Here is a 57,671-nt window from a genome sequence, read left to right on the forward strand (position 1 = left end):
GCTTTGAACCGTGGGGCGGGCAGTTCCTGTTGGGCACCGATAACCTGGGGCGCGACATGTTCAGCCGCCTGGTCTATGGCGCGCGCAACACCCTGGGCATTGCGTTCCTGACCACGGTGCTGGCGTTTCTGCTCGGTGGCTTGAGCGGCCTGATTGCGGCGATCAAGGGCGGCTGGGTCGACCAGGGATTGTCGCGGGTGGTGGACATCCTGATGGCCATCCCGCAACTGATCTTTGCCTTGCTGATCCTCAGCGTGGTCGGCACCAACGCCACGTCGCTGGTGTTGGTGATTGCGCTGCTGGATGCGACGCGGGTGTTCCGACTGTCTCGCGCGGTGGCGATGAACGTAGTGGTGCAGGACTTCGTCGAAGCCGCACGCCTGCGCGGTGAAGGCCTGTGGTGGCTGGTGACCCGCGAAGTGCTGCCAAACGCAGCGGCACCGCTGATTGCCGAGTTCGGCCTGCGCTTCTGCTTTGTGTTCCTGTTCATCAGTGCGCTGTCGTTCCTTGGCCTGGGCATCCAGCCGCCCACCGCCGACTGGGGCAGCATGGTGCGCGACAACGCGGTGCTGATCACCTTCGGCGACATCAGCCCGTTGCTGCCCGCCCTGGCCGTGGCCGTGATCACGGTCAGCGTCAATTTCGTCGTCGACTGGATGCTGCACAAATCCAGCGGCCTCAAGGAATGCTGAACATGACGACTTCGAAACCTTTGCTGGAAATCCGCAACCTGCACATCGAAGGCCATTACGAGGACGCCTGGCATCCGCTGATCAAGGGCATCGACCTGACCCTGCAGCGGGGTGAGGTACTCGGGCTGATCGGCGAGTCCGGCGCGGGCAAGTCGACCCTCGGCTTGTCGGCCATGGGTTATACCCGCGACGGCTGCCGGATCACCGGCGGCTCGGTGCATTTCGACGGCATCGACTTGCTCAAGGCCAAGCCCGAAGCCCTGCGCAAGCTGCGCGGCCTGCGCATCGCCTATGTGGCACAGAGCGCGGCGGCCTCGTTCAACCCGGCCCACCGACTGATCGACCAGCACGTCGAAACCGCCGTGAAGAACGGCGGTATGAGCCGCGAACAGGCGATGCGCGAAGCGGTGGAGTTGTATCGGGTGCTGCGTTTACCCAATCCCGAAACCATCGGCCAGCGTTATCCGCACCAGGTCTCCGGCGGCCAGTTGCAGCGGGTCATGACCGCCATGGCCATGGCTTGTCATCCGGACCTGATCATCTTCGATGAACCGACCACGGCCCTGGACGTCACCACCCAGATCGAAGTGCTGGCGGCCATTCGCGATGCGGTAGCCACCTACGGCAGCGCCGCCATCTACATCAGCCACGACCTGGCGGTGGTGGCGCAGATGGCCGACCGCATCATGGTGTTGCGCCACGGCAAACTGGTGGAAGAGGCCGAGACGCGCAAAATGCTCGGCGACCCGCAGGAGGACTACACCAAGTCGCTGTGGGCGGTGCGCAGTTTCCGCACCGAACCCAAGGCCTGTCCGCAGCAGGAACAACCCTTGCTGGAACTGCGCAACAGTTGCGCCAGCTACGGCCAGCAACCGGTGCTGCACGACGTGTCGTTGAAGCTGTATCGCGGCCAGACCCTGGCGGTGATCGGCGAATCCGGCAGCGGCAAAAGCTCGACGGCGCGGCTGATCACCGGTTTGCTGCCACCGACCTACGGCCAGGTGCTGTACGACGGCGAGCCATTGCCGGCGGACTTCCGCCAGCGCAGCAAGGAGCAACTGCGGCGCATCCAGATGATCTACCAGATACCCGACACGGCACTCAATCCGCGTCAGCGCATCGTCGACATCATCGGCCGGCCGCTGACGTTCTACCTCGGCCTCAAGGGCAAGGCCATGCGTGCCCGGGTTGCCGAGCTGCTGGAGATGATCGAACTCGACCCGGCGACCTTCATGGAGCGTCAGCCCCGTGAACTGTCCGGCGGGCAGAAACAACGCATCTGCATCGCCCGGGCGTTGGCGGCCGATCCGCAACTGATCATTTGCGACGAAGTGACCTCGGCGCTGGACCAACTGGTGGCCGAAGGCGTGCTGAAATTGCTCAACCGCATCCAGCAACAACTGGGTGTCGCCTACCTGTTCATCACCCACGATGTTGCTACAGTGCGAGCCATTGCCGATGAGGTATTGGTCATGCAACGGGGCAGGGTGGTGGACCACGGCTCGCGCAGCCAGATCTTCACCCCGCCGCATCAGGACTACACCGGGCTGCTGTTTTCTTCCGAACCGCAAATGGACCCCGACTGGCTCGACCGGTTGCTGGCCACGCGCGCTTCCACTTCTTCAACCGATACGCTGGAACAAGTCTAAGGAACCACCATGAAAGTACTGATCGTCCACGCTCACCCGGAGCCGCAATCCTTCACCGCCGCCCTGCGGGACCAGGCTGTTACCACCCTCGAAGCCCAGGGCCACGAAGTGCAGGTCAGCGACCTGTACAAAATGAACTGGAACCCGGTGGCCAGCGACGCGGACTTCTCGAATCGGGAAAACCCCGAATACCTGGTCTATGCCCTGGAACAACGCCTGGGCGCGAAGAGCCAATCACTGGCGGCGGACATCCAGTCTGAACTGGACAAGCTGCTGTGGGCCGACCTGTTGATCCTCAACTTCCCGATTTTCTGGTTCTCTGCCCCGGCCATGCTCAAGGGCTGGATCGACCGCGTGCTGGTGTCGGGGATTTGCTATGGCGGCAAGCGCTTCTACGATCAGGGTGGCCTGGCTGGCAAAAAGGCGCTGGTGACCGTGACCCTGGGTGGTCGTGAACACATGTTTGGCGAAGGCGCGATCCACGGCCCGCTGGAAGACATGCTGCGGCCGATCCTGCGTGGCACGTTGGCTTACGTCGGGTTCGATGTGCTGGAACCGTTCGTGGCCTGGCATGTGCCGTACATCAGTGAAGAGGCGCGCCAGCAATTTCTGGTCGACTACGACCAGCGGTTGCAGCACCTGAGCGACGACCAGCCGCTGGTATTCCCGAAGCTGGCGCAGTTCGATGACAAGCTCTATCCGCTGACCACAAAAGCCTGATCAGCGCCACAAAACCTGTAGGAGCTGGCTTGCCAGCGATGGTCGTTAACGATAACGCGTGTGAACCGGATAAACGCGGCGCACATGAGGCCATCGCCAGCAAGCCGGCTCCTACAGTTTGGTGTTCACATCATTTCGACCCGGACGCGGTCCCTTGTAGGGGCTGGCTTGCCAGCGATGGTCGTTAACGATAACGCGTACAAACTGGATAAACGCGGCGCACTGGAGTCCATCGCCAGCAAGCCGGCTCCTACAGTTTGGTGTTCACATTATTTCGACTCGGACGCGGTCCCGTGTAGGGGCTGGCTTGCCAGCGATGGTGGTTAACGATGACGCGTATGACCTGGATAATCGCGGCGCACTGGAGTTCATCGCCAGCAAGCCGGCTCCTACAGTTTGGCGCTCACATCATTTCGACCAGGACGCGGTCCCTTGTAGGAGCTGGCTTGCCAGCGATGGTGGTTAACGATAACGCGCATCAACCGGATAAACGCGGCGCACTGGAGGCCATCGCCAGCAAGCCGGCTCCTACAGTTTGGTGTTCACATCATTTCGACCCGGACGCGGTCCCTTGTAGGGGCTGGCTTGCCAGCGATGGTCGTTAACGATAACGCGCCTCAACCGGATAAACGCGGCGCACTGGAGTCCATCGCCAGCAAGCCGGCTCCTACAGTTTGGCGTTCACATCATTTCGACCCGGACGCGGTCCCTTGTAGGGGCTGGCTTGCCAGCGATGGTGGTTAACGATGACGCGTAGGACCTGGATAATCGCGGCGCACTGGAGTTCATCGCCAGCAAGCCGGCTCCTACAGTTTGGTGTTCACATCATTTCGACCCGGACGCGGTCCCTTGTAGGAGCTGGCTTGCCAGCGATGGTCGTTAACGATAACGCGCATCAACCGGATAAACGCGGCGCACATGAGTCCATCGCCAGCAAGCCGGCTCCTACAGTTTGGCGTTCACATCATTTCGACCAGGACACGGTCCCTTGTAGGGGCTGGCTTGCCAGCGATGGTCGTTAACGATAACGCGTGTGAACCGGATAAACGCGGCGCACATGAGGCCATCGCCAGCAAGCCGGCTCCTACAGTTTGGCGCTCACATCATTTCGACCAGGACGCGGTCCCTTGTGGAGCTGGCTTGCCAGCGATGGTCGTTAACGATAACGCGCCTCAACCGGATAAACGCGGCGCACATGAGGCCATCGCCAGCAAGCCGGCTCCTACAGTTTGGCGCTCACATCATTTCGACCAGGACGCGTCCCTTGTAGGAGCCGGCTTGCTGGCGATGGCGGTGTGTCAGACGAAACAGGCGTCGACTGACAAGACGCCATCGCTGCGATGCGGCGAACCGACAAACCAGCTCTCCTACAGGTGGAAATCGAACCCACCGTTGGTCAGTAACCGGGTGGCTGAGCGGGGCTGATCTAAACTCCTTTTGGGGGTGAACCGCGGTCTTCCGGAGGTCATCATGAAAAGGTTTTCACCGCTCAGCTTGTGCATCGCCCTGTCGGTTTTCAGTGCCCCGGGATGGGCGCAAACGGTAGTGCCGATGAAAGGGCAAAGTTCGCAACAAACCCAGGCCGACATCAACGAATGCAACAGCATCGCCGCCAGCCAAAGCGCTTCGACGTCCTCTACCCCTTCGGGCGGGCGGGTCAAGGGTGCCGCTGTCGGGGCCGCCGCTGGCGCAACGGCTGCCCAGGTGCGCGGCAATCAGCATGACGAAGCCTATGATCGTGTCGACGATGACAGGAAGCAGGACTATCGCCAGAACCAGGCCAAATCGACGGCAGCGGCCGGGATGGTGGTCGGTGGTTCGCGTCAGCGCCAGGAACGCCGGGCGGACGAGAAAACCACCCAGGCGAACACCGCGTCGGCTTACAGCAGCTGTTTGCAGGGCAAGGGTTATCAGGTCAATCCTTGAATCGGGTACGGAACATATTGTGGGAGCGAGCCTGCTCGCGATGGCGGCGGCACATTCAACATCAAGGTGTCTGATACACCGTCTTCGTGAGCAGGCTCGCTCCCACAGGGATCTTCAGTGTTTCGAGAATCCGCTCAGAGCATATTTTCAGGGGCTTGAGCTCGATGTTTCAAGGAAACAGACGGGCAAGGAAACTGCGTGTAGCTCAAATCTGACAACCGTTCATCGGTGAACTACGCTGCGGTACGTACCCTCGATTTGAATTATGTGAAGTAAGGATCCGACACATGCGGAGCAGGCTGCTCGCTGTAATGTTTACTGTTTTCGGGATGTTTTGGTCGGTGCAACTGTGGGCCGAGGACGCGCCGAAAGTGGTTGATGCTCCCGCTGAATTGAAAGTCGCCAACCGCAGCGTCATGGTGTTTCGTGCGACCCTCCTCGGCGAAGGCCCGGCCTCGCGGGTCAAACGGGCGAAAACCGTGATCGGTGAGGTGCTGGATGACGCTGACGACCTCAATGTCACCCTCGACCCGATCATGAAAAGCTACATGGTGCTGCTGGGCAGCCGGCGCGCCTTTATCGTTTCGCCCAAGGACTTCGACGAGACTGAATATGACTCGGTGCAGCAGGCCGCCGAAGCCGCGGCCGACAGACTGCGCCAGGTCGTGGCCGAAACCCGCGAAGCCCGCAGCCTGCAGTTGATCCTGCGCTCGGTAGTCGCCGCGTTGATCGCCACCGGCATTTACATCGCGCTGCTGTTTGGCATGTCGTACCTGCGGCGCAGAGTGCTGAAGAAGCTGCCCGAATTGATGCATCGGCACACCAAGGCCCTGAAGGTCGGGCGGGTTCCGCTGGTCGACGCCAATTATCTGTACCCGCTGGCCAGCCGCCTGCTGGAGCTGGTGCGCTGGATCGTCGTGTTGCTGCTGACGTACGAATGGCTGGGCTTTGTCCTGTCACGTTTTCCCTATACTCGGCCCTGGGGCGAAAGCCTCAACAACTATCTGCTGGAGCTTGGCGACTATCTGCTGCAAGGGATCGTCGGTGCCATACCCGGGCTGGGCGTGGCGCTGGCGATATTCTTCATCGCGCGCGGCGCCACCGCATTCATGCGGCGGATACTGCGGCGCATGGCGGCACCGGGCACCTTCAGCTGGCTGAACCATGAAACCCTGCAACCGACCCAACGCCTGACCTCCCTGGCGATCTGGCTGTTTGCCCTGGCCATGGCTTATCCGTACCTGCCGGGTGCCGGCACCGATGCATTCAAAGGCTTGTCGGTGTTGATCGGCCTGATGATTTCCCTGGGCGCCACCAGCGTGGTCGGCCAGGCAGCGGCAGGCTTGATCCTGACCTACACCCGAACCCTGCGCCCCGGTGAGTTCGTGCGTATTGGCGACTACGAAGGCACGGTGACCGAACTTGGCATGTTCACCACCAGCATTCGCACCGGCCTGGGCGAGGTGCTGACCCTGCCCAATTCGATGATCACCGGCACCGTCACCAAGAACTACTCGCGGGTGGTGCAAGGCCCCGGCTACGTGGTCGACACGGTCGTGACCATCGGCTACGACACGCCGTGGCGCCAGGTGGAGGCGATGCTGCTGGAGGCCGCGGCACGCACGCCGGGGATTCTCGAAGTGCCGCCGGCCCAGGTGTTCCAGACCGCATTGTCGGACTTCTACCCAGAATATCGGCTGGTGGCCCAGGCCATTCCTAGTCAGCCCCGGCCTCGAGCGGTGCTGCTGAGCATGCTGCACGCCAACATCCAGGATGTGTTCAACGAGTACGGCGTGCAGATCATGTCGCCGCACTATCTGGGCGATCCGCAACACGAGAAATGGGTGCCCCGGGACAAGTGGTACACGGCACCCGCGCAAGAACCGAAGGAATCCTGATTACGCCTGAAAGGGAGTTCGCACCATGATCGAGTTTGTGCTCCATGCCTTGCGGACCGACCAGGAAATCGCGGTGTTCCTGGCCATTGCCCTGGGCGTCTTCATCGGCCGCATCCACATTGGCAGTTTTCACCTCGGCTCGGTAGCCGGTTAGCGGGGTACTCAAAAGCGCCGGCAAGGGCTCCGGGTTTTGGCGTTAATGGCTTTTTTGGCGCTATGCGGGGGGATAGAGTGCGTTGAGCGACCGGCAAGGCCGCTCAGTTGTAGCGGTATTAGAAAAGCATGTAGGCCGATGCGGTCGTCTGGTTCAGGTCGATCTCTCCGACCTCCAGGACTTCGTATTCCGCGCGCAGGCCGATGTTGCGAAAGACATCGAACTCCACGCCGACGCCGTAGGTCAGGTCAACCCCGGTATCGTCGTCAGTGGCATTGCCATCGGCATCCCAGGCGTGAGCGCCGACGCTGCCGAATAACCGCAATCGGTCACCCAGCGGAAAGCCGACATGGGCGGCAGCCTGGGCCGACTTGCCATCGAAATCGACGTTCTTGTCCTTGAATTGACCGAGATCGACATAGGCCCCCTCGAAGGCCAGGTAGCTATTGACGCGATAACCTGCATAAACCTTGTAGCTGGTGTCCTCGTCGTCGAGCCGGGATTCATCGGTCTGAATGCTGGTTACGCCAGCGCCAAGATATAAACCTTTGTCATCAGCGAGCGCCTGGACAGACAGCAACGATAGCAGTGAAGCGAAGCCAAGGTTTCGAAGTAGCATGGGTTGTGGAGTCCTTGTACAGGTTTGTCAGGTGTTAGGGTTCGGCGAGCATTTGATGGGCCATGAGGGGTTAATAGAAGTCATTGATTGGTATTTTTGAGGCGTAGGGCGGGATGTTTGCCGGACATTGAAAGTAGCGTCTTGCCAACGCTTGGATGGGCAGCGCTTTGCAGAACAACCAGCCTTGCGCCAATAGGACTCCCTCCGACACCAGGTGCGGCAGTTGCTCCGCAGTCTCGACACCTTCGGCCACGACCTTGAGTCTTAGCGACCTGGCCAACTGGGCAATGTGTCGCCACAGGGCATCCTTGGCCGCGATCCTGTCGCCTGCGATGAACGAGCGATCTATTTTGAGAATGTCGAAAGGCACTGAATCGAGGAGCGCGAGGTTGGAGTAACCGATACCGAAGTCGTCCACGGCAATGCGATGACCGCACGCCCGAAGCCGTTGCAGTTGCATGGCGGCAGGCTTCTGGTCGAGCAGGGTTCTTTCGGTAATTTCAAAGGCCATGGCTGACGCAGGCATGTTGTAGGTCGCCAGCACGCTGGCCACATAGTCTGGAAAGCTCGGGTCCTGAATATCCTGGGCGCAAAGATTGACCGTAATGTAGAAATCCTTGCACGCCCAAAGGTAAGTGCTGTAGTCCTCCGCTACTTGTCGAATCACCGAACGCGTCAGTTTGCGGATCAAGTCAGACTTCTCCGCCACCGCAATGAAAACGTCCGCAGGCACAGGAGTGCCGTTGTCGCTCCAGTGAGAAAGAGATTCGGCGCCCACCAGATAACCCGTCGTCAAATTGACGATGGGCTGATAGTGAACACCCAGTGCGTTGGCTTTCAGGGCATGGCGAAGCCGGACGGCGGTCGAGGTGTAATGACGATGGATACACCTTGCGAGCAAGAGCAGCACTGCGAACGCGCAGGCAAGGCCAATGAATAATTTGAATTTGAGGTCTGTCAGGGCACTCAACGGCAGAGAAATGACGGAAATCAGTTCATTTCGGTTGCCGGCAAAGGCGATGAGGACCTTGTCTGTCGAGGTCACCAGTTCTTCAAGGTGGAACGGCTTCTGCATCGTCAGGGGGGTGGCGGCCGTAGAGGCAATGGGGACTGCGCCGCCGGGACCGATCAGGTCCAGTTGCAGGTCCTTGGGGAACTTCAAATTGTCGAGCAGGATCTTCTTGTTTGCCCAGACATAGGTTGATCGTTCCGACACGATGATGAAGTCGCTGTCCGCGGAAACTGCCTGGCCAGAATCCACCCAATAGGTTCGCTTTCCAACGGAAAACTTGCGCTTTTCGTTACCGGCCAGTATCGACGGGAGTTCTTGTCCGTAGGAGGAACAGATCTTGCCATTGGGCAACTGGATTGCCGCCTGATCAACAAAACGCAGGTTTTTAACCAGATCGGACAGTTGTGAATATTGCTCGACAGAGCATGCCTGGCCCGAACGATCAAAATCGCCGAGCGTTTCCAGTACCTTGTCGATCTGCGCATTGGGCTCCACTTGAGCCGCGCGCAGATCGGCATAAACGTTGTTCAACTTCCGTGCAATGAATAGCTCCGCCATTCCTCCAGCACAGAACCATGCGGCCCAACCCGCTGCAGCAATCAGGCATACAGCGACTGCGTGCCTTCCAAGTAACGCTTTATATGCGGCAACCATCGAAAAACCCCGAGGTGTCAATATTTCACTGTGCACTGCTGTAGTCGTGGATAAAACGCCTTCAGTACCAGTCAATGACCCAGGCCAATAAGATGCCGCTTGCGTAGACGGCAATGCATAGAGCGATCTTCTGCTTGAGTGGCAGTGTATTTATTCGATGATGCATGCTTATCTCCTTGAGTGGGAAAATAAGCAATTGTGGGTACCTGTGGTTGATCAAGGAAAATTATTAATCATCATTTTCAGGGCTTTGATGAAAGTCCGTTAACGAGATAACTTCTCTGGTCAGCCATCTGGTTGTAAATGGATGAGGTGGTGTTCCTGGGTTTGGCTGAGTTGCGCCTGGCCGTTTCTGACGGTGACTCTCCGTAAGCAATCTGATAGGCCTTGGAAAACCGACCCAGATGGTGAAAGTTCCAGAACATCGCGGTTTCTGTGACGGTGGGCCAGGTTTTATTAATCAGGTCGCGACGGGCACTTGCCAGTCTCAAATTTCTGATATAGGCCATTGGTGACATCCCGAAGGTTTCAATAAAACCAAAGTGCAGGGTGCGTGTGGTGGTTTCAAGTTGCCTTACGAGTGATTTTATATTGAGTGTTTTTTTTGTATTTTCATGAATGTACTCGATGGCTTGTATCGCCACCTTTCGCCTGGTTGGCACCTTGCGGTTGATGCCGCCAGCGGGTGTCAACGCCTGCAATAGCGAAGCAAGTACCGTACTTTCTATCGCTGAACGCTGCGCTTCGCCCAATTGTGGTGAGGCACAGTCGTTGATGTCGACGCACGCAGCGCTGATGGCTTGAATGGCCGACTGGATGAATTGAAAGTTTTCAGCCTGAAAACTGTGGTTTGTCCTGTTGGCAAGGATGTCTATGACACGGTGTTGTTGGCGGCATCGGTCATAGTGCTCCAGCGTTGTGGTGATGGTGAAAAGTGTTTCGTTCGGTTCGCAGGTGTAATCCACCGATTCATCGCTGTGCAGTACGATGACTTCATTCGGCCGTAGTTTGTGATTGTTTACGACGGGGCACCCAATCGGCGACTGGGAAATGGCGAACGTCACGAATCCGGCTGGGACAGAACTGACCAGGGTGACGGATGAGTCGAACTCAAGGCGACTGCACTGGAGTACGGGGCTGTGAAAGAGTTTGTGTTGCCGAATGCGCGCCTCATGCTCAGTCGGGATCAGGCTCATTTCCCAATTGCCAATTGTTCTGTTCAGTTGGCTCGGCGAGGCAGAAGACAAATGAAAGATTTCATCGGGCGGTGCAATACTCATGAAATTGAAAGCTCATCTATTAAATGATCAGGATCAGGCCTGACGGGCAGTCATGGGGAAGATACGCATCGGCGTGTCAGAGTCCCCGGATCAGTTCCAATTCCGCCGAAAACGCGTACTTGCTGGCCAACGCCGAGTCATCCATGTGCTGAACGTTGCGCGGGTCGATTTTCGAACTGAAGATCTGCGATTGGGGTTTCATCGGGTCAATGGCTGCTGCTGTAAAGGAGTAAAAATCGTCAATACGATAACCGGTTTTTACCTGATAGCCAGTTTTCACGGTGCTTGGGGCCTTTTTGTTGGTTTCGACACTCGTCAATTTTGTACTGTAGATGCCCTTGTCGTCGGCCATGGCCTTGAGGGAAAGCAATAAACCAAACGACACGGTGACGAATTTTTTCAGTAGCATCGAGGCGATTCCTTGTTAACAGTTTATTCAGGCAGAGCAGAATGTCAGTTGCGGCTCTGCCACGACTTGGGCTGCAAATACTCTCACTTCGATAGTGCCTGCCAAAGTCAATAACTCATATTTACGAGGTCGCCAGGATGGGTCGCATGCGCGTCAGAGTATTATCAGCGAACTGGCGTAACTCGTGCCGGCATCACCTTGTGGCGGGGTTGAGAGAGGGAAATCATCGTCCTGCTCGTCCGCGTGATACACATTTTCACTATGAATTTTCAGATGCGATAGTTTCTGAACGTCGTCCGGGCTTGTTTCAATTTCATAATACTCAATGGTCGTGCTTTCGACAGAGTGCTCGTCGTGCGCTAACGAATAAGCTGGCATGGCGGACAAAAATGCAACCGCCAGGAATCCGAATGTCGTCGATTTATGAATTCGCAGGAAATGCATGGCTTTCACTTGATTCTCCTGTGTAGGGCATTGTCCCGGACGAGAATCAAGCTGGCTCGATTCTAAAGGTTATCGGCGAGGGATTTTTGGCAGGAGAGGTGATTGATTCAAATCAATAAGGGTTATTTTTGTTTGAGAAGTTGTTTGGATGTCGAGTCGGTTCGCAAGGCCGGTCAATGGTTCATGCAGCGCAGGCGGCCAAGTTCATGTACATAAAAGCACACGGCGCTTTTGTCAGGTGTTGGAATCAATTCGTAATTTAGAATGGCACCTTCCTGCAAGACGTATTGACGTCTGAAGAACAGGTCGGGAGTCTTTTCAATGGCAAAAAGTTCATTGTCCTGGCTGAGCTTGATGTTGCTGACCTTGATCTCGACGTGTGTACTGCTTTCTCCGATGATATTCGCTGAAATGGTCGCATTGCGGATTTTCCCATTCAGGCTTTCCAGGGTTGTCCCAGTGAGTCGGCCATGCCCGATAGTCAGGTACTCTTCGGTGTTGAGTTGATTGAGATCTTCCAGCCATTGCCTTGTTTTTGTTTGATAACTGGTGTTTTCCATGTAGCGCGAGGGAGAGTAGAAAAGGGAAAAAAGACAGAGTGCATTGATCAAGGCAATGATCGGCCAGTGAACGGCTTGCGGAATTTTAAACTTCATAAGTTGACTTCCAGACATTGACGAATCATCAAGGCGAGGTCTCTTTCGCTGCTGTTCAATTGTAGATTTGCAGTGCTTTGGTCCGGGCGGATACACGAAACGGAGTAATTGGCTTTATACAGGTTGATCCAGACCTGGCCCTTCAGGCTTGGCGATAGCTGTTCAGTTTGTTTGACCGACAGGTCCATCAGCGCTTTAGCCTCGGCAAGATCGCTGCCCACGGCGTGTATGACCAGTCCATTGTTGTCGATACTGGAAATTTCAATTTTTGGCGCGTCGAAGTCAAACTGAAAAATAGTAAAGGCACCGACTGCCAGCGTAACGATGTAAGCGATCAGTTGAGCCTTTGTGATGCGGGTGGATTGTTCAGTTTTGGCTGATGGTGCCGGCGGCTCATCAATACCAGGTGACGCTGGTTGTCCAGGGCCGGGAGCGACTGGTTGCACAACTTCCTCTGTGGGTGCTGTTATATCTGCCGCAGCATCGACCATACAGTGTCGGTTGAAGCAGTATCCTCGTCGAGGAACAGTCATCAGAATCTCGTGATCTCGACCGTCATTAAGAATATTGCGTAGTGAGAAAACGGTTTGATTCAAACTACCGGAGGCAACCACGCGGTCGTTCCAGGTGTAGTCGATGATTTCGTCGCGGCTTTTAGTGACACCCGGCTCCATGAGCAGCAGGTCCAACAGGCGCGACTCAGCTCTACCTAGCGTGGAGTTTTGTACATCTCCATGGGGTGTTGTAATGCAAAGCACGGCGCTGTCTGGGTCGAATACGGCCACGGCGCCATTTTTCAACTTGAAGGTGTGGCTCATAGAAATCTTCCGTTCAGGCGATTCGGGCCTGAGTATAGGGGCCGGATTTGGCACGGTACATTCTGGTCGGAGAGTGTGCGCAGATGAGAGGCCAGGCGGAAGGTGCACCGGGTGTCACCGGACAATGCGGGATTGGCTCGTTTCAGCGGCGTGCAGTGCGGAAAACAAACCTGCCCGTCATTGGTAGCAGTTGAATCGAACAAAGGAAAAGCATGGCTGGATTACCCATGGGTTTTGAATTTGACTCGATAATGATGCTTGGAACGGACTAACTGCGCTATCCGAAAACTGCAAGCTCGGGCAGTTGGCATTGCGCTGGGCCAAGGTTTGAGCGAGTCGAACTAACTGTTTCGTCAAGGTATTAATTGTTACCTGAGTTGTTCGAGGTCCTCGGGATACAGATCAATGATGGTTTTTAGCGCGCCCGATTCATGGATGATTATTATTGATGCCAATTAGCTTTGAATCTGGATCGTTGCAGTTTTAAATGGATCTTGAGGAGCGTTGGCACAAATCACGTTCATGGTTTGTTTGTCGGTATTAAACGATCCTCGCCTCTTGTTTCAACGACCTTTACCCCGCGTCCTTCCATGGCGGACGCGGGGTTTTTTTTGGTTCTTTCACGGGATTAGCGGCCCCCTCATTGTCGACCCAGACGCGGTCCCTCGTACGAACCGGATAAACGCGGCGCACTTGCGTCCATCGCCAGCAAGCCGGCTCCTACAGTTTGGCGTCCAAATCATTTCAACCAGGACGCGGTCCCGTGTAGGAGCTGGCTTGCCAGCGATGGTCGTTAACGATGACGCGTATGAACTGGATAAACGCGGCGCACTTGCGTCCATCGCCAGCAAGCCGGCTCCTACAGTTTGGCGTCCAAATCATTTCGACCAGGACGCGGTCCCTCGTACGAACCGGATAAACGCGGCGCACTTGAGGTCATCGCCAGCAAGCCGGCTCCTACAGTTTGGCGTTCACATCATTTCGACTCGGACGCGGTCCCTTGTAGGAGCTGGCTTGCCAGCGATGGTCGTTAACGATAACGCGTGTGGGCTGGATAAACGCGGCGCACGTGAGTCCATCGCCAGCAAGCCGGCTCCTACAGTTTGGTGTTCACATCATTTCGACTCGGACGCGGTCCCTTGTAGGAGCTGGCTTGCCAGCGATGGTCGTTAACGATAACGCGTGTGGGCTGGATAAACGCGGCGCACGTGAGTCCATCGCCAGCAAGCCGGCTCCTACAGTTTTCCGGGAATGCGTGAAGAACCTGTTTTTGCGTTGTGCATTACCTGAATGCCGAATTGGGGGTTCGCGTCTGGGGAGTCGCAGGCCAGGCCTGGAGAGGAGAAGGGCAGGTGAGACAGCGCTGAGATTGCTCCTGAACATTTGAGCCGGCTAATCGCGGTCTGGCGCTACAAACATTCCTGTGCGGTGCGCTCGAAGCCCGATGGCTTGAAGGTCGAGGCCAGCAATTGGCGCTCGTACAAATACACCTTGCCGCCATCCTGTGCCCTATGGGTTTGCAGCACCGTGTCTACGGCGATCTTGCTCGAAACAACCACCCGGTAACTGCGTTCGCGTGCGGTCACGACAGGGTTCATCTCTTGGCCCTTCAACTTGGGTACGAGGCAGTCGACATACTGCTCGGGCGATTTGTCCGTTTGCAACGTTGAAGTCGGGTTGTTCGGGGATGAAGCGCAACCGGCCAGGAGCCAGACAGCGAACATCACGACAGGAACACAGGCAAGGCGCATAGGTGGAGCCCTCAAGTTCGATTCGGTTTGATTCGTTGAGTCATGGTCGCCGCCGATCAAGGCAAGACATCGTAACCACGTTGTTGCAGGCAACTGCTGTACACAGAGTTGTTGGCGGTAACGCTTTGCTGACTCGCGGCAAGATTCTGCCGACGCGCCTGACGTTGCCTGGAAGCCCCCACGACGGCGCCGGCCGCCGTGGCACTGTGTGCCCGGTTCTGGCGATAGTCTTGTTTGGTATCGTCGTCGATCTGGTCATAGAGGTTTTCATGTTGGCGGCCGCGCACTTCTGCCGCGGTCGCGGCGGCTACCGCGGCGGTTGCGGCGCCCTTTACCCGGCCGCCGGAAGGCACGGTGCCTTGGACCGGATGTTGCGCGTTGGCCTGGGATTGGCAGGCACTGGTGTCCTGCTGGATGGTCTGGGATGTCTGCCCCTTGAGGGGAACCACCGTCGCCGCCAGGGCGTTATTGCTCAGGAGCACTAAACAGGCCGTTAAGGCATGGGCGAGTATTTTCATCATTGAGTCTCACGTCAGGCGTCGGCACGGCTGACGGTTTGTCAGGGGGAAAACACGACGTGGCGCCACTATGAAACCCCATGCCGGTCTGCTGGCGATGGGGTTTGCTTGAGCGTCAACGCTTGAGGAGGAGGGCCTGCATATCGTCTGTCATGCCTTTGAGTGCAACCTTGAAGTCATTGGCAACAATCGGCTGTTCGGCATTTTCGAGTGTCTCGCCAAACACCTTGCGAACGATCTTCGCCACCGGCAAACCGGTTTTGGCGTCGATCAGGTTGGCTTCGATGTACATCTCGGCGGTCTGGTCACGATGGCCGGTGGCTGCTTGTGTTGCCCCGACAATTGCCCCGATTGGAACGGCCTCATACCAGTGCATGCCTTCGTTGTTGGCACTGACGTGAGTGATCGCCGCCTGCAGGATCAGCGACCTTGAATCGGTCGGCGCCAGCTGCGGATAAGAAACGATCGCATAGCGACGGGCAAAGGCGTTCTTGACGCTGTCGCTGGCCATCAATTGCAAGTCTTTGAGCGTCTTCAGGCTGACGCGCGCGGTCGGCTGCGGCGCTGGATACAGCTCCATCTGCCTGAACACCACGGTGGAATACGCGCGAGGATCGAACCCCGGTGATACCCAGCGCAATACCTTCTGTTCACTCGGGGTAGTTTGCTCCTCCAGGCCCTGGTAATTGCCCAGGAAGCCCGAGTATTGCTCTTGCTGCGCGACTTTCGAGACACAGCCGACCTGAAATACACAGCTCAAAGCAATACCCACAATCCATTTATTCGACATGCCCATGTATTTGGTTCTCAAGTGATGAAGTTGTCATTCGGGTTCCGGCCTGGCTCCAGGCATTGGTCTGGGTGCCCCTGTATCCGGGCACTGTTACTCGCCGGTCGGGTACGCAAAGCAGGTGCTTGCACGCCGTTCAATGCGGGCCGAATGCTGCCCGTGGCAGCGGGATAATCCGAATCAATAACCCTCAAAAACTGTTAAACACGCTTCCGGGAAAGTTTGCACATCGATCACAGTTGCCTACGCTAACCCTTTGCTACGCGGTGTTGCCGTCTACAGGTGAGTGAGAATGGATGTGAAAGAACGATGGATGGTTACCGCGTCGACAGTCGTCGTTGCGATGGGCGTTATCCCGGTGGCTCAGGCCGAAGATTCGGCCGAATTGGCGAAGAAAGCTCTCAACCCGGTCGCGGCGATGTACAGCCTGCCGGTGCAGTACAACTGGGACCAGAAGATGGGGCCGACCGGCGAGGGCATGCACAGCGTGACCAATATCCAGCCCGTGCTGCCGTTTGTCTTGAACGAAGACTGGAACCTCATTTCGCGCACTATTCTGCCGATCATCGACCAGCACGGCCTGGCCCTCAATGGCGCGGCGGACAAATCCGGCACCGGCGATATCACCCAGAGTTTTTTCTTTTCGCCGACGAAGCCCACGGAAAGTGGCTGGATACTCGGTGCCGGCCCTGCGATCTTGATTCCGACCGGCAGTGACGAATTGCTCGGCAGTGAGCAATGGGGCCTCGGCCCGACGGCGGTGGCGTTGAAACAGTCGAATGGCTGGACCCGAGGCATCCTGGCCAACCATATCTGGGGCCTGGACGACAGCCCGCCGGACGACAAGGAAAAGGTCAACCAGACCTTCCTGCAACCCTTCCTCTCTTACACCACCCATACGCTCACGACCTATGGGGTGAATACCGAGTCGACCTACAATTGGCAATCGCGCGAATGGTCGGTACCGATCAACCTGACGGTCACCCAGCTGTTGAAGATCGGCGGACAACCGCTGACGGTGCAGGCTGGCCCGCGCTACTGGCTCGACAGCCCGGACGACGGCCCGCAAGGGTGGGGCTTTCGCGCCGCGGTGACATTCCTGTTTCCGCGCTGAGGCACCGTTTCGTGATGCGACCGGCGTGGCGTTGATGAACATCCCGACGGCATGATTCAGAGGAGACGCAACATGGACCGATTCACCGGTGGTTGCCTGTGCGGCAACGTGCGATTCATCGCATCGGGGCGCCCGTTCCGGGTTGGCGTTTGTCACTGTCTCGACTGCCGCAAGCATCATGGGGCGCTGTTTCATGCATCCGCGATATTTCATCAGGATGCCGTGACGATCGAAGGCGAAACACATGACTACGCAGGGCGGCATTTCTGTCCGCGCTGCGGTTCATCGGTGTTCGCGCGCAGTGCAGACGAAATCGAGGTGAACCTCGGATCCCTCGATGCCCCGGACCAACTGACACCGACCTACGAGAGCTGGGTCGTGCGTCGCGAGGCCTGGTTGCCGGTGTTTACGCTCACGCGACGCTACGAGCGCGATCGGGATTCCACGGGGCGTTTTGAGGGCTAGCGGGCACGCATTGCTGTACGCCAGGTCTTGAGCGGGCTGCTAGCGACGATAGTAGCGGTGATCGTCCTCGTAACGGTGTCGCATGGCCCGATCCTGGTGGCGCTCCCAATCACGACGGCGTTCGGCTTCCCGGCGGGCTTGCTCTCTACGCCACTGATCTCTATGCCAGTCGTCTCGGCGCCAATCGTCCCTGCGATAGTGCCAATGGCCGTCATGCCAGTACCGGTCATCATGGGCAAGCAACGGTCCTGGATGCTCGCCGGCGATACTGGACAGGGTCGGCCAAGGGTTGCCGGCAGCCTGGACCGGCGCCTGAACGGCTACGACTTCAGGGGCCAAGGCTGGGGTAGAGGTCATCATCTGTGTTGCCGATGCCGAGCCCACTGCAGCGAACGCGAACAGGCCGAAGAGCACCATCCGTGGGTCATGGAATTTCATGAACGAAGACAACCTCTGATTGACAATTGGACGTGTGGCCATCTGCCTGCGGGTACGCACTTACCGAGCGGGTGTGGCTAAGCACATAGACCGATAAATAAGGAAAAGTTCTAGAGAGCCGCTGCTTAAATAGCCAACGAGGGCGGCCTTTATCGCGGGAACTTCGAGGTGCTGGCCAGGTCAACAGGGCCCTGTATCGCAGATGCCGAGCAGTGCCGTCCGAGATCAGTCGAGTCCGTCCCCTGATGCCAACCAAGAATTTTCTACCGGGTCTCCTCCTGGCGTACTGCGTCTTCGCGTCGCCATGTTCTATTGCCGCCGAGCGAAGAGCTCCCGCGCAAAGTAACAGCGCATCAACCACTCTGATCGAAACCGCCTCGCGGCAGTATGCGAATGGCCAGTTAGACCAGGCCGCTGCCACGCTGGAGCGTGCCCTGCATATTCAGCCGAACAATCCCGCGACGCTGCATTACCTTGGTGTGTTGCGTCTTCAGCAGGGGCAGTACCAGCAGGCTGAAACGTTGGCGGCGCGCTCGAACATGCGGGTGGGTCGCAACGTCGAGTTACGCAACCGCAACTTCCAATTGATCCAGGCGGCGCGGCACGCCCAGGCTTCGAATACTCCACCTGAAGCCAAAGCGGGCCTGGTTGCGGTACAAAAGGGGCGGGATGACTGATAACGGGCTCCGACCGGAGTCCGTCTGGTGCACGATTGATACTCCGGGCGTGCGGTTCTGTCTGTAAATTCAACCGGCCAAAAACACACCGGATTCCGATTCAAGGACCAGTGAGTTTTCGCCACAACACCGCGCACAAAGATCGATGCAGCGAATCTCGCCGCTACTCAAGCAACTGATCGATCAACACGGCGTTGGTGTAGATCAGGCTGCCGTCACTCGCTCGGTGCCCGACCAGATGGAACTGTCCGCGCGTGTGTTGCAGATAGACTCGCATCTGGCAGTCGGACAAGGGGGCATATCCCTCGGGCATGATCAAATCCATCGAGTCCATATCGACATCGACCATGGCTTCTGGCTCGTGGGTCTTTTGCAGGCGCTCTTCGGCTTCTTCCAGGCGGGCATGCAGAGGCCCGTCGACGTAGAAATGGACTTCCCCCATCGGGGTGGACTTTTGGGCACCGCTGGTTTTGCACCAGCCTTCGATCGTCAGGGCACTCATGACGAAACCTCCCATGTGGATTGCTGGACTGTATAGCGATCGTCCCTGCTCAATGTCATCACCTACGTTTGACGACTGAACAAGGGCAGGGTTCGTTCTTTCAGGCCGAACTCAGCCGTCCGTCGTCAGAAATCAAGTATAGCTGGCAACCGGAACTCCCTTGCCAGCCTCACGCTACAAGCCGATGGCTCTATACTTCTTACTGACTTTATCGCCCGGACGGGTGGTATTTGCCTGCCCTGCTTGGACGTCAGCGGCGATGCTTTTGCATAACCAATGAACAACAGGAATAGGATGAAGAGCAAATGGCAATAGCAATTGTCCTGATACTAATCGTTATTGCATCAGTGCTATTCCACATACTGGCACCCTGGCATGCGACAGCGGCAGCTTCCAACTGGGGATCCATAGACACCACCCTGTTCATCACCCTGATCATCAGCGGAATATTTTTCATTGCCATCATCGGATTCATGGCGGTAGCGCTGATTCGGTATCGTCACAAGGAAGGTGCCAGGGCAGCCTACCAGCCGGAAAACAAAAAGCTGGAATCATGGTTGATTATCGTTACTTCGGTAGGCATTGCCGCGATGTTGGCGCCAGGCCTGGTTGTCTATAACGACTTCATCAGCGTGCCGAAAAATGCCTACGAACTTGAAGTGGTCGGCCAGCAGTGGCAGTGGGCCTATCGTTTTGCCGGGCAAGACGCAAAGCTGGGCAAATCGGACGTCAGGTTTGTCGATTCAGCCAATCCCCTCGGTCTTGATCCCAAGGACCCTGCAGGGCAGGACGATGTGCTTGTAATGAATAACGAAGTTCGCCTTCCGCTCGATCGGCCGGTGAAAGTTTTGCTGCGCTCCAAAGATGTCCTGCACGATTTTTATGTTCCGCAAATTCGCAGCAAGATGGATATGGTGCCGGGGATGGTGTCGTACTTTTGGTTTACGCCAACTAAAACCGGAAACTATGAAGTCCTCTGTGCTGAGTTTTGTGGCGTAGGTCATTACAACATGCGCGGCCATATGATCGTGGAAGAGCAGGGCGCCTTCGATCAATGGCTAAAAGGCCAACCGACTTTTGCGCAGACATTGGCGACAGCGGCTAAACCCGGTCGAGACAGCGTGCTGGAAAAAGGCCGGCAGTTGGTCGAACAGCACGGCTGCAAGGCCTGCCATAGCCAGGATGGCAGTGCCAGCCTCGGTCCGGGATGGAAGGGGCTGTACGGTCGTACTGAACAGCTTGCCGATGGCACCAGTGTGCAGGTCGACGAGGCCTACCTGAAGGAGTCGATTCTCGATCCGCAGGCCCGACTGGTACAGGGTTATCCGCCGGTCATGGTGGCCTATACTCTCAATGACGATGAACTGGGTGCAGTCATCACCCTGATCAAATCACTGGGTGCTGCGGGGCAAGATGCTGCTACAGGTGAACCGTCGGAAGACCTGGTGACGCAGGGGCAGCGACTGGCCGGGTCGCTTGGTTGCCTGGCCTGCCACAGTGTCGATGGCAACAAGGGCGTCGGCCCCAGCTGGCAGGGCCTGTACGGCAAGACCGAAACCCTTGCCGACGATACCCGCGTCAAGGTCGATGAGGCCTATTTGAAAGACTCGGTTCTTCATCCCAGTGCCAAGATCGTCAAGGGTTATGCGGCCGTCATGCCGGCCTTTGCTCCGAGTGACGAGGAGCTGAATGCACTGATCGCTTTTATCAAATCCAAAGCGAACGCTGACGCTGATGCGAGCAAGGCGGAGCCAGGGAAGTCCCCGTAAAGCAGCCAGGAAGACACTGAAACTTCGACAGGAGATGACGTGATGGCCTATGCGGAGCAAGCCGAAACAGAAGCACTGCACGAGCCTAAAAGCTTCCTGACCAAATACATCTGGAGTCAGGACCACAAGGTCATAGCCGTTCAATACTCCTTGACGGCTCTGTTCGTGGGGCTCATCGCCCTGGTGTTGTCCGATTTGATGCGCATGCAGATAGGCTTCCCCGGCAGTTTGGCGTTCATGGATGCCAATACTTACTATCAGGCGATGACCATGCACGGCATGATCATGGTCATCTACTTGCTGACGGCCTTGTTTCTGGGGGGCTTCGGCAACTATCTGATCCCACTGATGGTGGGCGCCCGCGACATGGTCTTCCCCTATGTCAACATGCTCAGTTACTGGTTTTACCTGCTGGCGGTACTGGTGTTGCTCAGCAGTTTTTTCGTCCCGGGCGGTCCCACAGGTGCCGGCTGGACGCTTTATCCGCCACAGTCCATAGCTCGGGGGACACCGGGAGTCGAGTGGGGCATTGTCCTGATGCTCGTCTCACTGGCGATCTTTATTGTCGCCGCCACCATGGGCGGGTTGAACTACGTCACCACGGTGTTGCAGGCGCGCACGCACGGCATGACCCTGTTTCGCATGCCGCTCTCGGTATGGGGAATCTTCATGGCCTCGATCATGGCCTTGCTGGCTTTCCCGGCGTTGTTCGTCAGCGCGGTCATGATGCTGTTTGACAAGCTGTTGGGCACCAGCTTCTTCATGCCGGCGATGGTCTCGCTGGGGCAGCAACTCGATCACCAGGGTGGCAGCCCGATATTGTTCCAGCACCTGTTCTGGTTCTTCGGCCACCCGGAAGTCTACATCGTTGCGCTCCCTGCATTTGGCCTGGTCTCCGACCTGATCAGCACGCATGCGCGCAAGAATATCTTCGGCTACCGCATGATGGTGTGGGCCATTATTGCGATCGGGGTACTCAGTTTTGTGGTGTGGGCGCACCACATGTATGTCAGCGGAATGAACCCGTACTTCGGCTTTTTTTTCGCCGTCAGCACCTTGATCATTGCGGTGCCCACTGCGCTGAAAGTCTATAACTGGGTACTGACCCTGTGGCGCGGCGACATCCATCTGACCGTGCCGATGCTGTTTGCCCTGGCCTTTATTGTCACCTTCCTGGTCGGTGGCCTGACCGGTTTGTTTCTCGGCAATGTGATCGTGGACATACCGCTCTCGGACACCTATTTCGTCGTGGCCCACTTCCATATGGTCATGGGGGTCGCCCCGGTACTGGTGGTGTTCGGCGGCATTTATCACTGGTTTCCGAAAGTAACCGGGCGCATGACCAACGATACCCTGGGCAAGCTGCATTTCTGGATTACCTTCCTGGGCACCTACGCCATCTTCTTCCCCATGCACTACCTGGGTTTCCAGGGCATGCCACGTCGCTACTACGCCTATGAAAACTACGCATTCATCCCGCAGTCGGCGCAAGAGTTGAATGCCTTCATTACGGTAGTCGCCTTGACCGTCGGCGTTTCCCAATTGCTGTTCGTGTTCAACCTGGCGTGGAGTACATTCAAAGGCAAGCCCGCGGGCAGTAATCCCTGGGGCGCCGCCAGCCTGGAATGGCAAACACCGCACACCCCGCCGAAACACGGTAACTGGGGAGCGAAGTTGCCGGTCGTGCATCGCTGGGCCTATGACTACAGTGTGCCAGGGATAGACCAGGACTTCGTTCCTCAAACGGTCTCTGCCGAGGAACTGGAGCAAATGCGACAACTCAGTGCCGGGACTAAAATAGCGGACGTCAAGACATGAACAGACTGCTATTGAAGAGCGCCGGCAGCGATGACCCCGGTGGCAGCTGGAGTCATGACCCTGAGGGTATCCAGGCCGCCGAGAGTGCCAATAGGAAGCAAACCGCAAAAACAGGCCTGCGCTTGTTTCTGGTGGTGGTCAGTTCGTTGTTTTTCCTCTTCCTGATTGCCTTTGTTGCCCGTTCACAAATGGCCGACTGGCAACCCCTGACAGAGCCTTTGGCACCGCTGGCCAATCTCTGGCCGCTATGGCTGAATTCGGCTTTTCTGATACTCGGTTGCATCGCACTGCAAGGGTCGCGTATGGCCGCCCGACAGGCTCGGCCGGGCGCCACTGTGGTCGGTTTTGCATTGGGGGGCGTCTTTGCCATTGCCTTTCTGGCGGGGCAACTCTGGGTCTGGCAGCAGTTTGTCGCCTGGGGCTACTTTGTCGCCAGCAATCCGGCCAACAGCTTCTTCTTCCTGTTGACCGGCCTGCATGGGCTCCACCTGCTGGGCGGGCTGATTGCCTGGTGCTGGATCGTCGCTAAATTCCTGCGTCATGTACCACTGGCGCAACTGAGCGCCAGCGTAGAGCTCTGTGCCATCTATTGGCATTACTTGCTGGGTCTCTGGCTGGTGCTTTTCGCTCTGCTGGCCAGCACGCCGCAAACCTATGAAGCCATCGCCAGATTCTGCGGCCTGAGGTGAAAAACCATGGCATCGCACCCGCAAGCCCCAGTCGATTCCAGTTCATCCAATCCACCAGGCTCGCCACCTGCTCCGGGATGGGAGGGCATCGCCAGCGACTGGTCCTCGGACAAAGAGGCCTTCAAGCAGGTGCCCTGGGGCAAGGCGATGATGTGGATATTCCTGCTCAGCGATACGTTTATATTCACCTGTTTCCTGACCGGCTACATGTCGGTACGCATGACCATCACTACGGCCTGGCCGAACCCGAGTGAAGTGTTTGCATTGACCATCGGAGGCAGGGAAATCCCGCTTATCCTGATCGCCATCATGACCTTTGTGCTGATCAGCAGCAGCGGCACCATGGCCATGGCCGTTAACTTTGCCTATCGCCGCGATCGTAAAAAAACCACTGCCCTGATGCTGGCGACCGCTGCCTTGGGCGTGACTTTCGTCAGCATGCAGGCATTTGAATGGAGCAAGCTCATCGCGGAAGGGGTGCGTCCGTGGGGAAACCCCATGGGGGCGGCGCAATTCGGTGCCAGCTTCTTCATGATTACCGGCTTTCACGGGCTGCATGTGTCAATCGGCGCCATCTACCTCAGCATTGTGGCGTTGAAGGTTTTTCGCGGAGATTATGAGCGCTCCGGAAACTACCAGAACGTCGAGATAGCCGGGCTTTACTGGCACTTCGTGGATTTGGTGTGGGTGTTTATTTTTGCATTCTTCTATTTATGGTAGAGGAGCACAGGTGATGGCACATGTTCAGGGACAACAGCATCCAATCAGTTTGTACCTCAAGATCTGGGGGCTGTTATTCGTCCTCAGCACGCTGTCGTACCTTGTCGACTATTTCCACTTCCATGGCTACCTTCGGTGGTCCCTGATCATCACTTTCATGTTGTTGAAGGCAGGCTTGATTGTCTCCATCTTCATGCACATGGCATGGGAGCGGTTGGCCATGGTCTACGCCATATTGGTGCCACCGTTATGTTTGCTGGTACTCGTCGGACTAATGGCCACCGAGGCAGACTATGTCTTCCTCAGCCGGGTCATTTCCTTTGGCCAGTAAGCAGTTTTCGGATGGCCTTGAGACGTCAGGCGCTATCCCGATATCACTCGCTTGAACTGATGCCATTTGTGCTGCCAGGCCACTGTCCAGTGGGGGGCTGCCGCGCCAGTGCCAGCGATCGTCAGCTTTGGATGTTGTCTGATTACCTGATCCAGTAGCGATTCCTGGTTCGGCTCAACATCGACGAAGAAGATATGTTTGCCCTCGGTTACCACCTGCTTGAAATTGCGGAAGTGAGTGTTTGTCACCTGGAATCCAAAAAAGCCGCCTTCCCAGATGCAGAAGCCCAAAATGACAATGGAAAGGAAGATAAAGGGCATCCAGCCTGCGGCGGATTCGGTCCAGCCCATCCAATAAGCGCCACCCAGTACCAGCGCTGCGAGTGGCAAACCGATCACTGCTCCAATCTCACCAGAGTGAACAGCATCCTGTTCCATTAACGAGTTAACCTCGTGGAGGTGATGTTGTTCGACATCAGCAACTTTTTCACTGAGCACATGAATCTGTTCGGAATTGATGCCACTGGCTTCCAGTTCATATTCAACGGTTTCAAGATCGTTGAGATTGTCACTGATGTAATAGTGCCGATTCATGCCACACCTCCCGACTCGTGTTTGCTGTAGACCTCCTCTGTCCGGCAGCCGTTAACCGAAATTTGCAGTCAGTATCTGTACCGTGGGAAACATTGCAGATTTCATGCAATCTGAAAAAAAGTATAGCACTCGCCACCCTGCGGACCGGTCGCTAGTTGATCTGCACAATGACCGGACCTTCCGTTACGACTGGCGGGTTCGCGTGGATATGCGAGGTGTTTTTCTGAACCCACTCACGCGCAACTTTCAGGCTCGCATCACTGCCGGCCTTGTCCGTGCAGACGGTGATAGAAGTACCACCATCACCGGTATTGAGCAGTGTGTAGCTTACGAGCCCGGGGACTGTCCGCAAGGTAGCGTCGATGTCGACTTTGCGCTCTTCCATAAGCGCGAATAGCTGCTTGGCTCCAGCACCCAGGTAGGTTCTTATCACTGCATACATGGTCGTCTCCTTTGGGAGTACCGTCTTGATGCCAATGCAGATCTGTTGATGGCTGCAATCACCCTGATTTCAGTACGCCCTGATTCAATAAGCTTAGCCAAACGCCAGCGACAATCGACATGCAACGACCACCGGCCACCGTTGACCGACTGTGTCTGTCATGGAGGGTGGCTTGAGGCTGTGGACTCAACCGATCGATGCGCCAGATTGACTCAATCATTCAGCGGGTGATTCGCGGGTCAGTGTTTTGCGAGGGCAGCGATTTATGCCACGGATAGCCCTTTGCGCTGAGTTGGAAGGCGTAATCGAATAAACGCTTCATATACTCGCCATCGAATTTACGATCGTGTGCAAAGTCAAAGTCGGAGCCAATGTAGGCAAGATTGAAATCCGCTCCATCCTGCTGCGCCATACGGTAGATTCGATCCAGGTCGCTGACCCCCTGGGTTTGAATCAATGTACTGATGGCTCGACCGCCGATGCTCAATGTACGGCGCTTTGTCCCGGACCACTGAGGGTCCAGTGTGCCATTGCGAATGACGTAGAAGTGACGTTCGAGTCGTAGAGGGGCATCGGTGGATTTGTTCAGCGCCATCAAGGTGCTAGGTGGGTAAAGAAACACTTGAGTAATTACCCCTCCGTCCACGTGCATTTCGTGAAACTGTTTGCCTTCAACCTCCACATCGATCATGACGGGTGAAACAGCACCTGGAATGCTCATTGACGCAAGCATGATATTGCGAAACAAGTCGAGCGCTCCGGGTGTTTGGCTAGAGGCAATAGCGCCCATGTTCCAAGTGACTGGCCGCCCTGAATCAAGGTCAGTTGTGCCGATCAGCAGTATTCGTCCTTTGGCGTATTCCGACGCGATCGCCGCAAGAAGCTGCGCAGTGACGTATTTTGCGATGAGCCGCGACAGTGGCTTGCTGTCCGCAATACCGTCGCTCGCAAAGCGGGTCAGCACGTTTCGCGAATGAAAAATGTCTTTTGGACCGATCCCGTTGGAGACATGACGAATCACGCCGTCGTACTCGGACCCCAGGTAAGCGAACGGGGCGACCAGGGCACCCGCGCTAATGCCCGTGACGACCTTGAACATCGGGCGGGTCCCATGCGTGGTCCATCCAGCAATCAGTCCCGCTGCGAATGCGCCTGCATCGCCACCGCCGGAAACCGCCAGCATGTGTGCCAGCGGCAGGATATTGTTCGGCTTTCCAGCCTCGGCGAGCACCTGGCTCTCACGCTTGTTGGACTCAATCGCATCGACGATGAAAGGCGTCCGGTCGTGGTCCAACCGGTAGCGAGCATTAGGGATGCCCGGGATGACGGCTTTTTCCGTCAAGGTTGGCGGAACAGCGTCCCGGCGTGGCAGGCACGCTTGCAGAAACATGTCCAGAGAGGCGCCAGGTCTGAGCGGAAATGGTTTCAAATCGCCTCCTCCGGCCCTGTCGGCGAGCCTGGCTATCGCTGAGAGCTTTTGATCATGGCAGATGAACTTGGTAGATGATGTTCTTGAGCGTAATGACATACAGCCTTATGCGCATCTACCAAGCGTCAGCTTTCGACTGTGGATTCAACCCAAAGCGGACACAGGGCAACATCACTGAGAAGAACCTGGGTTGCATGACCGGCTACTCCTGGCCGATAGAATCCTGTCGCTGCTCCTCAGGCGCAAGAGTGGCCGGCTTCGCCGCCAATACGACTGGATTTTTTAGATAAACACATTCCCAACCAGTGATTAGTCATGGACTATAGGGGCTTTTTTAGCTGCCTCTTCATGAGGCAAGCACTGGTAGCTTCAGGAGCCCGTGGATGAACATCAAGATTGAAGCGCTGATCGCTCGCAAGATCGGCTTCGCTTCCCACCAGAACGCCATTCCGCTTGTACGAGAATTGAGCATTTGGAACCAGGAAGAAACAAATCTTGAAAATCTGATACTGACTTTAAGCTCCGACCCGGATTTCGTTGAAAGCCGGACTTGGCATATCGACCGTATTCATGCGGGTGATCGCCTTGGCATCTCTGAACGCGACATCAAACTCAACGCTGGCTATCTGTCCGGGCTGAGTGAAAGCCTGAGCGCCGATGTGGTCATGCGCTTGTCCCAGGGCGAGAACCTGCTTGTCGAGCAGCGCTTTCCCACTGAGCTGCTCGCTCGCACTGAATGGGGTGGTTTGAGCGCCATGCCGGAGTTGCTGGCGGCGTTCTGCATGCCCAATGATCCAGCGGTAGACCGAGTGCTCAAAGCTGCTTCTCAAGTCTTGCGGCGTGCAGGAAAGAAAGACGGCATTGATGGCTACGAAAGCAAGTCACGCACACGCACATGGGAGCTTGCCTCCGCCATTTGGTCCGGGGTGTGCAGCTTTCAGTTGAGCTATGCATTGCCGCCAGCCAGTTTTGAGCAACAGGGCCAGAAGATCAGGCCGCCAAGCGTCATTCTGGAAAACGGCGTGGCAACTTGTCTGGACACGGCATTGCTGTTCGCCGCGGCTTTGGAGCAGGCTGGATTGAATGCCCTGCTTATCATGACGAAGGGGCACGCATTTGCAGGCGTTTGGTTGCAGCCTCAAGAGTTTTCCCAGCTGTTGACTGACGAAGCATCGGCAGTTCGCAAACGCTTGGATCTGAAGGAAATGGTGGTTTTCGAGACCACCTTGGCGACCCAATCGCCGGCTCCGAATTTTAGCCAAGCGGTCGCAGCTGCGCAGCGGCAACTCGATGATGAGCAGTTCATCATGGCCATCGATTTGCACCGTGCCCGGATGCAGAAGATCCGCCCAATGGCGCTCGTGTCAGCCGTTAATGCACCCGATGTGACCGACGATGCTCCGCCAGCTGTCGAGGGGTTGGAGGAAGCCCCGGCACTGCCAGGGTTCGATGTCGAAATTAACGAGGGTAACGAAGGCCCAGCCGGCAAATTAACGCTGTGGCAACGCAAGCTCCTCGATCTGACTACGCGCAATCGTCTACTGCATTTGCCAGACAGCGCTAAAGGCGTACGTCTTCTCTGCCCGGATCCTGCCGCTCTCGAAGACCTTCTTTCGAGTGGCCAGCGCATTCGAGTGGTGCCGGTACCTGAGCTCAATAGCAGTGGCCGTGATGTGGCCGTGTACGAGCAGCAGAATAATGTAAGCCTGTTGGACGAAGTCGCCCGTCAAGCACTCGCACGGGGTGAAGTGCTCGCCAGCCTGGAGAAGATCAAGCTTGAAGCAACCCTGATTGAGCTGTTCCGAAAGGCGCGCAGTGATCTGGAGGAGGGCGGGGCAAACACGCTGTTCCTGGCAATCGGCTTTCTTAAATGGAAGAAAAGCGCAGAAGACCCGAAAACCTACTCCGCACCACTGATTTTGCTGCCGGTAAAACTTGAGCGCAAAAGTGCGTTGTCTGGTGTAACGCTGACGCTACTCGACGAGGAACCTCGTTTCAACCTGACTCTACTTGAATTGCTGCGCCATGATTTTGAGTTGGTGATACCCGGGCTCGACGGCGAACTGCCGAGTGATGAAAGCGGCATCGATGTGACCGGCATCTGGAACATGGTGCGGCGAGCGGTACGCGATGTGCCCGGATTTGAGGTGAGCACCGAACTGGTTTTGGGTACCTTCTCATTTGCCAAATACTTGATGTGGAAGGACCTGAATGCCAACGGGGCGCAGCTACTGCAAAGTCCATTGGTCAAACATTTGTTGGAGCCTAAAGAAGCCGGTGAGGGCTTCTCTGGCTCAGACGAGTTTCCTCGGCCGGATCGCCTGGACTCATCAGTAACGCCTGCTCAGCTTTTTGCTCCATTGCCAGCTGACTCTTCGCAGTTGTCTGCCGTGGTGGCTTCGGCCAGCACTCATAGCTTTGTAATGGATGGGCCTCCGGGAACCGGTAAGTCGCAGACCATTGCCAACATGATTGCGCATAACCTTGCGCTAGGCCGTCGCGTTTTGTTCGTGGCAGAGAAACGGGCCGCCCTTGACGTGGTTTATCGTCGCTTGGCAGAGAAGGGGCTGGGCGAGTTTTGCCTGGAGCTGCACTCAAGCAAAGCGTCCAAAGTTGAAGTACTCAAGCAGTTGGATCGCGCATGGGATGTGAGTGACGCATTGAGCGCCGAGGATTGGGAGCGTGAGGCCGCTCGATTGCAAGCGCTGCGGTCGCGACTTAATCAGTTGGTCGAGGTCTTGCATCGACGCTGGAGCAACGGTCTTTCCCTGCATCAAGCGATTGGTCGCGTCGTGCGTGATCATGGTCCTCAGACGCCGAGACTGGCTTGGCCTCCAAGCACGCAGCACGATGCCGCCGAGTACGGCCAGTTACTTGACCTCTCGCGTCGGCTCGGACTTAACGGTGTTGCTGCGCGCGACCTGTCAGGAAAGTTTGGCGCTCTGGCGCAGACCCAATGGTCAAATGCCTGGCAGGCAGAGATCGCCAGCACCTCACGTGAGTTGCCGCAGGCTCTTGACGCCTTGAATGATTCGAGTGAAAGGCTGCTTAAGCTTACGCACCTGCCGTTGTCGACGGCCGAAGTAATCCAGGTCCAGCAGTTAAATGAACTGGCTACTCTGATCCTGGAATCCCATGGCCTGAACCTTTCGTTCGCATTCGCTCCCGATGCGGTCACACGAATCGACGCAGCCCGACGTGCTTGCCAGCTGATCGAGAGCTATCGCGAGCTGGAAGAAAGCCTGTCGCTAAATTATGCCGACGAAGCCTGCCGTCGCATTCCATTCGAAGTAATTAACAATGAATGGCGAGAGGCTGAGGGTAAGTTCTGGTTCCTGGCTACTTTCGCCAAGAAAAAGGTCGCCAAGAAACTCGCCGTTTTGGGTGGCGCGGCGGGCTTGCCGGACACGCTTGGTGACCTCGCCGTTTTCGAGCGCCTGCATTCTCAGCTAGTGGAGCTGGACGCTTTGGCAAGTGACATGCAGTCGATCCCTGGCTGGCAAGGTCTGACCAGCGACACTTCCCGTACACTACGAGCCATCACACTGGCTGAAAGTCTGCGCGGGCTGCTGAGTGGTTTGGCTGAATCACCCGACCATTTGGTTTCATTGCGCGGCGCAGTTGCGCGCCTGGTCATCGATGCCAATGAAATGTTGGCGTCGGGCGGGCAAATCAGTGCAGCGTTATCAGCGTTGCAACAGAGCTTGTCACGCTACGAGGAGGCCGTCAGGTTGTTTGCTGGTTTGGCTGCAACGAGCACAGAGACGCATCCGAGCGTTGCTGCCCTGCGGGCCACTTCTCTTTCCATACAGCAGCAAGAATCGCAGCTAAAAGATTGGTGTGACTGGTGTCGTGTGCGCGAGCAGGCTGGCGAGGCCGGTTTGACCAGTCTGGCTCAAGCATTGGAAACAGGCAGCCTTTCACCATCGGCAACCGAGCATACCTTTGTCACTGCCTATGCTCATTGGTTTGCGACACAGGGCATCGACAGCGAACCGGTTTTGAGAAACTTCGTGGCTGCCGAGCACATGAGTGACATCGGGACTTTCGTTCGTTTGGACGACGAACTCGCGAAACTGACGGTGCGTTATATCCGGGCCAAACTATGTGGCCTGATCCCTTCCAAGAATGACATCCCCAAGAGCAGCGGCTTCGCCATTCTCAAGCATGAATTGCAGAAGTCCCGCAGGCACAAACCTGTCCGACAGTTGGCTATTGAGATGGGGGACGCGCTGAATCGTCTCGCGCCGTGCATGCTCATGAGCCCACTGTCGATTGCGCAGTTCTTGCCTGCCGACCAGCCCCCATTCGATCTGGTCATCTTCGATGAAGCTTCGCAGATTGCTCCATGGGACGCGATCGGTTCGATAGCGCGTGGCAAGCAGGTAGTTATCGCCGGTGACCCTCGTCAGATGCCGCCTACGAACTTCTTCAGCCGTGGCCCGAATGCAGGCGATGACGACACAGCAGAAGACATGGAGAGCATCCTGGACGAATGCTTGGGAGCCGGGGTGCCGAGCCACAGTTTGAGCTGGCACTACCGCAGTCGCCATGAAAGCCTGATTGCGTTCTCCAACCATCGTTATTACGACAGTAACCTGATTACCTTCCCGGCTGCTGAAACCCGGGCAAGTGCTGTTGAGTGGCGCAGGGTTGAAGGCGTGTATGCAAAAGGGAAAGGGCGTTACAACCAGGTTGAAGCAGAAGCCATCGTCAGCGAGACAGTCAAACGTCTGACCGATCCTGCGTTCATCGCTGCGGGTCATTCAATCGGGATCATCACGCTCAACTCTGATCAGCAAAAGCTGATCAACGACCTGTTGGACGCTGCCCGTAAGCAATACCCACAGATCGAGCCGTTCTTCCAGGACACCCAGACAGAACCGGTTGTCGTCAAAAACCTGGAGACGGTCCAAGGCGATGAGCGAGACCTGATCATGCTCGGGATAGGGTATGGCCCCACTGAGCCGGGTGCCCAGGTCATGTCGATGAATTTCGGCCCCCTCAACAAGGACGGTGGATGGCGCAGGCTGAACGTCGCCATCACCAGGTCCCGACGAGAGATGTTGGTGTTCTCATCCTTCGATCCATCAATGATCGACCTTAACCGGACCAATGCTCGCGCGGTCCGGGATCTGAAGCACTTCATAGAGTTTGCGCAGCGTGGCCCTGGAGCCTTGGCAGAGGCGGTACATGGCTCGGTTGGAGGATACGATTCGCCGTTCGAAGAAGCTGTTGCCCAAGGGCTACGCCGTCTCGGCTGGCAGGTAGTCCCACAAATTGGAGTGTCGCGTTTCCGCATTGACCTGGGCATTGTTCACCCTGACCGTCCAGGCGACTACTTGGCTGGCGTCGAATGTGACGGCGCTACTTACCACAGTGCCGCCACTGCTCGGGATCGGGATAAAGTCAGAGGCGCGATTCTCAGCGGCTTGGGATGGAACCTGGTGCGACTGTGGTCCACGGAATGGTGGGTAAACAAGGAAGGCGCGTTGCAGAAGCTGCACTTGGCTCTGAACGACCTTCTGGCGCAATCCCGAGTCGAGGCAGTCGGTAGTCAAGTATCCGAGGAACCACCGGTCGCTCCTATCGTTATCGATTTCTCAACCGACTCCAGCATCAGTGATGAGTTGCCAGCAGTGCCCGTTAGCTCCGTGAGTAAATTGCCGGTGGAGATTGCAGACGTTCGCATAGCTCGCGCTCACAGTGATCAGCCTATTAATCTGGGGCAGAGAGGTGAATATCGCGTCGCCGATCTTTCCTCTCTTGCGCACCTGATCCAGCCCGAGCAATTTCATTTGCCTGATTACAACCCGGTGCTCCGTCAGATCATTGAAGAGGTGCTGCGCCAGGAAGCCCCAATTCTCGACGCACTTTTGGTCCAGCGTATCGCTCGCGCGCACGGCTTCCAGCGATCAGGGCGCCTTATTCGAGACAGGGTGCTGGAATTGGCCGAACAGCACCATCACGTTCAGCAGGCGGGATTTGAGGAGGTATTCGTCTGGCACGCCGAAGGTGATGTGATGCAATGGTCGACATATCGTGTTCCGGCATCGGCCAATGACTCGCGATCAATCGAGGAGATTGCGGCGGAGGAATTGCGTACCGCCGCGAGCATTATCGATGCGGGGGACCCAGCCTTGGAGGTCGCCAGGTTATTAGGCGTCAGACGACTCACTGGGGCGGCGCGTGAGCGCATTGAGCGAATCCTCAACGCATAGGATCGGATCACAGGGAGCCCGGCGCTAACCGGACCTTGAATATTGACGCAACTGCGCCGGACTCACGCCAAGGCGTTGCTTGAAGGTGGTCGTCATGTGCGCCTGGGAGTTGAACCCGCAGGCGTAGGCGATCTGCGTCAGCGTGGCCGTCGAGTCGTGCATCAGGGCCCGGGCCCTGGCGAGTCGTCGGTCGATCAGGTAAGCATGGGGGCTTTTGCCGGTGGCGTTTTTGAAGGCCCGCATGAAATAGCCTTCGGACAATCCAAGCAGGCCCGCCATCGCCGATACACTCAACGGGCCATCGAGGCCGGCATCAATGAACTCATCGAGCAAGCGCATGCGGTTGCCGGTTATCGAGCCATGGGGTGCCGTAGACTCGGCTTCGCTCCCCGTCACCCGTTCGGACAATGCCAGTGCCCAGGCCTCCCAATCGTCCTCCACCGAGGCCTGCAACAGCGCGGCGCGTATTCGCCATGCGAGGGCTGTGGCTGGCTGATCGATGCGATTGTTGAAAGCGCGATCCCCCAACAATGCGGTACCGTCAGTGCGCATCACCCGCAGGTATTCACCGCCCCTGGGTGATTCGGACAACACGTCACACCCGACCGGGACGAACGCCAGGCCGTTGGGCATGGCATCGAAGGGTTGCACCCGGTCGCTGCCGATCGCGTGCCGGCCTCGCTGGCTGTCGAAGGCAAAGCCAATTCCCGCCTGGGTCGCTACATATCGCGTCGAGTAGGCGCAGCCGGGGAGCAATTCGATCGCCCAGGGGCCGGCCTCGATGCGGCGGACCGGTTCGGACAGAAGTGATGGCAGGCGGTTTCGATGGCTCATGAACGCCATAGTAGTGAAGAGGGGAGGCAAAAGTCAGGTCGGTTTTTTGAAAGCCTGCGTACTGCACCCGTGTGCAGACTGGGCAAAATCCCAGGAAGCTGACTCATGCACAGACTGACTCGCGACGATATCGAACAGGCTGCACGCCATGTTTACCAGGTCATGCCGGCCACCGCCCAGTATCCTTGGCCCTTGCTGGCTCAGCGATTGGGTTGCACGGTGTGGGTCAAGCATGAAAATCACACGCCTACCGGTGCTTTCAAAGTGCGCGGCGGTATCACCTTCATGCACTGGCTCAAACGCGAGCACCCGGGGGCGAAGGGCATCGTCAGCGCTACCCGCGGCAACCATGGCCAGAGCCTGGCGCTGGCGGCGGGCGCACAGGGGTTGCGGGCCTTGATCGTAGTGCCGCAAGGCAACTCGCTGGAAAAGAACAACGCCATGCGCGGCTTTGGCGCTGAAGTGGTCGAGTATGGCCGCGATTTCGATGATGCCCGTGAAGAGGCTGCACGCCTTGCGCAGGTACATGATTTGTTCCTGGTGCCGCCGTTTCACACCGAGCTGGTCAAGGGCGTCGCCACCTATGCGTTGGAGCTGTTCAACGCAGCACCAGACCTGGACACCGTGTATGTACCGATTGGCTGTGGATCGGGGATTTGCGGGGTGATCGCCGCCCGCGATGCGCTGGGCCTGAAAACCCGGGTGGTGGGCGTGGTTTCCACAGAAGCGGCGGCCGCACAGTTATCGTTTGACACCGGTACCCTGTGCGAAACCGCCTCGGCAACCACCTTTGCCGACGGTCTGGCCGTACGCAAGCCGGTGCCTGAAGCCTTTGCCGTCTACGCGCAAGGTGCGGCGCGGATTGTCGCGGTCAGTGATGCGCAGATTGCCGAAGCCATGCGCGTGTATTACACCGACACCCACAACCTGGCTGAAGGGGCCGGTGCGGCGGCGCTGGCGGCGCTCATTGCGGAGCGTGAAGCCATGTCGGGAAGAAGGGTGGGTGTGATCCTGTCCGGCGGCAACGTCGACAGATCGGTGTATGCGCGAGTGATTTCGTGAAGGGGGCTAGGGCCGTGGTCGCATAAATTTGAAATGCACGGCGTTGCCCGACACAATCGCGCCCCGATCCGGCCAAAGGCGCCGGACGCTCGTGGTGAAAAGGGGCCGCAGTTGAACGAACAGACATTGTCCATGCGCCTGGAACGCGTGGCGGCACATGTGCCCGCCGGCGCGCGCCTGGCCGATATCGGCTCGGATCACGGCTACCTGCCGGTGGCGTTGCTGCGCCGTGGCGCCATCGCGGCGGCGGTGGCCGGCGAGGTGGCGTTGACGCCGTTCCACGCGGCCAACCGCACCGTGCGCGAGAACGGCCTGGCGCCGCAGATCACCGTGCGCCTGGCCAATGGCCTGGCGGCCATCGAGCCGGGAGACGGGATCACGGCAGTCAGCATCTGCGGCATGGGCGGCGAAACCATCCGCGACATCCTCGACAGCGGCAAGGCCTGCCTGAGCGGCCAGGAACGCCTGATCCTGCAGCCCAACGGCGGCGAGCAGCCACTGCGCCAATGGCTGATGGAAAATGGCTATCGCATCCTCTGCGAGGAAGTGCTGCGGGAAAATCGTTTCGACTACGAGATCATCGTCGCCGAGCGCGCCGGGCCGGTGATCTACACCGCCCAGGAGCTGTACTTCGGCCCGTTGCAGATGCAGGCCCGCAGTCCGGCGTTCCTGCTCAAGTGGCAGCGCAAGCTGCGCCATAAGCAGAAGACTCTGAGCCAGTTTGCCGGGGCGCAACGCGCCGTGCCCGAGGAAAAGGTGCAGGACCTCGCGCGTGAGGTGCAGTGGATCAACCAGTTGCTGGCTTGAGGAAGAGTAGGGCACTGCTCCTCAAGACCCTCGATTCAGGATGGGTGTGGCAGAGTCCAGCGTGACACATCAAAGTGATGGATCGGCCGCATCACTCTTCTTCCCTGAGTGCGTTGATCCGCCCTGACTTTTCTGCCGCCAGCAGTGCGGCATGGTCTTTCGCATTTTGATTGGCATAGGCGATGGAAAATTTGCCGATGGCCTGGTCGAAGGAGTCCAGTTTGCCCAGGTAGCCACTGATGAGCGCGGCATCCCCGGATTTGGCATGGGCACGGGCCAGGGTATGCCCGCACCACTCGGCGTATATCTTCATCCGAGCGGCGGAAATGCCTTCGATGGGGGCTGACATTTTCATGTCGCGCAATTGGCGTACGAAGAAGTGCCGGCCATTCTGTCCGCGTGTCCAGCCCAGGAAAATGTCGCTGGAAGACTGCATCAGCCGCTGCCCGGTGACCACACGCTGCCCCTGGTTCTCGTATTCGCTGTTGCCTGCATAAGGTGCCAATACCGAGGGGCAAGCTTCCTTGAATTGCAGGAGCAAGGGGTGGTTTTCCGCAGAAAAAAACAGGCCGACAAAACAGTAGGTGCCCACGCTCCCGATGCCGACCGCTTTGACCGCAACGTCTTCGAGGCGGTACCGATCGAAGAGCACGCGTCGTTCATGGGACAGCGACAAACGATAATCCTGCAATGCGACACGAACTCGCTGCTTGAAGCCTTTTTCATACACATGAAAAAGCACGGGTGGTTGATCGATCAGGCGCCGTCTCCCGCCGACTTCGCTGCTGATCTTGGGGTAGAGGTAATCCCCCAGACGCATCCTCGCTTTTGCCACCAGTTGTTCGCGTATCTTCCTGATTTGCGCATTGGGCGCCATGTCGATGATCGCTTGGGCATCCAGGCGGTCATACCAAACATCCAGCGGGACCATTTTCGAAAATTTGCGCAAGCCCTCGCGGTAAGCACCAACGCATTTGACGGCAATGCCCCGCGCCTCTTTGTCGCTGAGCCGGTTATCGCGTGCGGCCACGACAAAACTGATTGCCAGGCGTTTGACGTCCCACTCCCAGGGGGCAGGGAGTGTTTCGTCGAAATCGTTGATGTCGAAAATCAGATTGCGCTCGGGTGTCGCGAACAACCCGAAGTTCATCAGGTGGCAATCGCCGCAGGCCTGCACCTCGATGCCAGTGGTCGGCGTAGTGGCCAGGTCATGCGCCATCAACCCCGCGGAACCGCGCAGAAAAGTGAACGGGCTGCGCAGCATGCGCCCGTAGCGCAGCGGCACCAGGTTGGGCAGTCGATAACGGTTGGATTCTTCGAGCAGTTCGATAGGGTCGCGGTGTTTGCCTGGCGGTTTCCATTCGCAGTGAGCCGCATGGGGCAGGCGTTCGCGTAGTTGCTCACCGGCGAACAGGCGCTCCTTGCGCGAGAGAAAAACCGACTCGTCACTGGTGTCGTCGTCGACAGACTTGCTTTTGCGGGGGGGCATGTCCACTCCTTTGCTCAACGAAGGCTGACTCCCTCGGGCACAGGATCTGGTAATGCGACTGTTCCATCAGCCTTCAGGGCACGCCTGCACGGGTGTTTCGGAAAGAGTCGAAGCCGTTGTTCAAGCGTAGCAGTTCCGTTCCGGGATGCTGTATTGCCAGCATTGAATGGGCGTGACGGCGAGTGGGGCAAAGTTCGCTGTTTGCAGGCTCGGATGGATGGAGTTCCGCGAAAAATCCGCTTTTTTTTCGGCATGAAGAATGAAACGTTTCAGCCGCTTGGCGACAGTCTTTTCAGCCAATGAAACCGGGCTTTCGGGGGGTTGGATTCAGTACCGTCCGTCGAGGTTTTTGTTCGAAAAATGAACGATCGGGATATGCTGGGCTCTGATCTTCCAGCAGGCGGATCCCTGGAGCTTCGCACTGCACTCCCTAGTAACTAAGAAAAAAAATGGACGAATACCTCATCTGCATTGAATGGAATGCACATGGGGATTTTTTTTACCTGAGACCTGGAGTGATAGTATGCCGTCATCACTGACTCGCTGGGCGAGTCGCTCTCTCTTGTACTGGTAATACCCAACTATTTTAGTTGCTTTAATCAATGTGAGTTTGATTGTGCAGGCGTGATTAATTATTTCGCGTGCCTGGGGCATGGTCAATTCACACTGCCGCAATAAGTGGAGATGTAATCGTGGATATTAATACAATGATCGGCCTGCTTGGCCAGAAAGAATCCATGGAGTTTATGCGTTTAGGAGTTGTATACGTACACCTGTTGGCTTGTTGCGTAGCTATTGGTCTGGTGTTTGCCAGCGATGTTGCAATGGTCAAGGATCTATTGAAGGGCCGTGTGTCGTCCGGGCACGATAATGATCATATGGCCAGCCTGCAGAAGTCTGTTTCCAATGCGTTGCTGTTCTTGTGGATCTCCGGTGCTGCGATTATAGGCATTGATTACCTTGATAAAGGCATGACCTATTTTGCCAACCCTAAACTTCAAGCCAAAGTCATTATTGTCTTGTTGCTGACATTCAACGGCATGCTGTTGCACCGTTATGTATTGCCGGCAATGCTGAAGGCCGGCTCGTTGCTTGATCTCCACGTCAATGTACGTATGTTTGCCCTGTTCTCTGGCGCACTGTCCGGCGTGTCCTGGTTGTATGCCGCCATGCTCGGTGTCGGTCGACCACTGGCCTGGAAGTACTCGTTGACCGAGTTGCTGATGGCCTATCCGGTATTGATCGTACTCGGCTTTGCAATGATGTTGGCGCTGACCCAGTGGGCCCGCAGCCGCAGCGCGGCAGAGCCTGCCGAGGAAACCTGGTTGTTCGCGGGAATTCCTGCACGATGAGCGGACGTTAGTCCAGGTAAAGACGGTTCAAGCCGTTTGCACCTTTGAAACATCAGACCCCCTCCATGCGAGGGGGTTTTTGTGTCTGCGGCCGATTGTTGTCCGTTCAGCCCCTGGTACGGTGACGAAGGCTCGCGAATCGCAAGACTCACCAGCAACCTGGCCTTCGGCAAGGCCTACAAGCCGATGCTCGAACGGCTCGGCCTGACCTATACGCAATACATCACCCTGGTGGCGCTGTGGGAGGAAGACAACCAGACCGTGGGCAGCCTCGACGAAAAGCTGTTTCTGGAATCCAATACCCTCACGCCAATCCTGAAGAAGCTCGAGGCGATGGGTTATTTGCTGCGCCAGCGCGATCCGGAAGACGAACGCCAGGTGCGGATCAATCTGACCAACGAGGGGCGAAAACTGCGAGAAGGCCTCCGTGAAGACGGTTTCCCGCAGACCGGTCTTGATCCCGACGACTTCGTGCAAATGCAGAAGGCCATTGTGAAGTTACGCGGTAATCTCATCCGCACGACGAAAGACCGCGAGTAAGCGCTATCCAAGCCATCCGCTCAGCAACGCTGCGCCCAATGCAACCAACGCGGTGTTGAGACAGGCCAGCGCGAAGCCAAACCTCACCAGCTCGCTTTCTTCCGTAGCCTGGGTTTTAGCCAGTCCCAGGATCAGCATGACAATCGACAGCGATCCCAGTGCAGCGTGGCCTGCCGCGCTGTTCTGTACCGCTGCCAGCAACAGGCGAGAGGGTTCGGGCAACATGGCGATAGCCGGCATGAAAATCGCGTTGCCGCCCACGTTCGACCCGGTCATGTAGCCTGACAGCGCGCCGAGCAGCGCCACCAGCGATGTCGCGGCGGCGGGCGAAAGACCCGCGAGCAGCTGCATCAAACCCGCCAGGAAGCCGGCCTTCACCATCATCTGCGACATCGCGAGAAAGAAGAAAATGGTCAACAGCGGCCGCTTCGCGCGCGCTGCCAACGCGGCAGGCACGCTGACATCTGACGCGGCCCGGCGTTGACTGTCGCGCGTGTGCACCCCCAGCCAGACCAACAGCAGAAGCAGGGCCAGCCCGGGGGAGGCCAGTGGTTTCCAGGAGACCTGGGCGCCTTGTACGACCCAGAGATCCTGCCAGGCGGTGAGCGTCCACAGCGTCTTCAACGCGACAATGCAGACAATCAGCGCCAGATACGGCCATGCCTGACGTGGCCACTGCACCGCACTGCGTTCACCGTCGCTGCGGTGCAGGCGCCACAGCCCGGCGCAGAGTACAGCGGCTGCCGTCACCAGGCCCGCGGCAACACCGGCAACTTCCGGCCCCAGCCAGCGACTGGCACCGTAGAGCACCCCCACAAACAACAGCCAGAAAGCGCCCAGCGCCGTCCATTGCCGTGGCTCACGGACGCCGGCCAGAAATAGCGACATCGCACTGAGGGCCAGGAACACCGGTGCGCTGGTCAGTGCCGAGGTCGAAGCCAGCGCGGTGACGTCCAGGTGAGCCAGCGAGGCGCCGATGACCGATGCCAACCCCAGCGTTCCCCACGGCATGATCGCCATGCCGGCCAGCGCCATGCGCAGTGCCACCTTGCGCTCGAACAGGCTGAGCAGCAGCGGTACTGTGGCGATCAACGACACACCGAAGCCGGTCATGGCTTCCAGCAACGGTGCCAACCCGAGGACGATGAATGCCACCTGATCGCCACGTCGCAATCCCAGTGAACGCACCCATTGGCTGACCGCCAGGTTGATGCCCAGGCGCTCGATGTAAATCACGAAAGCCAGGCCCGGCACGATCACGAACGCGGTACTGGCGAACAGTACGGCGGTATCTTTTGCGGCAGCCACCATGCTGCCCAAGTGCCAGGCGTCGGCAGCGCCGGCGAGCCAAAGCACCACGACCAGCAGCGAACCGGCGATGGCGGCGTGAACGGGCGGCCGGCGCAGTACGACGAGCATGGCCGTCACCAACAGGACAGGGGAGAGATGGAACAGTGCGACCATGGGAAAAATATCCTGTGTGAGTTCCCTTCCAGGCTGCGAATGCAGGCTCTGGGCAAGATAATATTTCTCACGTCTGGATAAAGGGTCGCGGTTTTCTGCTAGTTTTCGAGAAAATTTCTCGCGGGGCGATCATGGCAAAACACGACGCTGCATCTGAATCACTGGATAAATTCGATCGCGCAATCCTGGAACTGGTCCAGCGCGACAACACCATGGCGCTACGCCTGATAGCCGAACAGGTCAATCTCTCCACGGCCGCGGTCCAGCGTCGCATCAAACGGATGGAAGAGAAGGGCGTCATCACGGGCAACATCGCGATCGTCGACCCCACCGCCGTAGGGCGCCCGATCACGATCATTGTCGAAGTGATGACCGAGCGCACCAGTCTCGCGGAACTGGAAGCGATGAAGGCACACTTCGCGGTGCCTGAAGTTCAGCAGTGCTACTACGTTACCGGCGAAGTGGATTTCGTCCTGGTGCTGACCGTTGCCAGCATGCAGGAATACCAGGCCTTGGCGCGGCGCTTGTTCGCCGAAAATGCCAACGTGACCTGGTTCAAGACCATTGTGGCGCTGGACCGGGTGAAAGTCGGGCTTGCGGTGCCGAGCACGCCAGGCTAACCGCTGGTTCAATCCTTGCGAGTGCCATTGACCCTGAGCCAGGCCGCAATACTCCGGATGCGGGCACGGGGTGGCGGCTGGATTCTGACCCCGGGATTGGTGACTGCTCTGCCACCGCTGCTGTCGCGGGGCGGTTGTCCGGCAGGACTTGACCTTTGGTCTGAGGCCACGCCCCCGATTCTGGAGTGAACTCCCCCACTAATGGGCGCGATTCCCCAGCTGAATTCGCGCATGCATCAGCTCAGGAATTGCAAATCTCGGGCAATGTTTGCGAGGGCGTCCAGGCCAGGTGACATATGTTGTTACATCGATGGCAGGGTAATTGCTCAGTGAGCCTAACCCGAGCACGAAGGTGCAGAGTCGGGAAACTGTGGATCTGTTAGTACCTACATTGAGTGATTGCACGTGACCATCGGTTTGCATCACGAAATACCCCTGGCTACTCAATAGAAGTGCTGCAGTCATCCTCTGCAACCGTCCAGGGGAAATGCCAATGAACCCATCCAAGTCAGCGCTGCACCTGTTATCGGCCTTGATCATTCCATGGACGATGTGCACCAGTTTTTACATGGCCTTTTTCAATGTCCCGGAAGGCCTCAAGCTGGCCATTGTCGACTTGAATATCTCCCTGGCGACGTTGTTCATACCCTTTCTCCTGCTGATCAGACCTTTCGTTCGCCGTCTTTTCTGCTTTGTGGTTTGCCTGCTGACGGTAACGCTGGTGGTGGCTGACGAGCCTTCCGGCAATGACAATCAAAGCAATGAGAAGTGGCTGGAGCCGGCACGCTCCAGGCTCATGCACGTGAATGGCGGGATGCCGTTCTTTCCGCACCGGGCCAATACCACCGGCAACCTGGTCCTGAATGTGAAGGACTTCGACAATGCCCAGGTATGTGGCGCTTGCCATACGGAGATCTACAAGCAGTGGCGCTCGTCAATGATGTCCCAGGCCTGGGATGAACCCATCTATCGAGCCTTGCTCAAGCGTGCGAGTTCGGCCACCGAGGGCAAGGTCGATACTTTCTGCACCGGCTGCCATACCCCGATCGGTCTCACGACCGGACAGATCACTTCGGACATCAACCGCTCCTCGATTGAAGACAGCGCGAAGAATCATCCGATGCCCGGGGTCGATTGCGAGACCTGCCACAACATCAGCGCCCGCACCGGCCTCGATAACGGCGCTTATGTCATGAGCCCTCGCGCCCACGGTAAACCGACCAAGTTCGGCCCGCGCAAAGATGCCGTTTCGCCTTATCACGACACCGTGTATTCCGCCCTGCACACTCGCTCGGATTTTTGCGGCACCTGCCACAACGTCACGCACCCGTTCAGCAGCGTGGCGGTCGAGCGCACCTATGACGAATGGCAGGAAAGCACCTACAGCCTTAACGATGTCACCTGCCAGAGTTGCCACATGCCGGGCTTCAAGGGCAAGGCCGCAATCATGGGGCCGGACCGCGAGGAAGTCGCCTCGCATTGGTTCAGCGGAGCCAACGCGATGATGCTCAAGCATCTCGGTCAGGAAGAGGGCTCGCAACGCGCCCGCGACATGCTCGGGCGAGCGGGGGAAATAACCTTCCAGCAATTGCCGGCCGTCATCATCCCCGGGCAATACACCTCGATAGCGGTCAAGGTGACCAACGTCGGTGCCGGGCACAAGCTGCCGACCGGCTTTCCGGAGGGCCGGGAGATGTGGATCGATTTCCGGGTGCAGGATGCCAATGGTCGCGAGCTCTATCGACTGGGTTCGATCAAGGACGGCAAGACCGAGGACAACACGCGAAATTTCAAAGTGCACATCGGCGACAAGGACGGCAATCCGCTGGACGTCGAGGTGTGGAATGCCACGCAGATTCTCTCGGACAACCGCATCCTGCCCAAGGGCTACGATGTCGGGGAGTTCTCCTTCCTGGTGCCGGCCGACGCCGTCGGGCCGCTGACCCTGACCGCCGACCTGAACTACTGGCCGTTTTCCCAGAAGCTGGCCGACTACCTGCTCGGCAAGGATAAGGTGCAGGTGGAAATCACCCGGATGGCCAACGTCACGCAGAGCGTACCCCTGGCGACCACTGTGTCAGTCGTCGGGTCGGATACGCGGCATTTTTAGCCAAGCCGTGTCGACGTCCAGGGTGGGCCGGTCACTCACCGCAGAGGCTGCTGATTCAGGTTTTCGTGACTGCTTTCTGCTCGCCTGATGCATCGAAGCGATTCGCTGCGCCATTCCCTTCGGCAATCAAGCGTGTGCCTCTGCGGCTGCCTGCTTTTCCGGAGTAGCCCGGGGTTTCCCCCCCAACAAGGGTAGCCACTGCAACCGTGGTGCTGCGTAAGCTATTGCTGATGCGCGGTATACGGATTCCCTGCGGACGGAGTGGCAATGAAAAACAACAAAGAACTACAGGTGCACCCTGAGCGACCGGCCATCGGGATGCCTCGCGTATTGCGCGCACATCAACCCGACCGCGAGGCGCGCGCGTTCCTGCGCCTGGCCAACCTCTCCATGAGCCTGCGTCGCGCAGAAGACTACTCGCTGCCCAAGCTGCGCCTGGGTTGGCGATTGACGGCGCTTGCCCTTGCGCGTAATCCGCCGGTGGGCTCGGTGACCGAACAACTGATCGACGGTCCGGGCGGCGCAATCACCGTGCGCATATTCAAGCCTGACAATGGCACCCAACCGCGGCCTGCGTTCATGTGGTTTTTCGGCGGCGGGTTCATCATCGGCGATCTGGACACTGCCGATGGCATCTGCCGCAGCATTGCCCTGGCGGCTGACTGCATCGTGATCGCCGTGCGCTATCGCCTGGCACCGGAGCACGATCTGTCTGCCGGCCGCGCCGATGCCCTCGCAGCGTTCCAATGGATGGCAAGAAATGGAGCGCAGTGGGGGATCGATACGACTCGCCTGGCGATTGGCGGCGATTCGGCAGGTGGCAATCTCTGTGCTGCGGTCGCCCAGGAAAGCCTGCGCCGCGGCGGCCCGGTACCGAACCTGCAAGTGCTGGTATACCCGGCCACCGACCTGCTGGAGAAATTTCCCTCCTACGCAGAGAACGCCCATGGGCGTGCGCTGTTGACCGATCATGCGGTGCAATGGATCGAACAGACCCTGGCCCCGTCGCTTGAGACTCTCGACCTGGTCGACCCCTGGTATTCGCCTCGCCGTAGCCCCGATATGCGCGGCCTGGCGCCGGCGGTTGTGGTCAGTGTCGGTTTCGATCCGATCCGCGACGACGGTCTGGACTATGCCGCTCGCTTGCGCGCAGCCGACGTGCCGGTGGAACTGTTGCACTACCGGGGGCAGTTCCACGGGTTCCTCAATTTTGATTCGGTCAACGGTGCCAGCCGTGACGCGCTGCAACGCATCGGCAATGCGCTGGCGACGGTATTCGCACGGCAACCGGCAGCGGACAGAACGATCGAGATCGCCGACAGAATGCCACGCAAGCATTCGCGCCTGCGCGTCACTGCCGACGAACTGGCAACCGCCACGTTGACCTCCTGGATTGTCACCGAACGCTGGGGTATCGCGTTACTGCGCCTACTGTCGCCAAAGGCGGCCAGTGCCTGCCGGCTATTGATCAGACCCTGGCTGATACCCACGGTCATGATCCGGCGCAAAGCCATTACCGGCCTCGACCGGCTGGCCGCACGCCAAACCTGGCCAACAGAAAAAAACTGCACTGTGAACCCTTGATCGAGGAGTACGTCATGGCATTACCTGATCCGTTCAAGTTGTACCGCGAGGCCATCACCCGGTTCGAAAACAGCGTCAATGCCTTGGCCGCCCGTAATATCGACTCGAAGGAAGTTGGCCTGGTGATCGACCAGTACTCCAGGGTCACGCTCGGCTTGCAGCATCTGTCGCAGACGTCGCTGGAGCGGCTGCACAAGCGTTTGGGCCTGCCCAGCCGTGCCGAAGTCGACGCGCTTGCCGCCTCCTTGCGGCGTGTGGAAGACAAGCTCGACCAGTTGCTGCCAGTACCCGGCAGTACGCCGTTTGCGTCACGCCCGCCACGCACGCGGCGGCCACTGGCGGTAGAGCGCCAGACGCCCCTGAAACGGGTATCCAAACGCAAGAGCAAGGAGGGAAGTGACAATGCCCCGGCCACATGACAACAAGATCGCCGACCTGTCGCTGGCCGATAGACTTCGCTCGGAGGTCGGCATGATGGTCAAGCGCGGTCTCAAGGGCCTCGAGTACCTCAGCACGCCGCCGCCAGCGGTGGGCTTGACGCCCAAGACGCTGGTGCACCGTCGTGGCACCTTGTGTCTGTACCACTATCACGCAACATCGGACGAGATTTACCGCGTGCCGCTGTTGTTCGTCATGGCGACGACCAGCAAGGCTGCCATTTTCGATCTGACAAAGGGGCAGAGCCTGATCGAGTTTCTGCTCGCCCGGGGTTACGACGTTTATGTCATGGACTGGAATGCGCCGAGCCGGGATGAGTCCCACCTGAAGCTGGAGCACTACGTGCTCGACTTCATTCCCGATTGCATTCGCCGAGTCCAGCAAGACACCGGTGTGGAAGACGTGACGCTGATCGGCTACTGCATGGGCGGTGTCCTTTCGACCCTCTACGCTGCACTGCATCCCGATGGCCCGCTGAAAAACCTGGTGTGTTTCACAACGCCCATCGACTGGACGAAGATGCCCCTGGCCAAACAGCGCCACTTCAAGGCCGAGCGCTTGATCGATGCGACTGGCCTCGTCGCGGCAGAGACGATCATCAAGGCGATTGAGCTGCATCGCCCCGCAGGCCGAATTGCCGGTCAGGCCCGGCTTTGGGACAACATGTGGAACGACGATTACGTCAGGGGTTACCGCATGATGGCGCGTTTCAATGACGAAACCTTGCCGCTTCCCGGCGAATACTTCCGCCAGCTTCACCTGGAACTGGGGCAAAACAATTCGCTGTACGAAGGCGGCTTGCGCATCGGTGGCCGGGAAGTCGATTTGAAAAACATCCAGGTCTCGTTGCTGCACATCATCGCGCAATACGACTCCCTGGTGCCGCCGGACTGTGCGCAACCATTGGTGGCCCGAGTGAGTTCGCTCGACAAGGAAGAACTGATGTTGCCGGGCGGCCATGTCAGCCTGGTGGCGGGGCCGGCAGCGGTCAAACGGATGTGGCCCAGGCTCGATCAGTGGTTGAGTGGACGATCCCTGTAAATACAGCAGGGCAGTGTGATTGGCACGGGGCTTCCTCTGTACCCATGCGCAGGAGGGCGACTGTTGGTCGGATGAAATAAAGATCCAGGTTTTATAGGAGTGTCTGTTTATTGACGATTTCAGCTGTGTTTTAAAACAAAAGGTTGTGGTGACAAATTAAAATAGTTGTGAAGATGATGGCTTGTTGACGCTCGAATCCGCTCAGACTTAAGTCTGATATCCGGACGCCATGAACCCGGGACACACGACTGCTGACCGGCGGCATCACCGATTCCCTGCTATTAATCAATGAATGTTCGAGTGCTTATCTTTTGGGGAGCGCGTCATGAATCCATTCATTCGCATCGGCATTGTCGACGATCATCCGATGTTGCGTGAGGGCGTTGCCAATACACTGAGAAAACGGGCGGATCTCCAGGTCGTGGAGCAGGGCGCCAATGCGCAGGATGCCAAGGACATTGCCACGAGGGTGCGACCGGATGTGATGTTGATGGACGTCAATATGCCGGGGGACGTTTTCGCCGCAGTGCGCTTCATTTCCACGCAACTGTCGGAAGTGAAGGTGCTGATGCTGACGGTTTCGGAATCCGAAGATGACGCCTTCCTGGCCATGGAGGCCGGCGCGCGCGGGTATGTGCTCAAAGGTGTCAGCGGACCGGACCTGGTCCAGGCGATCAGGTCGGTAGCCAAGGGTGAGACGTATATCACCCCCGACTTTGCCAACAAACTGCTGAGTAATATCAAGAAGCACGAAGCGGAAACTCACAAGTGTGATCTGACCCACCGCGAGGAGGAGGTCATTCGTGAGGTTTCAAAAGGGCTGACCAATAGGGAAGTGGCGTCAAAGCTGTTGATCAGTGAAAAAACCGTCAAGCACCACATGGGCTGTGTGATGCAGAAGCTCAACGCCCGAAATCGTGTCGAGGCGGTCACGGCGCTACGGCATTACAGGGAGCGCGAAGCGTTCGGGCGACTTCACATCGACGTGGCAAAAACACCAATGGATGCCGAAACGGCACCTGACTAGAGTTTGAACTGTGCCCTTACCGACGTGCCAGAGGCGCAGGAGTCGATGTTGAACAACCCGCCCAGCGATTCAACGCGATAACGCAAACCGGCGAGCCCCAACCGGGTTCTGCCGGATTTCTCGAGCAGCATGGCGTCTGCCGCCATGCCTGGGCCACTGTCCCTGACGCTGATGTTCAATACGCCGTCGATGTATTTCGCCTGGATGACCTGGCCCTCGCCGTTGGCATGACGGTAGGCGTTGTTGAGGGCTTCTTGCACAAAACGGTACAGACAGAGTTTTAGCGGCAGTGGCGCGGCTTTCGGCAGCGGCCCCAGGGTCAATTTGACCTTGGTGCCAGTGCGTTGCTCATGCCGTTGCGCCACCAGTTGCAACTCCTCCACCAGGCTCAACGCGTTGATTTCCGGAAGTGCCAGGCCTCGTGATAGATCGCGGACCTCACGCAATGCGTCGGTGGCGGCGCCGCGAACGGTTTCCAGCGCCTCCTGATCGACCGTGGAGAAGTCCTCGGCCAGGTCGTCGAGCCGGATCAGAATCAAGGTCAACAGCTGCGCCGGCCCATCGTGCAGGTCTGCGCCAATGCGCCTCAAGGTGAGTTCGTTGATATGGGAAAACTCCTCGGTAGCCGTCGCCATCTTGCGCTGCAGTTCGGCATTGCTGATGTGCAGGCGGGTTTGCTCTATCAGCCGCAAGCGCAGTGCCACCTGCTGTTGCTGGATAATCTTGTCACCGCGTCGCACGATGAAGAAAAGCAGCGTCAGCATGGCCAGCGTCGCGGCGCCGACGACTCCCCATACCTCCTCCCGGACCCGATTGATCTCGCGCCTGAGGCTATCGGCCTTTTCGTAAAATTCGCCCACCGCGATGATTTTCCCGGAGCGTGAATCCCGCAGGGGCGCGTAGATCTCATAGAGTGGCACGTTGAGCTTGCGCTCGAACTCGTTCTCGTCCTGGGTCAGCTCTTGAAGATCGGTGACCACTTTGCCCTTGAGCGCCTCGGTGATCTCATCCAATGGAAATTGAAGGTTGGTGACGTCTTTGTTGGTGCTGTAGACCACCGTGCCATCTGCTCGCCAGATCTTGATCGAGACAATGTGCTGTTTCAGCGAACGACTTTCCGTGAGGCGGTCCAGGGACTGGACACTGGCGGCCGAGAGCTCGTTGTCCCGGCTCAACTCCTGCACAAAAGGCTCCAGGAACGTATCCATGTACTGGGCGCCTGCTTCTGCGGCGCTATGTACCGCGGCACTTTCTATGCGGGCGCTCACCAGATTGCCGACGAAGAACATGGTCAGCCCGAGGATCACCGCAGCGGCAATGACAAACTGGGTCGAGTGACTCAGATTGCGCGCCCTGAGCCTCATCCGGGTGCGCCAGACTCCATTGCGAATTCCATCGGAAATATCCGCAGGTTCGACCAGGGCCTCAATCTCCTGCGCGATAAAAGTCTGGTTCTGTGATTCGACTTTTACATCTTTTGCCATTGGTCTGGTTCCCTGATCATCGAGACAGGTCGCTTGCAAACCCTGCAGCTCAACGCCAATCCGCAGTTTGGCGCCACGCCCATGACTGACAGTAGTTCACTGTATAGCGATTCGACAGCGGCACTGGTCGACTGCTCACCGCGAATGATCATCCCGACCCGGTTTCAGTTCAAACCGGCCGCACCGCAAGGATCTGCTCGATCAGCCACGCCAGCGCCGGGTCATGTTGGCGTTGCGCCAGGTACACCAGTTCGAGCTGGAACGAGCCGACGTCGAACGGCAACTCGAACACTTGCAGCGGTAGCAACTGCGCGAATTGATTGGCCAACTGGGTGGGCAGCACAACGCTCAAATCCGAATGGGCGACCAGGTGCGCCGCTTGCAGGTAGTTGGGCGTGGTGTAGACGATTTTTCGCGACAGGCCTTGCTTGCCCAGCCATTGGTCGACCATGCCGCGCGACTGGCCGCCACTCACCCAGAGATGGCGCAGGCCCAGGAAGTCATCCAGCGTGAGTGTGTCGTGTGCCAGCGGATGCTGCTTGCGCACCGCCAGTCGCAGGGTTTCGCTGTGCCAGATCCGACGGGTGAAACGTGCCGGCACTTCTTCGAAGCGCCCCAGCACCATGTCCAGTTCACCCCGGTCCAGCAGCTCGGCGGGAAGGCTGGGGGCGAGGTGGGCGACGTCGATCCGCAGGTTCGGCGCCAGTTCACCCAGGCGCGCAAGCAAAGGCGGCATGCACAGCTGTTCGACAAAGTCGGTGAGGGCGATGCGCACCTGTTGCTGGCTCATGCGTGGGTCGAAGGCTTCACCGGCATTGAGGGTCTGTTCGATCTGATGCAAGGCTGCACGAATCGGCCCTTCAAGCGCCAGCGCCCGGGTGGTGGGTTGCATGTGGCGGCCAACGCGCACCAGCAACGGGTCGTCGAACAGTGCGCGCAGGCGGGCGAGGGCGTTGCTGACGGTGGGCTGGCTAAGTGCCAGGCGCTCGGCCGCCCGCGACACGTTCTGCTCGCGCAGCAACATATCGAGCACTCGCAGCAAATTCAGGTCGAAGGTTTTTAAATTCAAATTACAAATACCAGGCATATGAAAATGAAATTTCAAAAATAGTAGGCGCCTGCTTAGGGTGGCGGCAATCTTTTCCACGCTGACACCCCAAGAGGCCCGGTCATGAATTATCAAGCTCCCCTGCGCGACATGCGTTTCGTGCTGCACGAAGTGTTCGATGCCAGCGGCCATTGCGAGCGGTTGAACAACGGCCTGGACCGGGAAACCATCGACGGGGTCCTCGAAGAGGCCGCGCGATTCGCCGCCGAAGTGGTCGCGCCACTGAACCGCAACAGTGACGAGCAGGGCTGTGAGCTGAACGACGGCCACGTCACCACGCCCCAGGGATTTGCCGATGCCTACCGGCAGTACGTCGATAACGGCTGGGCGAGCATGACCGGGCCGCTGGAGTTCGCCGGCCAGGGTTTCCCGCAGCTGATTTCGGCCAGCTTCCACGAAATGCTGATGTCCGCCTCGTTGTCCTTTCGCATTTACTCTGGCCTCACCGAAGGCGCGGTGCTGGCCCTGCATCGCCATGGCAGCGAGGCACTGAAACAGGTTTACCTGGGGAAAATGGTCAGCGGTGAATGGTCTGGCACCATGTGCCTCACCGAGCCCCAGGCGGGTACCGACCTTGCCCTGTTGCGCACCCGTGCCCAGCCCCAGGCCGATGGTAGCTATGAGATCACGGGCAGCAAGATTTTCATCAGCGGCGGCGAGCAGGACCTGACTGCCAACATCGTTCACCTGGTCCTTGCCCGTTTGCCGGATGCACCGGCCGGGGTGAAGGGCATCAGCCTGTTCCTGGTGCCCAAGTTCATCGCCGCTGCCGATGGAACACCGGGGCCACGCAATTCGCTGAGCTGTGGCGCACTGGAACACAAGATGGGTATCAAGGGCGCTTCCACCTGCGTGATGAACTTCGACGGCGCCCAAGGCTGGCTGATCGGCGAAGCCAATCAGGGGTTGGCGTGCATGTTCACCATGATGAACGATGCCCGCTTCCAGGTTGGCCTGCAGGGACTGGGTATCGCCGAGGCTGCGTTCCAGGGTGGCCTCGCTTATGCCCGCGAGCGTCTGCAATCGCGGGCCATCAGCGGCCCGGTAGCGCCGGACAAAAACGCCGATCCGATCATCGTGCACCCCGATGTGCGCCGCATGCTGCTCACGCAAAAAACCTTGAGCGAAGGCTGCCGTTTGCTCGCGACCTACACCGCCCTGCAACTGGACCTGGAACACGGTGACCCGCAACCCGAGGGGCGGCAGCAGGCAGGGCGTCGGGCGGCGTTGCTGATCCCGATCGTCAAGGCGTTTTTCACCGACGTCGGCCAGGAAGTCGCCAGCCTTGGCGTTCAACTGCATGGCGGCCACGGCTACATCCGCGAGTGGGGCATGGAACAGTTGATGCGCGACAGCCGCATCACCCAGCTATACGAGGGTACCAACGGTATCCAGGCGCTGGATCTGCTTCGGCGCAAAGTGCTGGGCGATGGCGCAACCGAGCTGGGCGCCTTGATCGATGAACTCGCCGCGCATGTCGATGCAGCCGGTTCGCAAGCAGGACTGAGGAAAATGGCCGAGGCCATGCAGCAGCGTCTCGTCGAATGGCGCGAACTGGGTGCCGAGGTCGTCGAGGCGTGCCAGCGTGATGTGCAGGAAATCGGCGCGATGTCGGTGGACTTCCTGGCGTACAGCGCCTACGTGTTGGTGGGTGGGCTGTGGATGCAGGCGGCTGTGCGTGCCCAAGCCGTACTGGATGCCGGTACCGACGAACCGGCGTTCTATCGGGCCAAGCTGCAAGCGGCGGACTTTTACTGGCGCCGGGTGCTGCCCCGTGCCAGTGGCCACCGCGAAAGCCTGCGGGGCGGGGCCCATTGCCTGATGGCCATGGACGAGGCCGATTTCGCATTTTGATGGCGGCACCGTCCCGTGAACACCTGCCTATTAAGGACGAACACTGCAACTGTGGCGAGGGAGCTTGCTCCCGCTGGGGCGCGAAGCGGCCCTGAACATTGGTTCTTCACGGAATCCCGGCGAACTGTAGGAGCCGGCTTGCTGGCGATGGACTCCAGTGCGCCGCGTTTATCCGGTTTACACGCGTCATCGTTAACGACCATCGCTGGCAAGCCAGCTCCTACAAGGGACCGCGTCCTGGTCGAAATGATGTGAACGCCAAACTGTAGGAGCCGGCTTGCTGGCGATGGTCTCAGGTACGCCGCGTTTATCCGGTTCACGCGCGTTATCGTTAACGACTATCGCTGGCAAGCCAGCTCCTACACGGGACCGCGTCCGGGTCGAAAATGGATTGACCTTCACCTGTAGGAGCCGGCTTGCCGGCGATGGACTCAAGGGCGCCGCGTTTATCCGGTTCATGCGCGTTATCGTTAACGACCATCGCTGGCAAGCCAGCTCCTACACGGGTCCGCGTCCTGGTCGAAAATGGATTGACCTTCACCTGTAGGAGCCGGCTTGCTGGCGATGGTCTCCAGTGCGCCGCGTTTATCCGGTTTACACGCGTCATCGTTAACGACCATCGCTGGCAAGCCAGCTCCTACAAGGGACCGCGTCCTGGTCGAAATGATGTGAACGCCAAACTGTAGGAGCCGGCTTGCTGGCGATGGCCTCCAGTGCGCCGCGTTTATCCGGGTTGTACGCGTTATCGTTAACGACCATCGCTGGCAAGCCAGCTCCTACAAAAGGCCGCGTTGACCTTCACCTGTAGGAGCCGGCTTGCTGGCGATGGACTCAAGGGCGCCGCGTTTATCCGGTTCATGCGCGTTATCGTTAACGACCATCGCTGGCAAGCCAGCTCCTACAAGAGACTGTGTCCGAGTCGAAGGTGAAGTGGCTTCCAAGCCAATAAAAGAACCAAACAATGGGACTGCTGCACAGTCCAACGGGAGCAAGCTTCCTCGCCACAGGTGCTTGGCCTATCTCTTAAGTGAGCACATGTTCAGGCCTGTGCGGCGCTGACCTTGCCAGTGACTGCGCAATTCTTGCGGACCGCTTGATACAGCAGGCTGGACACCATGAACCCGACAATAGCCAACACACTCATCAACGAGAACACGTAGTTGTAGCCTTGCTGACCTGGGAAATGGTCAAGGATTGAGCCATAGATGACGTAGGCAAACATACCCGGCGCATAGCCGATCAGGCAACCGATGCCAAAGGCTGAACCGGTGATGTGCTGGGGAATGCCGACTTCACCCATGGGCGCCCAGAACACGCCGCGCATGGAAAAGACAATCAGCGCGAAGGACAGGGTGGCCGCCATGCCCGCGTAGATGAAACCCGGGCTTTTCGGGATGAGCATGATCGCGCCCATCAGCGGCAACAGCGCCAGGAATGCCCATTTCAGATAGCGGCTGGAGCTCTTGAATTGCTTGTCGGCAATGAAACCACCAGCAGGGCCGCCGAGGATCTTGAGGAAGTACTGGTTGATGATGCCGTAGGCGCCCACCAGGGCCACGGGCAGTCCGTACATTTCCTTGAGGTAGGGAATGAAGTAGGTCAGGCCGCAGTACACGATGTAGACCATGAACACGTTGAGGCTGACCAGCCAGATGCCCGGCACCTTGATGGCCTCGAACAGGTTCGACAAACCGTTCTTCGGCTTGACGGTCGACTGGGTATTGCCGCTCTTGAGCAGCAGCCAGGTCAGGGTGCCGGCAAGAATGTCGATGACCGAGTAGAAGAGGATCGCCGACTTCAGGCCGTTTTCACCGGAGCCCATGGCGACGAAGACGCCCAGCGCAGAGAAGGCCACCAGGGTATCAATGACGCCGCGCCCGCCTTCGAGCAGGCCGAACAGGCGCCCCTGCTCCTTATCGTCGCCGAGGTTGCGGATGGCTTTGAGCAGCGAAGGCCAGAAGATGCAGTCGGCACACACGGCCAGCAGGCAGAACACAATCAGCAGATTGCTGAAGGGCGGAAAAGTCGCCAGGTAGAGCCCGAGGCTGCCGGTACCGATCAGGCCAAGGGGGATCAACTTGCGCGTGTCGTACCGGTCGGCGAGCATGCCGCCCACCACGAACAGCGCGGTGGCGATGATGGCGTTGGCGCTCAGCAGCACGCCGATTTCAGTGTGGGACAGCCCCATGAATTCCTGCATGGGGATGTAAAAGGCGTCCTTGAGATTCGCCAGCTTGTAGATGGTGCCGCCACCGAGGATGAGAATCAGGAATCTGAGCCATTTGGCCTTGTCATGGGATGTCATTATTGTTCTCCAGGCTTGATTGGGTAGGCAGTGCCGCCAGGCACGTCAGGTTCAGGCGTCAGCGCAATGGGCCAGGGTCAACTCGGCCAGGGTGCGGAATTCCGCCAGCAGGCTCCGTACATAGGCGACCTGGTTGTTGGCCCAACGGTGTTCGCCGGCGAGCATCTGCTCCAGGGAGAAGCCTTGCGGCAGCGCTGTTTCACTCATTTCCCGGTAGGCAATGAACGGGTCGGCGGCTTCGTCGAGCTGGCGGAATGCCGGGGCGACGTAGTGGTTTTCCTGCTCGAGAATGAAGGCGATCACTTGCGGGGTTGATTCGCCGAGCATCAGCAGCTCGAACAGCAAGCGGGCGTTGGGCAAGTCGTCTTCGTCACACCCTTGCAGCACGCCGTAATGCCCGAAGCCGTTTTGCTCAGGCACGATGCGCACACCCTTGAGGTGGGTCTGGCGTATGTGCGGCGCGAGATTTCGCAGTGCCGCAAGGGGTTGTTCGCAGGCATTGATCATGTTGCCAAAGTCGAACAGGGCGTGCAGGCGAGGGTGATTCAGCCGGCTCAACAGCTGCGCGATCTCGTCGCTCTTGAGTTCCTCATGCTGCTCGAAGTCGAAGAACAGGTCGTGCTCGTCTGCCTGCTGCGCGAGGTAGTGCAGGTCCGACTCGATCACGTCCATGACCCGGGACAGCGCCCCTTCGTAGCGTGAGTAGACACGGATATTGCGGGTGCCCAGGGCCTTGGCAATGGCAATCACTTGATCGACATCTTTTTTCAGGGTGCTGCTGATTTCCAGATGCACATCCAGCCCGAGGGAGTTGGCCTTGTCTGCAAACGCCTGAAGTTGCGCAGGTGCCATTTGACTCAGGCTGTTTTCCTCGCCGTCGAGCAAGTGCAGGCTCAGCCCCTGCAGCTCGTGGCGATAGGCGAAGTCCAGCAGGTCGGCAGGTGTCACGCGACCGTGGGTCAGGTTGGTCAGCAAGGGATAGGCGTGGGCAAACAGGCGCAGTTGCGCCAGTCGGTCGAGCAACCGGCGGGCCAGTGCCTCGGTCAATGCGGGGGGAGCCTCGGCCTCGACAGCCTTATGGCTGAGCAGGGCGTTGAATCGTTCCTGGATCTTATTGTTCATTCGAGTCGTTCCTGGTTCAGACACCGGGTCTACCGGCGCAGCCTTTATCGCGCCAGTCAGGAACTCTCGATAGATCCATTATCAGTTAAATCATAAGACCACTTGCGTTGCGTCAAGTGGCCTGTTGCAGATAACCCATTGTGTCCAGGGCCTGGGCCAGCGCTTCGACGCGTGCCTGGGCCTGGTCTTCGGGGGTGCTGGCAAAGCCGATCAGCAGCGCCGGCGGCAAGACATGTTCGACGCAGTAGTCGCTCAGGGGATAGGTATGAATGCCATGCTGGCCGAGCTCCCTGGCCAGGGCATCGTCATCGAGATGCGCGGGTAACCAGGCGATCAGGTGCATGCCGGCTTCCACCGGCGTGATCCTGAAGAAAGTCCCCAAGCGTTTCTGCAGGTGTTCGACCAGCGCCTGCTGGCGAGCCTGGTACAGCGCACGCATTCGACGGATATGGCCGAGGAAGTGGCCTTCGCGCATGAAGTCTGCCGTGACGGCCTGGAGCAGGGTGGGCGGGCTGCGGTCCATGACCGCCCGCAGGGTGCAGAAGGGTTCGATCAAGGCGTTGGGCAGTATCACGTAACCCAGGCGCAGCGACGGGAACAGTACTTTGCTGAACGTTCCGGCGTAGATGACCCGGGCCCATTGGTCCATGGCATAGAGTGCTGGCAGGGGGCGGCCGTTGTAGCGAAACTCACTGTCGCAGTCGTCTTCGATGATCCAGCTTTGATTGTGGGCGGCCCAGTCGATGAGCTCCTGGCGCCGCGCATAACTCATGGTGATGCCCAACGGATGCTGGCGCGAAGGCGTGGTAAACACCAGGCGGGCGTCAGGACACCGGGCCAGGCCTTGCTGGACATCGATGCCCTGTTCGTCGATACGCAAAGGAACCACCAGACCACCCTGGGCCTGCAGCGCAATGCGCGCCGCGATATGCCCCGGGTCCTCCATCCAGAAGCTGTCCTGCGGATTGAGCAACAGCATGCCCAGCAGGTTGAAGGCTTGCTGGGCGCCGGAAACGATGACCACCTGTTCGGCCGTGCAGTCGATGCCACGGGCATCGAACACGTATTCGGCAATCGCCTCGCGCAGGGCCAGCAACCCTTGCAGTTCGCCATAGCCGAGCATGGCCTTGGTCGGCTTGTGCAGGTGGCGGTTCATCAGCCGCTTCCAGACCGTTTGCGGAAACGCATCGTAGGCGCTGTGGCTGGGCAGGAACGAGGTCGGGCTGCCGGTCGCCCAGTCGGCATAGGAAACACCACGGAAATGATCGCTGCGCAACGACAGCACGGACTGGCTCAGATTGGACAGGCGGGGAGGTTGGCGCTGACTCTCTTCGTCATCAATACCGCGGCTTTCCCATTCATCGCCGACATAAGTCCCGGCCCCGGTGCGCGACGTCAGGAAACCTTCGGCGATCAGTTGATCGAACGCATTGAGAATGCTGATTCGAGAAAGCTGCAGCTCCTTGCTCAGGGTCCGGGTGGACGGCAGACGTACGCCGCCCTGAATCCTGCCACTGAGAATCTGTTTGCGAATCTGCAAGTAGAGTTGGCGGTACAAGGGGATCGAACTGGCGCGGTCCAGCTCGATGCCTGACAACAGCAAACCTGCGGAGGATTTCATTATTCGTTCGTCTGGATGGCGTGTGATTTGGCCTGAATTGTAGTCAGGCACCGGGGGTGAGAAAGGGTATCGAGCGGGGCTGGATATGTCATCCACCGCAGGCGTTGATACGGCGCAAAAAATCTCACCACGCAAGGCATGGCGGGCGCAGCGTTTGGGCTTTTGCCAAGGAATGTGTTATCACCAGGCCCAACCAAAGGAGTCTCCACATCACTTATGGCCAGCAAGCTCACTTCCAGGATTGCACTCATCACAGGGGCCGCCCAAGGGATCGGCGCGGCAATTGCGCAACTTTTCGTGCAGGAGGATTGCTTTGTCTACCTCACCGACATCAACGACGAACTCGGCAGCACGGTTGCCAACGCACTCGGTGATCGCGCCAGCTATCTGCGTCTCGATGTACGGTGTGAAGAAGATTGGCAGCGAGTGACGACGCAGATCCTGAAGGAGCGCGGCAGGCTGGACGTCCTGGTGAACAACGCCGCCGTTACCGGATTTGAGCAAGGTGCCGTGCGGCACGACCCGGAGCATGCGCGCCTGGAGGACTGGCACGCCGTGCATCGCACCAATCTCGACGGGGTATTTCTCGGTTGCAAGTACGCCATTCGCGC

The 57,671-nt window shown here is 58.2% G+C and carries 49 protein-coding genes and 1 pseudogene (1 of these 50 running past the window's edge); 27 read left to right on the forward strand and 23 right to left on the reverse strand.

What is annotated here, in order from left to right; translation table 11 throughout:
* The 6 genes from KGA88_RS01910 to KGA88_RS31390 form a co-directional block, all read left to right on the forward strand.
* Positions 1-692: ABC transporter permease (locus KGA88_RS01910; protein WP_223588479.1), on the forward strand; the 692-nt coding region annotated here is incomplete at its 5' end.
* Positions 693-694: 2 nt separating this feature from the next.
* Complete coding sequence (locus KGA88_RS01915) at positions 695-2,341, forward strand: ABC transporter ATP-binding protein (RefSeq protein WP_223588481.1); 1,647 nt, start codon at positions 695-697, stop codon at positions 2,339-2,341.
* Positions 2,342-2,350: 9 nt separating this feature from the next.
* The gene (locus KGA88_RS01920) at positions 2,351-3,061 is read left to right on the forward strand and encodes an NAD(P)H-dependent oxidoreductase (protein ID WP_223588484.1); all 711 of its coding nucleotides are present in this window, start codon (positions 2,351-2,353) and stop codon (positions 3,059-3,061) included.
* 1,470 nt (positions 3,062-4,531) lie between these two features.
* The gene (locus tag KGA88_RS01925) at positions 4,532-4,987 is read left to right on the forward strand and encodes a YMGG-like glycine zipper-containing protein (protein WP_223588487.1); all 456 of its coding nucleotides are present in this window, start codon (positions 4,532-4,534) and stop codon (positions 4,985-4,987) included.
* A 287-nt stretch (positions 4,988-5,274) separates the two neighbouring features.
* On the forward strand, positions 5,275-6,885 hold the full coding sequence (locus KGA88_RS01930) for a mechanosensitive ion channel family protein (RefSeq protein WP_223588489.1): 1,611 nt from the start codon (positions 5,275-5,277) through the stop codon (positions 6,883-6,885).
* 25 nt (positions 6,886-6,910) lie between these two features.
* Positions 6,911-7,039 carry a hypothetical protein gene (locus tag KGA88_RS31390; RefSeq protein ID WP_263295988.1) on the forward strand — a complete coding sequence of 43 codons (129 nt, stop codon included), beginning with the start codon at positions 6,911-6,913 and terminating at the stop codon, positions 7,037-7,039.
* 118 nt (positions 7,040-7,157) lie between these two features.
* On the opposite strand, the gene KGA88_RS01935 is transcribed toward KGA88_RS31390, so the two are convergent.
* From KGA88_RS01935 to KGA88_RS01980, 10 genes are all read right to left on the reverse strand, one after another.
* Positions 7,158-7,658: an outer membrane beta-barrel protein gene (locus tag KGA88_RS01935; protein ID WP_110658710.1), complete on the reverse strand. Its 501-nt coding sequence runs from the start codon at positions 7,656-7,658 to the stop codon at positions 7,158-7,160.
* A gap of 70 nt (positions 7,659-7,728) precedes the next feature.
* Positions 7,729-9,228 (reverse strand): EAL domain-containing protein, encoded by a 1,500-nt coding sequence (locus tag KGA88_RS01940; protein ID WP_223588492.1) that lies wholly within the window; start codon positions 9,226-9,228, stop codon positions 7,729-7,731.
* 338 nt (positions 9,229-9,566) lie between these two features.
* Entirely contained in the window at positions 9,567-10,604 is a 1,038-nt protein-coding gene (locus KGA88_RS01945) for a helix-turn-helix domain-containing protein (RefSeq protein ID WP_223588494.1), read from the reverse strand.
* 76 nt (positions 10,605-10,680) lie between these two features.
* Complete coding sequence (locus KGA88_RS01950; protein ID WP_110658716.1) at positions 10,681-11,013, reverse strand: hypothetical protein; 333 nt, start codon at positions 11,011-11,013, stop codon at positions 10,681-10,683.
* A 153-nt stretch (positions 11,014-11,166) separates the two neighbouring features.
* On the reverse strand, positions 11,167-11,457 hold the full coding sequence (locus tag KGA88_RS01955) for a hypothetical protein (RefSeq protein WP_110658722.1): 291 nt from the start codon (positions 11,455-11,457) through the stop codon (positions 11,167-11,169).
* Between the two features lie 173 nt (positions 11,458-11,630).
* Complete coding sequence (locus KGA88_RS01960) at positions 11,631-12,113, reverse strand: hypothetical protein (RefSeq protein ID WP_223588496.1); 483 nt, start codon at positions 12,111-12,113, stop codon at positions 11,631-11,633.
* Positions 12,110-12,931 (reverse strand): transcriptional regulator, encoded by an 822-nt coding sequence (locus KGA88_RS01965; RefSeq protein WP_223588498.1) that lies wholly within the window; start codon positions 12,929-12,931, stop codon positions 12,110-12,112. Before KGA88_RS01965 ends, KGA88_RS01960 begins: the two co-directional genes overlap by 4 nt.
* A 1,409-nt stretch (positions 12,932-14,340) precedes the next feature.
* A complete protein-coding gene (locus KGA88_RS01970; protein ID WP_223588500.1) occupies positions 14,341-14,682 on the reverse strand; it encodes a hypothetical protein in 342 nt (113 codons plus the stop codon).
* Between the two features lie 56 nt (positions 14,683-14,738).
* Entirely contained in the window at positions 14,739-15,200 is a 462-nt protein-coding gene (locus KGA88_RS01975; protein WP_223588655.1) for a hypothetical protein, read from the reverse strand.
* A gap of 115 nt (positions 15,201-15,315) precedes the next feature.
* On the reverse strand, positions 15,316-15,996 hold the full coding sequence (locus KGA88_RS01980; protein ID WP_103393493.1) for a DUF3313 domain-containing protein: 681 nt from the start codon (positions 15,994-15,996) through the stop codon (positions 15,316-15,318).
* A gap of 307 nt (positions 15,997-16,303) precedes the next feature.
* On the opposite strand from KGA88_RS01980, the gene KGA88_RS01985 reads away from it, so the two are divergent.
* A complete protein-coding gene (locus tag KGA88_RS01985) occupies positions 16,304-17,104 on the forward strand; it encodes a transporter (RefSeq protein ID WP_411740829.1) in 801 nt (266 codons plus the stop codon).
* A gap of 72 nt (positions 17,105-17,176) precedes the next feature.
* The gene (locus KGA88_RS01990; RefSeq protein WP_223588506.1) at positions 17,177-17,569 is read left to right on the forward strand and encodes a GFA family protein; all 393 of its coding nucleotides are present in this window, start codon (positions 17,177-17,179) and stop codon (positions 17,567-17,569) included.
* A 39-nt stretch (positions 17,570-17,608) separates the two neighbouring features.
* On the opposite strand, the gene KGA88_RS01995 is transcribed toward KGA88_RS01990, so the two are convergent.
* Complete coding sequence (locus tag KGA88_RS01995) at positions 17,609-18,007, reverse strand: hypothetical protein (protein WP_110659537.1); 399 nt, start codon at positions 18,005-18,007, stop codon at positions 17,609-17,611.
* A 245-nt stretch (positions 18,008-18,252) separates the two neighbouring features.
* Between KGA88_RS01995 and KGA88_RS02000 the strand changes: the two are divergent.
* A pseudogene (locus KGA88_RS02000) lies at positions 18,253-18,672 on the forward strand (tetratricopeptide repeat protein); the annotation flags it as partial.
* A gap of 175 nt (positions 18,673-18,847) precedes the next feature.
* Here the strand turns inward: KGA88_RS02000 and KGA88_RS02005 are convergent.
* Positions 18,848-19,186, reverse strand: coding sequence for a hypothetical protein (locus KGA88_RS02005; RefSeq protein ID WP_110659548.1), 339 nt, complete (start codon positions 19,184-19,186; stop codon positions 18,848-18,850).
* A gap of 305 nt (positions 19,187-19,491) precedes the next feature.
* Between KGA88_RS02005 and KGA88_RS02010 the strand changes: the two genes are divergently transcribed.
* Genes KGA88_RS02010 through KGA88_RS02030 form a run of 5 tightly spaced genes read left to right on the forward strand, consistent with a single transcriptional unit; the run spans position 19,492 to position 24,513 of the window.
* Positions 19,492-20,955, forward strand: coding sequence for a cytochrome c oxidase subunit II (locus tag KGA88_RS02010; protein ID WP_223588509.1), 1,464 nt, complete (start codon positions 19,492-19,494; stop codon positions 20,953-20,955).
* 42 nt (positions 20,956-20,997) lie between these two features.
* Positions 20,998-22,773, forward strand: coding sequence for a cytochrome c oxidase subunit I (gene ctaD, locus KGA88_RS02015; RefSeq protein WP_223588658.1), 1,776 nt, complete (start codon positions 20,998-21,000; stop codon positions 22,771-22,773).
* Positions 22,770-23,462, forward strand: coding sequence for a cytochrome c oxidase subunit 3 (locus tag KGA88_RS02020; protein WP_223588511.1), 693 nt, complete (start codon positions 22,770-22,772; stop codon positions 23,460-23,462). The genes ctaD and KGA88_RS02020 overlap by 4 nt, the downstream gene beginning before the upstream one ends.
* A gap of 6 nt (positions 23,463-23,468) precedes the next feature.
* Positions 23,469-24,182: a heme-copper oxidase subunit III family protein gene (locus KGA88_RS02025; RefSeq protein WP_110659541.1), complete on the forward strand. Its 714-nt coding sequence runs from the start codon at positions 23,469-23,471 to the stop codon at positions 24,180-24,182.
* 13 nt (positions 24,183-24,195) lie between these two features.
* Positions 24,196-24,513 carry a cytochrome C oxidase subunit IV family protein gene (locus KGA88_RS02030; RefSeq protein ID WP_110659542.1) on the forward strand — a complete coding sequence of 106 codons (318 nt, stop codon included), beginning with the start codon at positions 24,196-24,198 and terminating at the stop codon, positions 24,511-24,513.
* A 32-nt stretch (positions 24,514-24,545) separates the two neighbouring features.
* Here KGA88_RS02030 and KGA88_RS02035 read toward each other — a convergent pair whose 3' ends face one another.
* The 3 genes from KGA88_RS02035 to KGA88_RS02045 form a co-directional block, all read right to left on the reverse strand.
* Positions 24,546-25,106, reverse strand: coding sequence for a magnesium transporter (locus tag KGA88_RS02035; RefSeq protein ID WP_110659543.1), 561 nt, complete (start codon positions 25,104-25,106; stop codon positions 24,546-24,548).
* A gap of 151 nt (positions 25,107-25,257) precedes the next feature.
* A complete protein-coding gene (locus tag KGA88_RS02040) occupies positions 25,258-25,548 on the reverse strand; it encodes a hypothetical protein (RefSeq protein WP_110659544.1) in 291 nt (96 codons plus the stop codon).
* 220 nt (positions 25,549-25,768) lie between these two features.
* Positions 25,769-26,977, reverse strand: coding sequence for a patatin-like phospholipase family protein (locus KGA88_RS02045; protein ID WP_223588513.1), 1,209 nt, complete (start codon positions 26,975-26,977; stop codon positions 25,769-25,771).
* A gap of 383 nt (positions 26,978-27,360) precedes the next feature.
* On the opposite strand from KGA88_RS02045, the gene KGA88_RS02050 reads away from it, so the two are divergent.
* Positions 27,361-33,198 (forward strand): DUF3320 domain-containing protein, encoded by a 5,838-nt coding sequence (locus tag KGA88_RS02050; RefSeq protein WP_223588515.1) that lies wholly within the window; start codon positions 27,361-27,363, stop codon positions 33,196-33,198.
* 24 nt (positions 33,199-33,222) lie between these two features.
* On the opposite strand, the gene KGA88_RS02055 is transcribed toward KGA88_RS02050, so the two are convergent.
* On the reverse strand, positions 33,223-34,041 hold the full coding sequence (locus tag KGA88_RS02055; RefSeq protein ID WP_223588660.1) for a helix-turn-helix transcriptional regulator: 819 nt from the start codon (positions 34,039-34,041) through the stop codon (positions 33,223-33,225).
* Positions 34,042-34,137: 96 nt separating this feature from the next.
* Here KGA88_RS02055 and KGA88_RS02060 point away from each other — a divergent pair, with 96 nt between their 5' ends.
* Together KGA88_RS02060 and KGA88_RS02065 are read left to right on the forward strand one after the other, a co-directional pair.
* Positions 34,138-35,094 (forward strand): threonine dehydratase, encoded by a 957-nt coding sequence (locus KGA88_RS02060; RefSeq protein ID WP_223588518.1) that lies wholly within the window; start codon positions 34,138-34,140, stop codon positions 35,092-35,094.
* Positions 35,095-35,205: 111 nt separating this feature from the next.
* Entirely contained in the window at positions 35,206-35,901 is a 696-nt protein-coding gene (locus tag KGA88_RS02065; RefSeq protein WP_317851649.1) for a tRNA (adenine(22)-N(1))-methyltransferase, read from the forward strand.
* A gap of 91 nt (positions 35,902-35,992) precedes the next feature.
* Here the strand turns inward: KGA88_RS02065 and KGA88_RS02070 are convergent, their stop codons facing one another.
* The gene (locus KGA88_RS02070; protein ID WP_317851650.1) at positions 35,993-37,165 is read right to left on the reverse strand and encodes a DUF2252 domain-containing protein; all 1,173 of its coding nucleotides are present in this window, start codon (positions 37,163-37,165) and stop codon (positions 35,993-35,995) included.
* A 932-nt stretch (positions 37,166-38,097) separates the two neighbouring features.
* Here KGA88_RS02070 and KGA88_RS02075 point away from each other — a divergent pair.
* Both KGA88_RS02075 and KGA88_RS02080 read left to right on the forward strand, forming a co-directional pair.
* On the forward strand, positions 38,098-38,742 hold the full coding sequence (locus tag KGA88_RS02075) for a hypothetical protein (RefSeq protein WP_223588663.1): 645 nt from the start codon (positions 38,098-38,100) through the stop codon (positions 38,740-38,742).
* Between the two features lie 138 nt (positions 38,743-38,880).
* Positions 38,881-39,282, forward strand: a complete 402-nt coding sequence (locus KGA88_RS02080) for a MarR family winged helix-turn-helix transcriptional regulator (RefSeq protein ID WP_223588665.1) — start codon at positions 38,881-38,883, stop codon at positions 39,280-39,282.
* A 3-nt stretch (positions 39,283-39,285) separates the two neighbouring features.
* On the opposite strand, the gene KGA88_RS02085 is transcribed toward KGA88_RS02080, so the two are convergent.
* Complete coding sequence (locus tag KGA88_RS02085; RefSeq protein ID WP_110660912.1) at positions 39,286-40,746, reverse strand: transporter; 1,461 nt, start codon at positions 40,744-40,746, stop codon at positions 39,286-39,288.
* Positions 40,747-40,877: 131 nt separating this feature from the next.
* Here KGA88_RS02085 and KGA88_RS02090 point away from each other — a divergent pair, with 131 nt between their 5' ends.
* The 6 genes from KGA88_RS02090 to KGA88_RS02115 all read left to right on the forward strand — a co-directional run bounded on the left by KGA88_RS02090 (position 40,878) and on the right by KGA88_RS02115 (position 47,566).
* Complete coding sequence (locus KGA88_RS02090; RefSeq protein WP_103393470.1) at positions 40,878-41,366, forward strand: Lrp/AsnC family transcriptional regulator; 489 nt, start codon at positions 40,878-40,880, stop codon at positions 41,364-41,366.
* 493 nt (positions 41,367-41,859) lie between these two features.
* On the forward strand, positions 41,860-43,476 hold the full coding sequence (locus tag KGA88_RS02095; RefSeq protein ID WP_110660124.1) for a multiheme c-type cytochrome: 1,617 nt from the start codon (positions 41,860-41,862) through the stop codon (positions 43,474-43,476).
* Positions 43,477-43,743: 267 nt separating this feature from the next.
* Positions 43,744-45,060, forward strand: a complete 1,317-nt coding sequence (locus tag KGA88_RS02100) for an alpha/beta hydrolase (RefSeq protein ID WP_223588527.1) — start codon at positions 43,744-43,746, stop codon at positions 45,058-45,060.
* A 14-nt stretch (positions 45,061-45,074) separates the two neighbouring features.
* A complete protein-coding gene (locus KGA88_RS02105) occupies positions 45,075-45,479 on the forward strand; it encodes a hypothetical protein (protein ID WP_110660122.1) in 405 nt (134 codons plus the stop codon).
* Positions 45,463-46,539, forward strand: coding sequence for an alpha/beta fold hydrolase (locus tag KGA88_RS02110; protein WP_223588530.1), 1,077 nt, complete (start codon positions 45,463-45,465; stop codon positions 46,537-46,539). The genes KGA88_RS02105 and KGA88_RS02110 overlap by 17 nt, the downstream gene beginning before the upstream one ends.
* A 325-nt stretch (positions 46,540-46,864) precedes the next feature.
* Positions 46,865-47,566, forward strand: coding sequence for a response regulator (locus tag KGA88_RS02115; protein WP_110660121.1), 702 nt, complete (start codon positions 46,865-46,867; stop codon positions 47,564-47,566).
* On the opposite strand, the gene KGA88_RS02120 is transcribed toward KGA88_RS02115, so the two are convergent.
* Both KGA88_RS02120 and KGA88_RS02125 read right to left on the reverse strand, forming a co-directional pair.
* Entirely contained in the window at positions 47,563-49,050 is a 1,488-nt protein-coding gene (locus KGA88_RS02120; protein WP_110660120.1) for a sensor histidine kinase, read from the reverse strand. The two genes, KGA88_RS02115 and KGA88_RS02120, sit on opposite strands and share 4 nt — an antisense overlap.
* A gap of 169 nt (positions 49,051-49,219) precedes the next feature.
* Positions 49,220-50,137, reverse strand: coding sequence for a LysR family transcriptional regulator (locus KGA88_RS02125; protein ID WP_110660119.1), 918 nt, complete (start codon positions 50,135-50,137; stop codon positions 49,220-49,222).
* An 84-nt stretch (positions 50,138-50,221) separates the two neighbouring features.
* On the opposite strand from KGA88_RS02125, the gene KGA88_RS02130 reads away from it, so the two are divergent.
* Positions 50,222-52,012 (forward strand): acyl-CoA dehydrogenase C-terminal domain-containing protein, encoded by a 1,791-nt coding sequence (locus KGA88_RS02130; RefSeq protein ID WP_223588532.1) that lies wholly within the window; start codon positions 50,222-50,224, stop codon positions 52,010-52,012.
* A gap of 1,039 nt (positions 52,013-53,051) precedes the next feature.
* Here KGA88_RS02130 and KGA88_RS02135 read toward each other — a convergent pair.
* The 3 genes from KGA88_RS02135 to KGA88_RS02145 form a co-directional block, all read right to left on the reverse strand.
* The gene (locus KGA88_RS02135) at positions 53,052-54,317 is read right to left on the reverse strand and encodes an MFS transporter (RefSeq protein WP_223588534.1); all 1,266 of its coding nucleotides are present in this window, start codon (positions 54,315-54,317) and stop codon (positions 53,052-53,054) included.
* Between the two features lie 51 nt (positions 54,318-54,368).
* Complete coding sequence (locus KGA88_RS02140; RefSeq protein ID WP_223588537.1) at positions 54,369-55,439, reverse strand: sugar phosphate isomerase/epimerase family protein; 1,071 nt, start codon at positions 55,437-55,439, stop codon at positions 54,369-54,371.
* A gap of 112 nt (positions 55,440-55,551) precedes the next feature.
* Positions 55,552-57,060 (reverse strand): PLP-dependent aminotransferase family protein, encoded by a 1,509-nt coding sequence (locus KGA88_RS02145; RefSeq protein WP_223588540.1) that lies wholly within the window; start codon positions 57,058-57,060, stop codon positions 55,552-55,554.
* 216 nt (positions 57,061-57,276) lie between these two features.
* On the opposite strand from KGA88_RS02145, the gene KGA88_RS02150 reads away from it, so the two are divergent.
* Positions 57,277-57,671: the start of an SDR family oxidoreductase gene (locus KGA88_RS02150; RefSeq protein WP_223588543.1), read on the forward strand. 427 nt of this gene lie beyond the right edge of the window; the window shows 395 of its 822 coding nt (coding positions 1-395); its start codon is at positions 57,277-57,279; its stop codon lies off the right edge, out of view.

This window comes from Pseudomonas sp. A-R-19, from assembly GCF_019956575.1.
Taxonomy (GTDB): domain Bacteria; phylum Pseudomonadota; class Gammaproteobacteria; order Pseudomonadales; family Pseudomonadaceae; genus Aquipseudomonas.

Coding starts and splice junctions, on each gene's coding strand:
- KGA88_RS01915 (WP_223588481.1), top strand. CDS start 695: ATGACGACTTCGAAACCTTTGCTGGAAATCCGCAACCTGCACATCGAA.
- KGA88_RS01920 (WP_223588484.1), top strand. CDS start 2,351: ATGAAAGTACTGATCGTCCACGCTCACCCGGAGCCGCAATCCTTCACC.
- KGA88_RS01925 (WP_223588487.1), top strand. CDS start 4,532: ATGAAAAGGTTTTCACCGCTCAGCTTGTGCATCGCCCTGTCGGTTTTC.
- KGA88_RS01930 (WP_223588489.1), top strand. CDS start 5,275: ATGCGGAGCAGGCTGCTCGCTGTAATGTTTACTGTTTTCGGGATGTTT.
- KGA88_RS31390 (WP_263295988.1), top strand. CDS start 6,911: ATGATCGAGTTTGTGCTCCATGCCTTGCGGACCGACCAGGAAATCGCG.
- KGA88_RS01935 (WP_110658710.1), bottom strand. CDS start 7,658: ATGCTACTTCGAAACCTTGGCTTCGCTTCACTGCTATCGTTGCTGTCT.
- KGA88_RS01940 (WP_223588492.1), bottom strand. CDS start 9,228: ATGGCGGAGCTATTCATTGCACGGAAGTTGAACAACGTTTATGCCGAT.
- KGA88_RS01945 (WP_223588494.1), bottom strand. CDS start 10,604: ATGAGTATTGCACCGCCCGATGAAATCTTTCATTTGTCTTCTGCCTCG.
- KGA88_RS01950 (WP_110658716.1), bottom strand. CDS start 11,013: ATGCTACTGAAAAAATTCGTCACCGTGTCGTTTGGTTTATTGCTTTCC.
- KGA88_RS01955 (WP_110658722.1), bottom strand. CDS start 11,457: ATGCATTTCCTGCGAATTCATAAATCGACGACATTCGGATTCCTGGCG.
- KGA88_RS01960 (WP_223588496.1), bottom strand. CDS start 12,113: ATGAAGTTTAAAATTCCGCAAGCCGTTCACTGGCCGATCATTGCCTTG.
- KGA88_RS01965 (WP_223588498.1), bottom strand. CDS start 12,931: ATGAGCCACACCTTCAAGTTGAAAAATGGCGCCGTGGCCGTATTCGAC.
- KGA88_RS01970 (WP_223588500.1), bottom strand. CDS start 14,682: ATGCGCCTTGCCTGTGTTCCTGTCGTGATGTTCGCTGTCTGGCTCCTG.
- KGA88_RS01975 (WP_223588655.1), bottom strand. CDS start 15,200: ATGAAAATACTCGCCCATGCCTTAACGGCCTGTTTAGTGCTCCTGAGC.
- KGA88_RS01980 (WP_103393493.1), bottom strand. CDS start 15,996: ATGGGCATGTCGAATAAATGGATTGTGGGTATTGCTTTGAGCTGTGTA.
- KGA88_RS01985 (WP_411740829.1), top strand. CDS start 16,304: ATGGTTACCGCGTCGACAGTCGTCGTTGCGATGGGCGTTATCCCGGTG.
- KGA88_RS01990 (WP_223588506.1), top strand. CDS start 17,177: ATGGACCGATTCACCGGTGGTTGCCTGTGCGGCAACGTGCGATTCATC.
- KGA88_RS01995 (WP_110659537.1), bottom strand. CDS start 18,007: ATGAAATTCCATGACCCACGGATGGTGCTCTTCGGCCTGTTCGCGTTC.
- KGA88_RS02005 (WP_110659548.1), bottom strand. CDS start 19,186: ATGAGTGCCCTGACGATCGAAGGCTGGTGCAAAACCAGCGGTGCCCAA.
- KGA88_RS02010 (WP_223588509.1), top strand. CDS start 19,492: ATGGCAATAGCAATTGTCCTGATACTAATCGTTATTGCATCAGTGCTA.
- ctaD (WP_223588658.1), top strand. CDS start 20,998: ATGGCCTATGCGGAGCAAGCCGAAACAGAAGCACTGCACGAGCCTAAA.
- KGA88_RS02020 (WP_223588511.1), top strand. CDS start 22,770: ATGAACAGACTGCTATTGAAGAGCGCCGGCAGCGATGACCCCGGTGGC.
- KGA88_RS02025 (WP_110659541.1), top strand. CDS start 23,469: ATGGCATCGCACCCGCAAGCCCCAGTCGATTCCAGTTCATCCAATCCA.
- KGA88_RS02030 (WP_110659542.1), top strand. CDS start 24,196: ATGGCACATGTTCAGGGACAACAGCATCCAATCAGTTTGTACCTCAAG.
- KGA88_RS02035 (WP_110659543.1), bottom strand. CDS start 25,106: ATGAATCGGCACTATTACATCAGTGACAATCTCAACGATCTTGAAACC.
- KGA88_RS02040 (WP_110659544.1), bottom strand. CDS start 25,548: ATGTATGCAGTGATAAGAACCTACCTGGGTGCTGGAGCCAAGCAGCTA.
- KGA88_RS02050 (WP_223588515.1), top strand. CDS start 27,361: ATGAACATCAAGATTGAAGCGCTGATCGCTCGCAAGATCGGCTTCGCT.
- KGA88_RS02055 (WP_223588660.1), bottom strand. CDS start 34,041: ATGGCGTTCATGAGCCATCGAAACCGCCTGCCATCACTTCTGTCCGAA.
- KGA88_RS02060 (WP_223588518.1), top strand. CDS start 34,138: ATGCACAGACTGACTCGCGACGATATCGAACAGGCTGCACGCCATGTT.
- KGA88_RS02070 (WP_317851650.1), bottom strand. CDS start 37,165: ATGCTGCGCAGCCCGTTCACTTTTCTGCGCGGTTCCGCGGGGTTGATG.
- KGA88_RS02075 (WP_223588663.1), top strand. CDS start 38,098: ATGATCGGCCTGCTTGGCCAGAAAGAATCCATGGAGTTTATGCGTTTA.
- KGA88_RS02085 (WP_110660912.1), bottom strand. CDS start 40,746: ATGGTCGCACTGTTCCATCTCTCCCCTGTCCTGTTGGTGACGGCCATG.
- KGA88_RS02090 (WP_103393470.1), top strand. CDS start 40,878: ATGGCAAAACACGACGCTGCATCTGAATCACTGGATAAATTCGATCGC.
- KGA88_RS02095 (WP_110660124.1), top strand. CDS start 41,860: ATGAACCCATCCAAGTCAGCGCTGCACCTGTTATCGGCCTTGATCATT.
- KGA88_RS02100 (WP_223588527.1), top strand. CDS start 43,744: ATGAAAAACAACAAAGAACTACAGGTGCACCCTGAGCGACCGGCCATC.
- KGA88_RS02105 (WP_110660122.1), top strand. CDS start 45,075: ATGGCATTACCTGATCCGTTCAAGTTGTACCGCGAGGCCATCACCCGG.
- KGA88_RS02110 (WP_223588530.1), top strand. CDS start 45,463: ATGCCCCGGCCACATGACAACAAGATCGCCGACCTGTCGCTGGCCGAT.
- KGA88_RS02115 (WP_110660121.1), top strand. CDS start 46,865: ATGAATCCATTCATTCGCATCGGCATTGTCGACGATCATCCGATGTTG.
- KGA88_RS02120 (WP_110660120.1), bottom strand. CDS start 49,050: ATGGCAAAAGATGTAAAAGTCGAATCACAGAACCAGACTTTTATCGCG.
- KGA88_RS02125 (WP_110660119.1), bottom strand. CDS start 50,137: ATGCCTGGTATTTGTAATTTGAATTTAAAAACCTTCGACCTGAATTTG.
- KGA88_RS02130 (WP_223588532.1), top strand. CDS start 50,222: ATGAATTATCAAGCTCCCCTGCGCGACATGCGTTTCGTGCTGCACGAA.
- KGA88_RS02135 (WP_223588534.1), bottom strand. CDS start 54,317: ATGACATCCCATGACAAGGCCAAATGGCTCAGATTCCTGATTCTCATC.
- KGA88_RS02140 (WP_223588537.1), bottom strand. CDS start 55,439: ATGAACAATAAGATCCAGGAACGATTCAACGCCCTGCTCAGCCATAAG.
- KGA88_RS02145 (WP_223588540.1), bottom strand. CDS start 57,060: ATGAAATCCTCCGCAGGTTTGCTGTTGTCAGGCATCGAGCTGGACCGC.